This window comes from Bifidobacterium sp. ESL1133 (assembly GCF_058107325.1).
This window is the reverse complement of record NZ_JBYLUI010000004.1, coordinates 173,015-229,834: the sequence shown is the minus strand read 5'-3', so window position 1 is coordinate 229,834 and position 56,820 is coordinate 173,015. Positions and strand designations below refer to the sequence as shown.

The 56,820-nt window shown below is 57.6% G+C and carries 60 protein-coding genes, 4 tRNA genes and 1 pseudogene (2 of these 65 only partly in view); 6 read left to right on the top strand and 59 right to left on the bottom strand.

The features are described 5' to 3' along the window. The 27 genes from rpsE to AC3B5A_RS05650 form a co-directional block, all read right to left on the bottom strand. Positions 1-707 carry the 5' portion of a 30S ribosomal protein S5 gene (gene rpsE, locus AC3B5A_RS05780; protein WP_489799545.1) on the bottom strand. It extends 34 nt beyond the left edge of the window, so 707 of the gene's 741 nt are visible here — the first part of the coding sequence; it begins with the start codon at positions 705-707; its stop codon lies beyond the left edge, outside the window. Next, positions 704-1,075 carry a 50S ribosomal protein L18 gene (gene rplR / locus AC3B5A_RS05775; protein WP_489799543.1) on the bottom strand — a complete coding sequence of 124 codons (372 nt, stop codon included), beginning with the start codon at positions 1,073-1,075 and terminating at the stop codon, positions 704-706. The genes rpsE and rplR overlap by 4 nt, the downstream gene beginning before the upstream one ends. Position 1,076: 1 nt before the next feature. Continuing rightward, the gene (gene rplF, locus AC3B5A_RS05770; protein WP_489799541.1) at positions 1,077-1,616 is read right to left on the bottom strand and encodes a 50S ribosomal protein L6; all 540 of its coding nucleotides are present in this window, start codon (positions 1,614-1,616) and stop codon (positions 1,077-1,079) included. A 16-nt stretch (positions 1,617-1,632) separates the two neighbouring features. Further along, positions 1,633-2,031 carry a 30S ribosomal protein S8 gene (rpsH, locus tag AC3B5A_RS05765; RefSeq protein WP_489760527.1) on the bottom strand — a complete coding sequence of 133 codons (399 nt, stop codon included), beginning with the start codon at positions 2,029-2,031 and terminating at the stop codon, positions 1,633-1,635. Between the two features lie 85 nt (positions 2,032-2,116). Further along, positions 2,117-2,302, bottom strand: coding sequence for a type Z 30S ribosomal protein S14 (locus tag AC3B5A_RS05760; RefSeq protein ID WP_044087814.1), 186 nt, complete (start codon positions 2,300-2,302; stop codon positions 2,117-2,119). Further along, positions 2,302-2,877, bottom strand: a complete 576-nt coding sequence (gene rplE, locus AC3B5A_RS05755; protein ID WP_489799539.1) for a 50S ribosomal protein L5 — start codon at positions 2,875-2,877, stop codon at positions 2,302-2,304. The genes AC3B5A_RS05760 and rplE overlap by 1 nt, the downstream gene beginning before the upstream one ends. After that, positions 2,874-3,209, bottom strand: coding sequence for a 50S ribosomal protein L24 (gene rplX, locus AC3B5A_RS05750; RefSeq protein WP_489799537.1), 336 nt, complete (start codon positions 3,207-3,209; stop codon positions 2,874-2,876). The genes rplE and rplX overlap by 4 nt, the downstream gene beginning before the upstream one ends. A 1-nt stretch (position 3,210) precedes the next feature. Further along, the gene (gene rplN / locus AC3B5A_RS05745; protein WP_489799535.1) at positions 3,211-3,579 is read right to left on the bottom strand and encodes a 50S ribosomal protein L14; all 369 of its coding nucleotides are present in this window, start codon (positions 3,577-3,579) and stop codon (positions 3,211-3,213) included. 73 nt (positions 3,580-3,652) lie between these two features. After that, on the bottom strand, positions 3,653-3,919 hold the full coding sequence (gene rpsQ, locus AC3B5A_RS05740; RefSeq protein ID WP_489799533.1) for a 30S ribosomal protein S17: 267 nt from the start codon (positions 3,917-3,919) through the stop codon (positions 3,653-3,655). Positions 3,920-3,922: 3 nt separating this feature from the next. Next, positions 3,923-4,177, bottom strand: a complete 255-nt coding sequence (gene rpmC / locus AC3B5A_RS05735) for a 50S ribosomal protein L29 (RefSeq protein ID WP_489760524.1) — start codon at positions 4,175-4,177, stop codon at positions 3,923-3,925. Then, a complete protein-coding gene (gene rplP / locus AC3B5A_RS05730; protein WP_489760522.1) occupies positions 4,177-4,596 on the bottom strand; it encodes a 50S ribosomal protein L16 in 420 nt (139 codons plus the stop codon). Before rplP ends, rpmC begins: the two co-directional genes overlap by 1 nt. Positions 4,597-4,602: 6 nt before the next feature. Beyond that, positions 4,603-5,424, bottom strand: coding sequence for a 30S ribosomal protein S3 (rpsC, locus tag AC3B5A_RS05725; RefSeq protein ID WP_489799531.1), 822 nt, complete (start codon positions 5,422-5,424; stop codon positions 4,603-4,605). A gap of 2 nt (positions 5,425-5,426) precedes the next feature. After that, complete coding sequence (gene rplV, locus AC3B5A_RS05720; protein ID WP_489799529.1) at positions 5,427-5,786, bottom strand: 50S ribosomal protein L22; 360 nt, start codon at positions 5,784-5,786, stop codon at positions 5,427-5,429. 14 nt (positions 5,787-5,800) lie between these two features. Continuing rightward, on the bottom strand, positions 5,801-6,079 hold the full coding sequence (rpsS, locus tag AC3B5A_RS05715; protein WP_489799527.1) for a 30S ribosomal protein S19: 279 nt from the start codon (positions 6,077-6,079) through the stop codon (positions 5,801-5,803). Positions 6,080-6,092: 13 nt separating this feature from the next. Next, positions 6,093-6,923, bottom strand: coding sequence for a 50S ribosomal protein L2 (gene rplB, locus AC3B5A_RS05710; RefSeq protein ID WP_489799525.1), 831 nt, complete (start codon positions 6,921-6,923; stop codon positions 6,093-6,095). A 35-nt stretch (positions 6,924-6,958) separates the two neighbouring features. After that, the gene (gene rplW, locus AC3B5A_RS05705) at positions 6,959-7,255 is read right to left on the bottom strand and encodes a 50S ribosomal protein L23 (protein WP_489799523.1); all 297 of its coding nucleotides are present in this window, start codon (positions 7,253-7,255) and stop codon (positions 6,959-6,961) included. A 1-nt stretch (position 7,256) separates the two neighbouring features. Beyond that, entirely contained in the window at positions 7,257-7,916 is a 660-nt protein-coding gene (rplD, locus tag AC3B5A_RS05700; RefSeq protein WP_489799521.1) for a 50S ribosomal protein L4, read from the bottom strand. Position 7,917: 1 nt separating this feature from the next. Further along, positions 7,918-8,571, bottom strand: coding sequence for a 50S ribosomal protein L3 (gene rplC, locus AC3B5A_RS05695; RefSeq protein ID WP_489799519.1), 654 nt, complete (start codon positions 8,569-8,571; stop codon positions 7,918-7,920). Between the two features lie 14 nt (positions 8,572-8,585). Next, positions 8,586-8,894: a 30S ribosomal protein S10 gene (gene rpsJ, locus AC3B5A_RS05690; protein ID WP_006295278.1), complete on the bottom strand. Its 309-nt coding sequence runs from the start codon at positions 8,892-8,894 to the stop codon at positions 8,586-8,588. A 212-nt stretch (positions 8,895-9,106) separates the two neighbouring features. Further along, complete coding sequence (gene adhE, locus AC3B5A_RS05685; RefSeq protein WP_489799517.1) at positions 9,107-11,821, bottom strand: bifunctional acetaldehyde-CoA/alcohol dehydrogenase; 2,715 nt, start codon at positions 11,819-11,821, stop codon at positions 9,107-9,109. A 130-nt stretch (positions 11,822-11,951) separates the two neighbouring features. After that, positions 11,952-12,338, bottom strand: coding sequence for a VOC family protein (locus AC3B5A_RS05680; protein ID WP_489799597.1), 387 nt, complete (start codon positions 12,336-12,338; stop codon positions 11,952-11,954). 45 nt (positions 12,339-12,383) lie between these two features. Further along, on the bottom strand, positions 12,384-13,388 hold the full coding sequence (locus AC3B5A_RS05675; RefSeq protein WP_489799515.1) for a zinc-dependent alcohol dehydrogenase family protein: 1,005 nt from the start codon (positions 13,386-13,388) through the stop codon (positions 12,384-12,386). Between the two features lie 278 nt (positions 13,389-13,666). Continuing rightward, positions 13,667-14,158 carry a 30S ribosomal protein S9 gene (rpsI, locus tag AC3B5A_RS05670; protein WP_489799514.1) on the bottom strand — a complete coding sequence of 164 codons (492 nt, stop codon included), beginning with the start codon at positions 14,156-14,158 and terminating at the stop codon, positions 13,667-13,669. Positions 14,159-14,179: 21 nt separating this feature from the next. Continuing rightward, the gene (gene rplM, locus AC3B5A_RS05665) at positions 14,180-14,629 is read right to left on the bottom strand and encodes a 50S ribosomal protein L13 (protein WP_489799512.1); all 450 of its coding nucleotides are present in this window, start codon (positions 14,627-14,629) and stop codon (positions 14,180-14,182) included. A 193-nt stretch (positions 14,630-14,822) separates the two neighbouring features. Continuing rightward, positions 14,823-15,596 (bottom strand): AbrB family transcriptional regulator, encoded by a 774-nt coding sequence (locus AC3B5A_RS05660; RefSeq protein ID WP_489799510.1) that lies wholly within the window; start codon positions 15,594-15,596, stop codon positions 14,823-14,825. 29 nt (positions 15,597-15,625) lie between these two features. Beyond that, on the bottom strand, positions 15,626-16,264 hold the full coding sequence (locus AC3B5A_RS05655) for a YigZ family protein (protein WP_489799508.1): 639 nt from the start codon (positions 16,262-16,264) through the stop codon (positions 15,626-15,628). A 180-nt stretch (positions 16,265-16,444) separates the two neighbouring features. Next, positions 16,445-16,531 (bottom strand) — tRNA-Ser (locus AC3B5A_RS05650). A 337-nt stretch (positions 16,532-16,868) separates the two neighbouring features. On the opposite strand from AC3B5A_RS05650, the gene AC3B5A_RS05645 reads away from it, so the two are divergent. Beyond that, positions 16,869-18,167 carry an ATP-binding protein gene (locus AC3B5A_RS05645; protein WP_489799595.1) on the top strand — a complete coding sequence of 433 codons (1,299 nt, stop codon included), beginning with the start codon at positions 16,869-16,871 and terminating at the stop codon, positions 18,165-18,167. 4 nt (positions 18,168-18,171) lie between these two features. Continuing rightward, a complete protein-coding gene (gene dinB, locus AC3B5A_RS05640; protein ID WP_489799507.1) occupies positions 18,172-19,494 on the top strand; it encodes a DNA polymerase IV in 1,323 nt (440 codons plus the stop codon). Between the two features lie 22 nt (positions 19,495-19,516). On the opposite strand, the gene dapC is transcribed toward dinB, so the two are convergent. The 10 genes from dapC to AC3B5A_RS05590 form a co-directional block, all read right to left on the bottom strand. Beyond that, complete coding sequence (gene dapC / locus AC3B5A_RS05635) at positions 19,517-20,650, bottom strand: succinyldiaminopimelate transaminase (protein ID WP_489799505.1); 1,134 nt, start codon at positions 20,648-20,650, stop codon at positions 19,517-19,519. A 2-nt stretch (positions 20,651-20,652) separates the two neighbouring features. Then, positions 20,653-20,976 (bottom strand): ferredoxin, encoded by a 324-nt coding sequence (fdxA, locus tag AC3B5A_RS05630; protein WP_489799503.1) that lies wholly within the window; start codon positions 20,974-20,976, stop codon positions 20,653-20,655. Between the two features lie 60 nt (positions 20,977-21,036). Next, positions 21,037-22,548 (bottom strand): APC family permease, encoded by a 1,512-nt coding sequence (locus tag AC3B5A_RS05625; protein WP_489799501.1) that lies wholly within the window; start codon positions 22,546-22,548, stop codon positions 21,037-21,039. Positions 22,549-22,752: 204 nt separating this feature from the next. Then, the gene (citG, locus tag AC3B5A_RS05620; protein ID WP_489799499.1) at positions 22,753-23,664 is read right to left on the bottom strand and encodes a triphosphoribosyl-dephospho-CoA synthase CitG; all 912 of its coding nucleotides are present in this window, start codon (positions 23,662-23,664) and stop codon (positions 22,753-22,755) included. Next, positions 23,661-24,230 carry a citrate lyase holo-[acyl-carrier protein] synthase gene (gene citX / locus AC3B5A_RS05615; protein WP_489799498.1) on the bottom strand — a complete coding sequence of 190 codons (570 nt, stop codon included), beginning with the start codon at positions 24,228-24,230 and terminating at the stop codon, positions 23,661-23,663. The genes citG and citX overlap by 4 nt, the downstream gene beginning before the upstream one ends. A gap of 202 nt (positions 24,231-24,432) precedes the next feature. After that, positions 24,433-25,971, bottom strand: a complete 1,539-nt coding sequence (gene citF / locus AC3B5A_RS05610) for a citrate lyase subunit alpha (protein ID WP_489799496.1) — start codon at positions 25,969-25,971, stop codon at positions 24,433-24,435. Next, the gene (gene citE, locus AC3B5A_RS05605) at positions 25,961-26,875 is read right to left on the bottom strand and encodes a citrate (pro-3S)-lyase subunit beta (protein ID WP_489799494.1); all 915 of its coding nucleotides are present in this window, start codon (positions 26,873-26,875) and stop codon (positions 25,961-25,963) included. Before citE ends, citF begins: the two co-directional genes overlap by 11 nt. Further along, positions 26,875-27,168: a citrate lyase acyl carrier protein gene (gene citD / locus AC3B5A_RS05600; protein WP_489799492.1), complete on the bottom strand. Its 294-nt coding sequence runs from the start codon at positions 27,166-27,168 to the stop codon at positions 26,875-26,877. Before citD ends, citE begins: the two co-directional genes overlap by 1 nt. Continuing rightward, positions 27,152-28,207, bottom strand: coding sequence for a [citrate (pro-3S)-lyase] ligase (gene citC, locus AC3B5A_RS05595; RefSeq protein WP_489799490.1), 1,056 nt, complete (start codon positions 28,205-28,207; stop codon positions 27,152-27,154). Before citC ends, citD begins: the two co-directional genes overlap by 17 nt. Positions 28,208-28,289: 82 nt before the next feature. After that, positions 28,290-29,447 carry an NAD(P)-dependent malic enzyme gene (locus tag AC3B5A_RS05590; RefSeq protein WP_489799593.1) on the bottom strand — a complete coding sequence of 386 codons (1,158 nt, stop codon included), beginning with the start codon at positions 29,445-29,447 and terminating at the stop codon, positions 28,290-28,292. Positions 29,448-29,671: 224 nt separating this feature from the next. Here AC3B5A_RS05590 and AC3B5A_RS05585 point away from each other — a divergent pair, with 224 nt between their 5' ends. After that, positions 29,672-30,625, top strand: coding sequence for a sugar-binding transcriptional regulator (locus tag AC3B5A_RS05585; RefSeq protein WP_489799488.1), 954 nt, complete (start codon positions 29,672-29,674; stop codon positions 30,623-30,625). A gap of 91 nt (positions 30,626-30,716) precedes the next feature. Here the strand turns inward: AC3B5A_RS05585 and AC3B5A_RS05580 are convergent, their stop codons facing one another. From AC3B5A_RS05580 to AC3B5A_RS05530, 11 genes are all read right to left on the bottom strand, one after another. Continuing rightward, complete coding sequence (locus AC3B5A_RS05580; protein WP_489799486.1) at positions 30,717-32,168, bottom strand: DASS family sodium-coupled anion symporter; 1,452 nt, start codon at positions 32,166-32,168, stop codon at positions 30,717-30,719. A 328-nt stretch (positions 32,169-32,496) separates the two neighbouring features. Beyond that, complete coding sequence (locus AC3B5A_RS05575; RefSeq protein ID WP_489799484.1) at positions 32,497-34,224, bottom strand: FAD-binding protein; 1,728 nt, start codon at positions 34,222-34,224, stop codon at positions 32,497-32,499. Between the two features lie 102 nt (positions 34,225-34,326). After that, positions 34,327-34,869, bottom strand: a complete 543-nt coding sequence (locus AC3B5A_RS05570; protein ID WP_489799482.1) for an ABC transporter permease — start codon at positions 34,867-34,869, stop codon at positions 34,327-34,329. Beyond that, positions 34,866-35,567: an ATP-binding cassette domain-containing protein gene (locus AC3B5A_RS05565; protein WP_489799480.1), complete on the bottom strand. Its 702-nt coding sequence runs from the start codon at positions 35,565-35,567 to the stop codon at positions 34,866-34,868. Before AC3B5A_RS05565 ends, AC3B5A_RS05570 begins: the two co-directional genes overlap by 4 nt. An 884-nt stretch (positions 35,568-36,451) precedes the next feature. Next, positions 36,452-36,622 carry a 50S ribosomal protein L33 gene (gene rpmG / locus AC3B5A_RS05560; RefSeq protein WP_489799479.1) on the bottom strand — a complete coding sequence of 57 codons (171 nt, stop codon included), beginning with the start codon at positions 36,620-36,622 and terminating at the stop codon, positions 36,452-36,454. Between the two features lie 48 nt (positions 36,623-36,670). Next, positions 36,671-36,744: transfer RNA gene (locus tag AC3B5A_RS05555), tRNA-Met, on the bottom strand. 4 nt (positions 36,745-36,748) lie between these two features. Next, a tRNA-Thr gene (locus AC3B5A_RS05550) sits at positions 36,749-36,820 on the bottom strand. A 1-nt stretch (position 36,821) separates the two neighbouring features. Beyond that, positions 36,822-36,903 (bottom strand) — tRNA-Tyr (locus tag AC3B5A_RS05545). A 100-nt stretch (positions 36,904-37,003) separates the two neighbouring features. Beyond that, positions 37,004-38,095 carry a histidinol-phosphate transaminase gene (locus tag AC3B5A_RS05540; protein ID WP_489799477.1) on the bottom strand — a complete coding sequence of 364 codons (1,092 nt, stop codon included), beginning with the start codon at positions 38,093-38,095 and terminating at the stop codon, positions 37,004-37,006. Positions 38,096-38,283: 188 nt separating this feature from the next. Then, a complete protein-coding gene (gene groES, locus AC3B5A_RS05535) occupies positions 38,284-38,577 on the bottom strand; it encodes a co-chaperone GroES (protein ID WP_489799475.1) in 294 nt (97 codons plus the stop codon). A 139-nt stretch (positions 38,578-38,716) separates the two neighbouring features. Beyond that, the gene (locus AC3B5A_RS05530; RefSeq protein WP_489799473.1) at positions 38,717-40,258 is read right to left on the bottom strand and encodes a hypothetical protein; all 1,542 of its coding nucleotides are present in this window, start codon (positions 40,256-40,258) and stop codon (positions 38,717-38,719) included. Positions 40,259-40,427: 169 nt separating this feature from the next. Between AC3B5A_RS05530 and AC3B5A_RS05525 the strand changes: the two genes are divergently transcribed. Together AC3B5A_RS05525 and AC3B5A_RS05520 are read left to right on the top strand one after the other, a co-directional pair. Further along, positions 40,428-40,628 carry an FmdB family zinc ribbon protein gene (locus AC3B5A_RS05525; RefSeq protein ID WP_489799471.1) on the top strand — a complete coding sequence of 67 codons (201 nt, stop codon included), beginning with the start codon at positions 40,428-40,430 and terminating at the stop codon, positions 40,626-40,628. Between the two features lie 200 nt (positions 40,629-40,828). Continuing rightward, positions 40,829-41,545 (top strand): SAF domain-containing protein, encoded by a 717-nt coding sequence (locus AC3B5A_RS05520; protein ID WP_489799469.1) that lies wholly within the window; start codon positions 40,829-40,831, stop codon positions 41,543-41,545. A 95-nt stretch (positions 41,546-41,640) separates the two neighbouring features. Here the strand turns inward: AC3B5A_RS05520 and AC3B5A_RS05515 are convergent, their stop codons facing one another. From AC3B5A_RS05515 to rplJ, 5 genes are all read right to left on the bottom strand, one after another. Beyond that, positions 41,641-41,841 carry a hypothetical protein gene (locus tag AC3B5A_RS05515; RefSeq protein ID WP_489760946.1) on the bottom strand — a complete coding sequence of 67 codons (201 nt, stop codon included), beginning with the start codon at positions 41,839-41,841 and terminating at the stop codon, positions 41,641-41,643. Further along, complete coding sequence (locus AC3B5A_RS05510) at positions 41,838-45,455, bottom strand: helicase (protein ID WP_489799467.1); 3,618 nt, start codon at positions 45,453-45,455, stop codon at positions 41,838-41,840. Before AC3B5A_RS05510 ends, AC3B5A_RS05515 begins: the two co-directional genes overlap by 4 nt. Beyond that, on the bottom strand, positions 45,452-47,161 hold the full coding sequence (locus tag AC3B5A_RS05505; protein ID WP_489799465.1) for a variant leucine-rich repeat-containing protein: 1,710 nt from the start codon (positions 47,159-47,161) through the stop codon (positions 45,452-45,454). Before AC3B5A_RS05505 ends, AC3B5A_RS05510 begins: the two co-directional genes overlap by 4 nt. A gap of 142 nt (positions 47,162-47,303) precedes the next feature. Beyond that, the gene (gene rplL / locus AC3B5A_RS05500) at positions 47,304-47,684 is read right to left on the bottom strand and encodes a 50S ribosomal protein L7/L12 (RefSeq protein ID WP_489760944.1); all 381 of its coding nucleotides are present in this window, start codon (positions 47,682-47,684) and stop codon (positions 47,304-47,306) included. Between the two features lie 104 nt (positions 47,685-47,788). Next, a complete protein-coding gene (gene rplJ / locus AC3B5A_RS05495; RefSeq protein WP_489760943.1) occupies positions 47,789-48,310 on the bottom strand; it encodes a 50S ribosomal protein L10 in 522 nt (173 codons plus the stop codon). A gap of 1,734 nt (positions 48,311-50,044) precedes the next feature. Here rplJ and AC3B5A_RS05490 point away from each other — a divergent pair. Then, positions 50,045-50,446: a hypothetical protein gene (locus AC3B5A_RS05490; protein ID WP_489799463.1), complete on the top strand. Its 402-nt coding sequence runs from the start codon at positions 50,045-50,047 to the stop codon at positions 50,444-50,446. 307 nt (positions 50,447-50,753) lie between these two features. On the opposite strand, the gene AC3B5A_RS05485 is transcribed toward AC3B5A_RS05490, so the two are convergent. The 6 genes and pseudogenes from AC3B5A_RS05485 to AC3B5A_RS05460 all read right to left on the bottom strand — a co-directional run. After that, positions 50,754-52,148, bottom strand: a complete 1,395-nt coding sequence (locus tag AC3B5A_RS05485; RefSeq protein WP_489799591.1) for an NCS2 family permease — start codon at positions 52,146-52,148, stop codon at positions 50,754-50,756. 469 nt (positions 52,149-52,617) lie between these two features. Next, a complete protein-coding gene (locus tag AC3B5A_RS05480; RefSeq protein WP_489799461.1) occupies positions 52,618-53,082 on the bottom strand; it encodes a hypothetical protein in 465 nt (154 codons plus the stop codon). A gap of 87 nt (positions 53,083-53,169) precedes the next feature. After that, entirely contained in the window at positions 53,170-53,949 is a 780-nt protein-coding gene (gene pstB, locus AC3B5A_RS05475) for a phosphate ABC transporter ATP-binding protein PstB (protein WP_489760941.1), read from the bottom strand. Between the two features lie 8 nt (positions 53,950-53,957). Next, on the bottom strand, positions 53,958-54,938 hold the full coding sequence (pstA, locus tag AC3B5A_RS05470; RefSeq protein WP_489799589.1) for a phosphate ABC transporter permease PstA: 981 nt from the start codon (positions 54,936-54,938) through the stop codon (positions 53,958-53,960). A 135-nt stretch (positions 54,939-55,073) separates the two neighbouring features. Beyond that, positions 55,074-56,054 (bottom strand): annotated as a pseudogene (gene pstC, locus AC3B5A_RS05465) (phosphate ABC transporter permease subunit PstC); the annotation flags it as partial. 17 nt (positions 56,055-56,071) lie between these two features. Further along, positions 56,072-56,820, bottom strand: the 3' portion of a protein-coding gene (locus AC3B5A_RS05460; protein WP_489799459.1) for a phosphate ABC transporter substrate-binding protein PstS. Its footprint extends 400 nt past the window's final position; only the last 749 of its 1,149 coding nucleotides appear in the window; the start codon falls outside the window, past its right edge — the gene reads right to left on this strand; the stop codon is at positions 56,072-56,074.

The following is a 56,820-nucleotide window of genomic DNA, read 5'->3' as shown; positions in this document are numbered from 1 at the left end:
TTGGCATCTTCACGGGCCTTGCGGGCCTCGGCGATGCCCTCGGCACGAGCGCGGAGCAGGGAGTCGGGAGCCACTTCTTCAAGCGGCATACCGCGACGTGCGGCAATCTCTTCCGGCTCTTCCAGGTTCTTGAGTGCGTCCACCGTGGCGCGAACCACGTTGACAGCAGTCGCCGAGCCCATGGACTTGGTGAGAATGTCAGTGATGCCTGCGCACTCCATGACGGCGCGGACAGCGCCACCGGCGATTACACCGGTACCTGGAGCTGCGGGGCGAAGCATCACAGTGCCTGCGGCGTCGTGACCGATGACCGGGTGGGTCACGGTGCCACGCACGCGAGGAACGGTGAACATGTGCTTCTTGGCGTCCAGCTGACCCTTGGCGATTGCCGCGGGAACCTCACGGGACTTGCCGTAACCAACACCAACGGTGCCGTTACCGTCGCCCACCACAACCAAGGCGGCAAAGCTGAACGTACGTCCACCCTTGTGAGTCTTGGATACGCGGTTGATGGTGACTACGCGATCGAGCATATCGTCCTGGTGGTTGTCTTCACGACGACCACGGCGCTCGGAGCGACGGCCTTCGCCGCGGCCGCCACGGCGGTCCGAACGGCGGCCGTCACGGCCCTGGGACTGATTGTCCTGTGTCGCCTGTGTGTTCTGAGAATCTTGCGCCACTTGGGTTTCCTTCTCGTTATCGCTCACAGTGCCAGACCTCCCTCACGGGCGCCATCAGCCACAGCTGCGACGCGACCATGATATTTGTTGCCGCCACGGTCGAAGACGACGGCGGAGATGCCGGCATCCTTGGCCTTCTTGGCTACCAGCTCGCCGACCTTGTGAGCCGCCTCGGTCTTGGTGCCTTCGAAACCGTCGAAGTCATGAGCGACGGTCGAGGCGCTGGCCAAGGTGACACCCTTGGTGTCGTCGATGATCTGAGCCACCATGTGGCGGTTGGAACGGGTGACCACAAGACGTGGAAGCTCGGCGGTACCCGCGATGTGCTTGCGCAGACGCGCGTGACGACGGAGGCGGGCAACTCGTTTGCCTTTACCGAAAACTTTGACCGTCATATCACTTACCAGCCTTTCCAGCCTTGCGGAGGATGTGTTCGTCAGTGTACTTGATGCCCTTGCCCTTGTAGGGTTCCGGGGCACGAAGCTTACGGATGTTGGCAGCAATCTGCCCCACCGCTTGCTTGTCGGTACCCTTGACGACCACGTGGTTCGCGTCCGGCAGCTCGAAGGTGATGCCTTCGGGCGGGTTCACCGTAATGGTGTGCGAGTAGCCGAGCGAGAACTCAATGCCCTTGCCCTTCATCTGCGCACGGTAACCGGTGCCGACGATTTCCAGGGTCTTGGTGAAGCCCTCGTGCACACCCTGCACCATCGAAGCCACGATGGAGCGAGCCAGGCCATGCTTGGCACGGGTGGGACGAAGATCGTCCGCCGGAACGAGCTGAATCTCGTTGTCATTCACCGAGGCGGTGATGCCTTCGGGAATGGTGTAGGAGTCGGAACCCTTGGCGCCCTTGACGCTGAATTCCTGGCCCTTGATGCTGACTTCCACGCCTGCCGGGATGGCGACGGGGAGCTTTCCAATATGCGATGCCATGTCTAGCTCTCCTTCCTCACCATACGAAAGCGACGATTTCGCCGCCGATGCCCCGGTCGAGGCATTCTTTTTGAGTCAACAGGCCTGAGCTCGTTGAGATGATGGCGACGCCCATGCCACCCAACGGCATAGGCAGCGCGTCGGACTTGGCGTAGCGGCGCAGACCGGGCTTGGAGATGCGCTTGATGCCCTGAATGGCGCGTTCGCCATTCTTGCCATACTTGAGCGTAATCTCAAGGTCCTGGCCAACGCGTGCTTCCTTGGCAGCGAAATCTACGATGTAGCCTTCACGCTTGAGGATAGCGGCGATGTTCGCCTTGAATTTGGAATACGGCATCACGACTGTCTCGTGCTTTGCCGCACTCGCGTTGCGCAGACGCGTAAGCATGTCTGCGATTGGATCTGTCATTGTCATGTGGGCTAACGCCCTTTCTCGCCGTGGTTTCTGCAGCCTGCTCCGACAGTGCCGGACGCAGGCAACAGACCTTCAGCGTCGATATTTACCAACTGGACTTCGTAACTCCGGGCAGCTCGCCGCGGTGAGCCTTCTCACGAAGGCAGATGCGGCACAGGCCGAACTTGCGATACACGGAGTGGGGACGACCACAAACCTGGCAGCGCGTGTAGCCACGCACCTTGAACTTGGGTTTGGCAGCCGACTTGTTTTTCAGAGCGGTTTTTGCCATTAGTTCTTCTCCTTGAAGGGGAAGCCAAGGTGCTTGAGCAGCGCCCGAGCTTCCTTGTCGTCCTTGGTAGTGGTCACCACGGTGATGTCCATACCACGCTGGTGATCGATCGAATCGGGATCGATCTCGTGGAACATGGACTGCTCGGTGAGGCCAAAGTTGTAGTTGCCCTGGCCGTCGAACTGGTTGCCGCTGATGCCACGGAAATCGCGGATACGGGGCAGAGCCAGCGTGAGCAGACGGTCGAGGAACTCCCACATGCGGTCGCCACGCAGGGTGACGTACGCACCGATGGCCTGGCCTTCACGAAGGTGGAACTGAGCCACGGACTTCTTGGCGCGGGTCACCTTGGGCTTCTGGCCGGTGATGGCGGTGAGGTCGCGAATCGCGCCTTCGATGAGCTTGGAGTCGCGAGCTGCGGCACCGACGCCCATGGAGACGACGATCTTCTCGAGACGCGCCACCTGCATGGGGTTGGCGTACGTGAACTCCTTCTTGAGCTCAGGCACGATCTCATCGGTGTAACGCTGCTTCAGACGCGGAGTCTGAGGTGCTTCTACTGCTGTTTCGCTCATGCCAGCTCCTTTCCGGACTTCTTGGCGATGCGCGTACGCACGGTCTTGACCTTGCCGTCTTTCGCGACGGTTTCGACCTTGACACCAACACGGGTGGGCTGCTTCGTCTCCGGGTCGATGACCATCACGTTGGAGCGATGAATCGAAGCCTCGGCGGAGACAATGCCGGCCTGCTGACCCTGCTGGGTGGCACGCACGTGCTTCTTGACGATCTGGACACCCTCGACAATCAGGCGATCATTGGGCAACACCCGCAGAACTTTGCCTTCCTTGCCGCGGTCCTTGCCGCGGATGACCTTGACTTGGTCGCCGCTCTTGATCTTGGCTACCATCTCAGATCACCTCCGGGGCAAGGGACACGATCTTCATGAAGCGCTTGTCGCGCAGCTCACGACCGACCGGTCCGAAGATACGAGTGCCCTTGGGTTCACGGCCGGAGCCGAGAATTACCGCTGCGTTCTCGTCGAACTTGATGTAGGAGCCGTCGTTACGACGGTGTTCCTTGGCTGTGCGGACGACGACGGCCTTGACCACGTCGCCCTTCTTGACCGACCCGCCGGGGATGGCGTCCTTGACGGAGGCGACGATCACGTCGCCGATGCCGGCATAGCGTCGCTTCGACCCGCCGAGCACGCGGATGGCCAAGATCTCCTTGGCACCCGTGTTGTCGGCGACATGAAGCCGCGTTTCCTGCTGAATCATTGATTCTCCTTAGCCGCGCTGGTTCTCCCCTGGCACCCCCGAAGGGGTGACCAGCGGAGCCTTGCCGAACTTGTTACTTGGCGCGCTCGACGATGGAGTCGAGACGCCAACGCTTGGTCTTGCTCAAAGGCCGAGTCTCCATGATACTCACGAAATCGCCAACGTGGGCGTCATTGTGCTCATCATGGGCCTTGATCTTGCGAGTGGAGCGGACCACCTTGCCGTACAGGGGGTGGGTGGAACGCTGCTCAAGCTCAACGGTGATCGTCTTGTCCATTTTGTCGGACACGACATAGCCGCTGCGAGTCTTACGGAAGTTGCGCTCTTGCTTTTCGGCCATGGCTTACTTCTCCTCTTTCGTGTCGCTCGACTCAGGCGCCTGGGCAAGCCCAAGCTCACGCTCGCGCAGAACGGTGTACATTCTGGCGATGTCGTGCTTCACAGCCTTAAGGCGAGCGGAGTTGTCAAGCTGACCGGTGGCGTTCTGGAAGCGAAGGTTGAACAGCTCTTCCTTCGACTTCTTCAGGAAGCCTTCGATCTCGTCGTTGGTCTTCTCGCCAAGATTCTTAATGGTGTAGTCTGCAGTTCCCACTGACATCAGATGTCACCGCCTTCTCGTGCGATAATACGGCACTTCATAGGGAGTTTGTCGATGGCGCGACGCAGTGCCTCACGGGCCACTGGCTCGGACACACCGCCAATCTCGAACATCACACGACCGGGGCGCACGTTGGCGATCCAGTACTCGGGAGTACCCTTACCGGAACCCATTCGGGAGCCGAGAGCGTGCTTGGTGAGCGGGCGATCAGGGAAGATCGTGATCCACACACGGCCGCCACGCTTGATGTAACGAGTCATGGCAATACGCGCGGCTTCGATCTGACGGTTGGTGACGTAGGCAGGGGCCAGAGCCTGGATGCCGAAGTCGCCGAACGAAATCTCGTTGCCGCCCTTGGACATGCCACGGCGGGTCGGGCGCTGCTGTTTACGATACTTAGTCCTCTTTGGGATAAGCATATCTGCTCACTCCTTCGTTTCTTGCGCGTCGGACGCAGAGGCCGGAGCCTCGCCTGCGGGAGCGGCAGCCACTGCTGGCTTGGAGCTCCGGCCTGCTGCACCCTCAGGGCGCGCACCACGGCGCGGACGACGATCGGAACCACGGCGACCGCGGTTGTTCGACTGAGCCTGCTGCTCCTCGAACTCACGCTCGGTCATGTCGCCCTTGTAGATCCATACCTTCACACCGATGCGGCCGTAGGTCGTCTTGGCCTCGAAGAAGCCATAGTCGATCAAAGCGCGCAGGGTCTGCAGCGGCACGCGGCCTTCACGGTAGAACTCAGAACGGCTCATCTCGGCGCCTCCAAGACGACCGGAGAGCTTGATACGGATACCCTTGGCACCTGCGTGCATAGCATCCTGCTGAGCCTTGCGCATTGCGCGGCGGAAGGTGACGCGGTTCGTGAGCTGCTCGGCGATGCCTTGAGCCACGAGCTGTGCGTCGAGCGCTGCGTTCTTGACCTCGAAGATATTAAGACGGACCTGCTTGCCCGTAATCTTCTCGAGCTTGGCGCGTACACGCTCAGCTTCGGCGCCACGGCGGCCGATGACAATACCCGGACGAGCAGTGTGGATGCTGACATCCACGCGGTCGCGGGTGCGCTCGATGAGCACACGGGAGACGCCGGCACGCTCCAGGTCCTTGTTCATTGCCTTGCGAATCTTGTCGTCCTCAAGCACGAAGTCGCTGTACCGCTCACCGGGCTTGGTGGAATCCGAGAACCACTTGGAACGGTGATCTTCGGTGATGCCCAGGCGATAGCCAAAGGGATTAATCTTCTGACCCATCTTTAGCGGTCTCCTTCCTTGGTTGCCACGACGACGGTGATGTGGCTGGTGCGCTTGTTAATGCGGCCAGCACGCCCCTGTGCACGAGCGCGGAAACGCTTGAGCGTCACGCCTTCGTCCACATAGGTCTCCTTGATCACCAGGTCGTCCTCGCGGAATGCCTCGCCGGCCTTCTCGGCCTTGACGCGTGCGTTCGCGACGGCGCTCTGCAGGACCTTGAGCACCGGAACCGATGCGTCTTGCGGAGCGAATTTCATGATGGTGATGGCTTCACTCACTTGCTTGCCTCGGATAAGGTCGACCATGCGGCGAGCCTTGCGCGGCGTCACACGGACGTGACGGGCGATTGCTTTAGCTTCCATAATCTTCTCTTCCTTTAGCGGCGGGCTTTTTTGTCGTCATGCACGTGACCGCGGAAGGTCTTCGTGGGGGCGAACTCGCCGAGCTTGTGGCCAACCATCGACTCCGAGACGAACACCGGAACATGCTTGCGTCCGTCGTGAACGGCGAACGTATGACCGATGAAGTCAGGAGTGATCATCGAACGGCGCGACCACGTCTTGATGACGTTCTTCGTGCCCTTCTCATTCTGCTCGTCGACTTTCTTCTGTAAGTGGGCGTCGACGAAAGGGCCCTTCTTGATGCTACGAGTCATCTCTTCGACACTCCTACTTGCGGTTCTTGCCATTTGGACGGCGACGAACAATCATCTTGTTCGAAGCCTTCTTCGGATGGCGAGTACGAACTTCGCCCTTGCCCCACGGAGACACTGGCGGCTTACCACCGCGAGTGGTACCACCATGCGGGTGGTCGACCGGGTTCATGGACTCACCACGGGTGATCGGGCGCTTGCCCATCCACCGTGCGCGACCGGCCTTGCCAAGCTGAATGTTGGCGTGCTCGGAGTTGCCGACCTCACCAATGGTGGCGCGGCAGCGAGCATCCACGTTGCGGATTTCCCCGGATGGCATACGCAGCTGAGCGTAGGCGCCATCCTTGGCTACGAGCTGAACGCCCGCACCTGCGGAACGTGCGATCTTCGCGCCGCCCAGAGGACGGAGCTCGATAGCGTGAACCACGGTACCAGTGGGGATGTTGCGCAGAGGCAGGTTGTTGCCGGGCTTGATATCAGCCTTTTCACCGGTCTCAATGCGATCGCCCTGCTTCACGCCCTCAGGGGCAATGATGTAACGCTTCTCGCCGTCTGCATAGTGCAGAAGAGCGATGCGTGCGGAACGGTTGGGATCGTACTCGATCTCAGCAACCTTGGCAGGCACGCCGTCTTTGTCCCAACGCTTGAAATCGATGAGACGGTACTGACGCTTGTGGCCGCCACCGCGATGGCGGGAGGTCACACGACCGTAAGAGTTACGGCCGCCAGTCTTGCTGAGCTTACGAACCAGCGACTTCTCGGGCGTGGAACGCGTGATTTCGGAGAAGTCCGAAACCGAGGCGTTGCGACGGCCCGGAGTCGTCGGCTTATATGTGCGGATAGCCATAATGTAGTTCTTCCTTTGACTTTCTCGGCTAACCTTCAGTTACCGAAGATGTCGATTGTCTGGCCTTCTGCCACGGTCACGATAGCGCGCTTCTGGTCGGCACGGGAGCCGAAACCGGTGCGGGTACGCTGACGCTTGCCTGCACGGTTGAGCGTGTTCACGTTGGTGACGTGGACGTTGAAGATCTCTTCGACAGCTTGCTTGATCTGCACCTTGTTTGCATTCGGTGCGACCACGAAGGTGTACTGGCCACGGTCGGAGCCGGCGTAGCTCTTCTCAGAGACGACGGGCTTCAAGATGACATCGTGGGCTGGATTATGAATAGCAGCCATTTCAGGCCTCCTTCGGCTCGGTCTTCGCAGCGACGAAGGCATCGAAGCCTTCCTTGCTGAAGACGACGTACTGAGCGACGACGGCATCGTAGGTGCTGAGCTGATCTGCGAAGAGCACATGCACCGAGGGGATGTTGCGTACGGAGAGCCACTCGTTGGTGTTCTCGCGGGAGAGCACCACAACCGCAGAGGAAGTGCCGCACACCGAAGAGAGCGCCGCAACGGCGGTCTTCGTGGACGGAGCCTTCTCCACACCGAAATCGACCACGGAGATGCGGCCGGCGTTGGCGCGGTTGGAAAGCACGTAGCGCAGAGCGCTGGCCTTCATCTTCTTGGGAGTGCGCTGAGAGTAGTCGCGCGGAACCGGTCCGTGCACCACACCACCGTGCACCCACTGAGGAGCGCGGGTGGAACCCTGACGGGCACGACCGGTGCCCTTCTGCTTCCATGGCTTCTTGCCGCCGCCGGAGACTTCGCCGCGGGACTTGACCGCGTGCGTGCCCTGACGAGCTGCCGCCAGCTGAGCGGTGACTACCTGATGAATCATCGGGACGTGAGCCTCGACCTCTTCATTGGAGAAACCAAACAGCTCTGCAGGAGCTTCAACGGTGCCGGAAGACTTGCCCTTGGCGTCGCTTACGTTAAATGTAACTTGCGTCATTTCAGGCTCCCTTCACAGCCGAACGGAGCAGGACGATGCCACCCTTGGGCCCTGGAAGGGCACCCTTGATGGCAATGACGCCGCTCTCGAGATCGGTCGAGACGATGGTCAGGTTCTGCACTGTGGACGTATCGTGTCCCATGCGGCCTGCCATGCGCTTGCCCTTGAGAATGCGGCTCGGAGTCGCGCATGCACCGACAGAGCCGGGGCGGCGTTCGTTCTTGTGCGAGCCGTGGGTACGGCGATAGGACTTGAAGCCCCAGCGCTTGATGGTACCGGCGAAGCCCTTGCCCTTGGTCGTGCCAGTGACATCGACCTCGGAACCGTCTTCGAAGAGGTCAGCACTCAGCTCTTGGCCGGGCTGGAACTCTTCGGCGTTCTCCGTGCGCACCTCAACGAGGTGACGACGCGGGGTAACGCCAGCCTTCGCGAAGTGACCTGCCAGAGGCTTGGTCACCTTCGTGGGGTCAATCTGGCCGTAGCCGAGCTGCACGGCGGCATAACCGTCGGTAGCCTCGGTCTTGATGCCAGTGACCACGTTTGTGGACACATCAACAAGCGTGACGGGAACGAAGAATCCCTTCTCGTCCCAGACCTGCGACATACCGAGCTTGCGGCCCAGCAGAGCAGAGCGATTCGCTTTCTGCTTCGACATTGATTCTCCCCTCCTTACAGCTTGATCTCGATGTTGACGTCCGCGGGCAGATCGATGTGCATCAGCGAATCCACGGCCTTGGGGGTCGGGTCGACGATGTCAATGAGGCGCTTATGAGTGCGCATCTCGAAATGCTCTCGGGAATCCTTGTATTTATGAGGAGAACGGATGACAACATACACGTTCTTCTCGGTAGGCAGAGGAACCGGGCCCACTACAGTGGCGCCCGCGTTCGTGACCGTCTCGACGATTTTCTTCGCCGACTGGTCAATGACCTCATGGTCATAGGACTTAAGCCTGATGCGGATTTTTTGTCCCGCCATTGCCGTCCGCCCTTTCTAGCGATTCGTTTACATTACCAACCTGCTTCAAGGACACCGGCGCGTACAGCCCCCGAGCAACGCTCGTGGCTGATTTACATCAGTGTGCAGCAAGCGCCTGCCTTCTGACGAAGACAGGCGCCACTACACTCGCTCTTATGATTAACAATTTGCGAGCCTTTTACAGGCAACTGTTCTATTAAACCATTTGGGGGCTACTTGATTACTCCGGGTGTGTCGCTTTTTGAGCCATTACGCTGCACGCGCAGAGCATGTCCCTTTTCCTTGGAAACACCGTAGTAAGCGGCGATGGCGATGTCCTTCATATCCTCGATCATCGGCACACGCGGATTAGCCGGAGCGCACTGATCTTCGTAGGCTCGCATGCCGATCTGATCGAGAACACTCCAGTAGTAATCCTCATCGACACCGGCCTGCTGGAAGCTGGAATCCATACCCAATGTATCGTCTCGGAACGTCTCGATGGCACTCGCCAGCTGTTCGACACCCTCCTCTGCGCTCCCCTTGACCTCGAGACCGATCTCGGAGGCGAACTCGCAGTAGCGCTCCGGCGCAATGTAATGGTCATACTTCGGCCAGCTGGTGGGCTCCGAGGGCACCGAACCGTTGTAACGCACGACCAATGGCAGAAGAATGGCGTTGGTCTTGCCGTGTGCTACATGGCACAGCGCACCAATGGTGTGCGCCATGCCGTGGCACATACCCAAGAAGGCAGAGCCGAACGCCATGCCTGCCATAGTGCCGGCGTTGTGCATCTTCTCCTGGGCACGCGTTTTAGCCAAGCCAGGTTCGGCATTGACCGAAACGGGAAGATTGTCCCAAATCAGTTTGCCGGCATGCAACGCCATACCATCGGTGAAATCGTTCGCATAGACGGATACATAGGATTCCAAGCAGTGCGTCAGCGCGTCGAAGCCTGCGTTGCACGCCAATTCCTTGGGCTGGGTACGAGCCAGTTCAGGATCCACGATTGCCACGGACGGCGTAAGCGCATAATCGGTAATGGGGTACTTGTACCCGGTCTCGTGGTCGCTGATCACCGCGAATGGCGTAACCTCGGAACCCGTGCCTGAGGATGTGGGAATACACACCAGTTTGGCCTTGGCCCCCAGCGGCGGAATGCGGAACGCTCGCTTGCGGATATCGAAGAACTTCTCGCGCACATCGTCGAACGAAATCTCCGGGTGTTCGTACAGCAGCCACATGATCTTGGCCGCATCCATGGGAGAACCACCACCCACCGCGATGATGGTGTCTGGCTGGAACTCCTCACGCATCATGCGCGCCCCGCGCTCAACGGTGTCCACACTCGGCTCGGGCTCGACATAGTCGATGGTACGGAATGTGACGGGGTTGGGACGCGCACGCAGCTGATCGATGACCTTGTCGACGATGCCAAGCTGCTCCATGACTTTGTCGCACACGATGACAACGCGCTGAATGTTGTACATATCGCGCAGGTAGCGAACCGCATTGGGCTCGAAATACGTCTTGGCGGGCACCTTGAACCATTGCATGTTGTTGTTCCTTCGCGCAATACGCTTGACGTTGATAAGGTTGACTGCCTGGACGTTGCCGGAGACCGAATTGCCACCGTATGAGCCACAACCCAAGGTGAGCGAAGGAGCAATGGAATTATAGATGTCTCCCACACCGCCCAGTGAGGACGGCTGATTCCAGACGATACGGCACGCATGCATGCGCAGACCATAGCGACGGGTGAGATCCTGGTCGTTGGTGTGAATCACGGCCGTGTGCCCGGCACCAAACTTGAGCATCTGCTCGCACATGTCGAATCCCTGCTCACTGTCTTTACAACGCAGCATGGCCTGGACTGGGCACAGCTTCTCCAAGGTAAGTGGCTCACGCTCCCCCACTTCACCGCACTCAGCCACGATGATGGTGGCATCGTCAGGAATGGAGAAGCCGGACTGCTGAGCGATGTACTGGGGGGATTTGCCCGGAACGACCGAGTTGAGCTTTGGCTCTCCGCCGGACTTGGCGGTGCAGCCGAACATATACTGCTCGAGCTTCGCCTTCTCGTCGGCATTAACAAAGTAAGCCTTGCGGCGCTGCAGCTCGCTCTTGAGCTGATCGTAGACGTCGATGTGCGCGATGATGGCCTGCTCGGTGGCACAAATCATGCCGTAATCAAAATGCTTGGAAAGCACAAGGTCATTGGCCACACGACTGATATCCACACCGCGGTCGACATATGCAGGAGCGTTGCCTGCGCCCACACCCAGAGCAGGCTTGCCAGAGGAGTAAGCAGCGGTTACCATGCCGGGGCCGCCGGTGGCCAAGATGGTGGCCACGCCGGGATGTTTCATCAACGCACCGGTGGCGGCGATGGAGGGATGCTCAATCCATTGGATGCAGTCTTTGGGAGCGCCGGCCGCCACTGCGGCGTCGCGCACGATGCGTGCAGCTTCCACGGAACAGTTCTGAGCTCCCGGATGGAAGCCGAACACGATAGGGCAACGTGTCTTGAGCGCGATAAGTGACTTGAAGATAGCGGTGGAAGTAGGGTTGGTTACCGGGGTGACGCCGGCGACCACACCTACAGGCTCGGCCACCTCGTCGATGCCCAGTACGTCGTCTTCCTTGATGACGCCGACTGTTTTCTGCCCGGCAAGATAATGGGTGACATGCTCACAGGCAAAAAGGTTCTTGGTGGCTTTGTCTTCCACCAGGCCACGGCCTGTTTCATCGACCGCCATCTGCGCCAATACCAAGTGTTTGTTCAGCGCGGCGACCGAAGCCTTGGCCACTATGCGGTCTACTTGTTGTTGATTGAGCAGCTCGAACTCATCCAGCGCATGCAGTGCACGCGCGACCAGAGCGTCTACTTCTTCGTTTGCTTGTTCTTCGACTGATTTGGCTGGTGCGGCTGGTGCCTTGCTTGCCATCGGCGCTCCTTCTCCTGTTTCTACTGGCAGAAAGCCAGTATGTGACGCACGACACAATATAGTGCACTGCACCAACAAATGTGTCGTGAGTCACATTTCTACATAACGTAGCAGAAGAAACGCCGCTGCATCAGACGATCTGACAGAACTCGATGGTCTCCCGATTAGGCCCGTACACGTTGAAATAGCGGATGCCATTGTCCCAGAACGTGGGAATGCTCTGAATCTCCTGATCCTTGAGTTCGAGCCCCAATTCCTTGGCATGATGGAACGCCGCCTCGATGTCCGGAGTGTCAAGTGCCCAGTGGTTGATGGCACCGTCTTTCATGGCCACCGGATCGCCCTCCCAGGTCTCGATGGTCAGATGACCGTAGCGCAAGAAGGCGCATCGATTCTCGCCGTTGGGAAATATCTTGACCAGTTCAAAACCAAGCTTATCGGTATAGAACTCGATGGTCTCATCCAAATCCCTGGCAGGCATGCCAGAGTGCTGGAAGTCAGTGGTGAACGCTGTCATCGGTTGCATGTTGATTCCTTCCCTCTGCCGTACCGGCAAAGCTCGCTACTTTGCCACCTTGACGACGGCCTTAGACACGCCGGTAATCTTGCCGTCCAGGAAGTCCTGCACCTGCTCAAGCTCCAGTTCATGGCTGATCAGGGGATCGACGTCCACCTTACCGCTGTCCAACAGGGCAATGGCATCATTGAAGGTGAGCGGGTTGATGAACGAGCCCTTGATGGTCAGCTGCTTCTTATAAATGTCATACGTGTTCATCTCGAAGTGCGCCTCCTGCGGCCCAACACCAAACATGAGCACCTGAGCACCCTTCTTGGTGGCCAGCACTGCGGAATGCTGGGTCTCCGGACGGCCTACGGCCTCAATGACAACGTCATACTCACCTTCGGGCACTGCGACCTTGGTGGTGTTGAAGGTACGCTTAACACCGAACTTCTCACGGTTCAAATCGAGCTTCTCGTCAAACAGGCCGGCCATGTCCACTTGGTGCACACCGTACGCCTGCAGAATCTGCGCGAACAGCTGCCCCATGAATCCGTCGCCGATGACCAGCGCCTTCTGGTAGGGGTGCAGCTCAAGCAAATCAACGCCGTGCACAGCGCAGGAGATCGGCTCGATAGCAGCAGCAGACTTGAACGACACCGAATCAGGAAGCTTGTAGACCACCGTGGACGGCGCAGTGAACTGCTCGGCCAAGCCGCCGTTGCGGGTGACACCTACGGCACTCAGCGCGTCACACAATTCAGGACGACCAGTGAGACAGAACTCGCACTGACCGCAGTAGATGTTGGGATCCACTGCCACGCGGTCTCCCGGCTTGACGTTGGTGACAGCCTCCCCGACTGCCTCTACGGTACCGGAATTCTCGTGCCCAAGCACGATGGGAGGAACAGCGGAGGCAGAGCCGGGACGTCCAGCATAGAGGTCATGATCCGTGCCGCACACGCCTGCATAAGCCGTGTTGATGAGTACTTCGTCCGCATCGATCTGAGGGGTGGGCAGATCCTGAATCTCGAACTGCTTGACACCAGTAAGTACGAGAGCTTTCATGGCCGTTTTTCCTTTCGTAACATGTGAGTGAGCACATCCTAGTGCACAATTCTTATGCAACACCCGCACCATGACATTGAAAACGTTTTACGTCAACAATGATGCAATCCTTTACCATGCTGTATCTCTTCTGCGGCGTGGCATCTCGACGACATCCGCACCGTCTCCCCGTCTTGCTCATCCGCCGTTGCGCACCACACCGAGACACACATGCCTCAATACGACGATGGCCCCGAGGAAAACCCGGGGCCATCGCACACAACAGTAAACGCAGAGCGTCAGCGCTTCGAGAACTGAGGCGCGCGGCGTGCCTTGTGCAGACCGGCCTTCTTGCGTTCCACGACGCGGGCGTCGCGAGTCAGGAAGCCTGCCTTCTTCAAGGTGGCGCGGTTCGCATCGCGGTCAATCTCGTTGAGCGCGCGGGCCACACCCAGGCGGATGGCTCCAGCCTGGCCGGTGGTGCCGCCACCCTCGACGATGACGTTGATATCGAACTTGTTCTCAAGCTTGAGCAGAACGATCGGCGAGTTGACCTCACGCTGCTGCAGGCGGGAGGGGAAGAACTCCTCGAGCTTGCGGCCGTTGATCGTCCAGTTACCCGAACCCGGGGTCAGGCGCACGCGGGCGACAGCTTCCTTACGACGGCCGGTGCCGTAGCCAGGAGCAATCTGCGAGGTGCCAGTGCCGACGCCGGCGTTGGTCTCGGTAGTGTAGGAAGTCAGTTCCTCTTCGGTCTCTTGAACCGCGGAGTTTTCGGTGTTTTCAGCCATGATGTGTTATCTCCTCTCGGTTCACTTGGCCTGCTGGGAGATATTCTCAATCTCCACGGGCTGAGGCTTCTGGGGGGTGTGCGGGTGTTCCGCACCAGCGAAGACATGCAGACGCTTCATCTGAACGGCAGCCAGACGGTTCTTCGGCAGCATGCCCTTGACCGCAGCAGTAATGATGCGGGTGGGGTTGGTCTCCAGCAGCTTGGCGTAGGAGTCCTCGCGCAGTCCGCCGGGGCGGCCCGAGTGCGAGTAGAGCACCTTGTCCATCTTCTTGCCAGTCAGAGCAATCTTCTCAGCATTGATGACGATGACGTGCGCACCCAAATCAGCGTTCGGGGCGAACGTCGGCTTGTTCTTGCCGCGCAGCAGCGTGGCAGCCTTGGTCGCTACCTTACCGAGCACCACGTCAGCGGCGTCGATAATGTACCAGTCGTGAGTCAGATCAGCTGGCTTCGGTGTGAAAGTTTTCACGAGTGTACCTTTTCTTTTATATTGTGTTCCGGGCCAAACCACACGCCTGAAAGACAGCGAGAGTTTGTGCCTCATTATCCGTGGGCTCCCTGAAAGTCCTCGAGTGCGAGTGGGAAAGCGCTTTGAAGGACCCCGTAGGGAAACACAACACCTCTCCATTGTATAGGAACCCCTGACTTAACAGAAGCTTGTTTCACCCTCGCGATTCGAGCGCACGATTGGCGGCCGCCGCCACCTCCGCGGAGCTGTCCGAAGACAGCCGGCGCAACGTTTGTTCAGACGTGTTCGGGTTGAGAGCTACAGCCCGCCGCACCATGGTTGAGAGAACCTGGGGGGCTCCCTGTTCACTCTCCACACCCAGGCAAGCCAGAAAATCGAGTGTCTGCTCGTCTACTTCGGTGTCCTGTGCGCCTTCCAGACGCATTTTCCACGAAGTCTGAGGGTTGCGTAACGCGGTCTGCCGCACAGAAATGTCAGGATCTTTGGTCAGCCGACCGACCAGCCAGTTCTTGTCGTCCTTATTGGCAGCCACAGCCATACGCACCTGCACCGAACTGTCTTCGGAAAGTTTGACCAGAATATTCGGGAACGGCATGGTCTCACCCAAGAAGATGCGATCTTCCAGCGGGGTGTGGGCGTTGCCCGCCACGGCCTCAAGCAATGCCGTGGCACGAGAGAAAGCCGACTGCTCGGAGCGCGGAGGAAGCGGACGACGCGCAAACTCACTCAGCTCCTGAGCATCAGTGGAATGTCGCAGACGCTCGTAGCTGTCGGTCAGCGCTTCGGTCACGGCAGCCGGAGCATCATCAGCGCTCCCGACCGGCGCTTCAGCCGAGGTTTGCTCTTCTGCACCACCGCTAGCAGCCGCGCTCTGGGGCACAGATGCGGGCATGGCTGCCTCAGGCGTCTGCACATCACCTTGCGTTCCACTCTGGCCGTCGCTGGTTTCGGTTTCCTCATCAGTCATGCTTCCAGCATAGCCCGCCGGCGACCCGGCTAAGCGAGTCCCGTGAACTCTATCCTCGCTTGGGCACTGAAGGCCTCGCGCACCTGCAGCTCGAAACGTTCGGCCGCGCTCGCAGGCACTGCCACGCTCATCCTCACCCGATCGGTAAAGTCTCGACTCAGGCACTCCCCCGACAGATCGGCCACAATCTGCTCGAACTTGCCAATCCACGCATAAGCAAGAGTGACACGGTAGATTTTCTTAGGCACGATGCGCACAACAGTCGCCTGTTTGACCGCCATCGAAGCGGCGGTGGAATATGCGCGGATGAGACCGCCGGAACCAAGCAGAACACCGCCGAAATAGCGAGTGACTGCAACCACGCAATCCGTGAGTTGGTTGGCGCGCAGCACATCCAGAATGGGTTTGCCCGCAGTGCCCGAGGGCTCACCATCATCACTCATCCGTTCTTTGGAGGCGCCGGCTGTGGCACCGACAATGGCGGCATAGCAGGTATGTCGGGCTTTGGGGTGGGATTGGCGAATCTGCTCCACAAAGACGAGCGCCTCGTCCAGCGTGTTGACGTGGCAAGCGTCCCCGATAAATTCGGATTTGCGCTCCACGAAGGAATCGTGCGCTGGAGTTTCGGGCGTGTCGGTGATCGTAGAGAACAGGGAGGAGTCACTCATGCACACTCCCGCACCGGCACGATGGCACCATGGCAGGGAGCAGTGAGACGCTTGAGGCCCGCGCTAGACAGACGCGAACCACACTGGGAAACATGCCCATCGTCATACCGATTCCTCCACCGATCGAGCGATACAAGAAGACCCGAAACCATTGACATTTCAACGTTTCGGGTCTGTTCGCGGAGCCGGAGGGATTCGAACCCTCGAACCGCTTGCGCAGTTAACACCTTAGCAGGGTGCCCCTATCGGCCGCTCAGGCACGGCTCCGTGTTGCATAAGCAACGTCTTGTACTTTAGCAGTCCTCCGCGACGGAACACACCGGTGCGCGCGGGAACGTTGCCATGCACACATGCCGCAGCCCGCGAGCGCACACCTTGCCGACCAAGTGCCGCTGAACCCAATGCACGTGCATCCAGCCACCGAGAACGAGGCATCCATTGGATCCCAAGCGTGCATCCACGCCCACAGACACAGCACACAGTGGACGTTGTTTGAGAAAAGTACAGAGCAAACACAGAGGAAAAATGTAATTTTTGTACATCGGATGCGCAAATTTTTGTACATCCGATGTACAAAAATTACAATTCTGGTATCCTCATGACTATGAGCTCATACATCACACGCGCTTTGTCCACACCATTGCAGGACAGCAAACGCAAAGTCGTTATTCTTGAAGGCGCTCGCGCGGTCGGCAAGACCATGATGGTGCGCCATCAGCTTGTCCCCCTGGGCTACTCGTACACGACATTGGCCGACCCCAGCGTTTTCGCCGCAGCTCAGGCCGACCTGCGCGGTTGGCTCGAAAGTCTGACACTCCCCGTTGCCATCGACGAAGCACAGCGCATCGCAGACCTTCCCATGGCCGTTAAGGAGATCGTCGACGCACTACCTTCGGGACGTACCTATTTTTTACTTACCGGCAGCGCCATCATCAATCGCACTGGCTTGGATGGGCAGGATCCTCTCGCACGGCGCGCGCAGCACTACACCATGAGCCCGCTTACCGGTCGCGAAATCCATGGTGCCACCGAGAGCATCGTAGATGACTTATGGAACGACGAGCCAAACACCGGATATGAGAGCACTCTTCGTAACGATGATCTGTACACGCTCATCGCAGCCGGAGGCTTTCCCGAATATTCAACGCAATACGAAGAGCTTGCGGATTGGGAACGCGAGAACTTGGTAAACGACGATATACGCGGCGCCCTAGGAAACACCATTCTCCCGGATGAAAAACTTGACATTTCCATCGCTGCAAACGTGTTGGATAAAATGCTCTGCACTCCCGGCGGCATCCTCAATACGAGCATGCTCGGCCGCGAGCTGGCACTCGACCGGCGAACGGTGGAACGTTATATCAGCATTTTCATGCGCCGCTTCCTGGTGTATGCACTACCCAACGTGCGAACCACGCCAAACCGGCAGACTTTTGCCAGAGCCAAGATACACCCGGTTGACACGTCGTTCAGCATCCAGACCTTGCTATCCAAAGGCAAGAACGCACACGAAGACCCGACCGCGTTCGGAGCAGTACTCGAATCGTTCGTAGTCAACCAGATTGTACCTGCCACGCAATGGTCCGCGGTACACCCTGACTGTTTCTACTGGCGCACTCCGGGCAGCAACGCTAAAGAAGTCGATTTGATACTTACCCGGCGAGGCCGCACACTCGGCATTGAAGTCAAGGCCTCATCGCACGTTGAGCGGCGGGATTTCAAAGGTCTCGCAGCACTGGCACAAACCCCGGGGTTCCACCGCGGATACCTGATATATACCGGTTCCCAGATCCTCAAATGGCCGGGCAACCTGTGGGCGCTGCCGGTAAGCGCACTGTGGGAACTTGATGCTTTCAAACACAGCCCTGTCCGCCCACAGCAATCCAGCGGAGCCGTAGAATAGGAGCATGAGTACAGCACCACGACTTGAGGCCGCAAAACGCGACTGGGGACACGATGAGACGGGGTGCAATGTGCTGCATATCGACATGGACGCCTTCTATGCCTCTCTGGAGACGGTACGCCACCCAGAACTGCGAGGCCGCCCGGTAATCATCGGCTTCGTAGGACCGCGCAGCGTGGTGTCCGCAGCGAACTACGAGGCTCGCAAATACGGGGTGAACTCGGCCATGCCCATGGCTCGAGCCAGGCAGTTGTGCCCGGAAGGCGCCTATGTTCCCGTGGACATGAAGTACTACCACGAGATGTCACAGCGCATATTCAAAGAGGTGTTCGAACAGGTAACCGACCAAATCGAACAGGTGAGCGTGGATGAGGGGTACATGGATGTCTCCGGCGCATTGCTGCGCTGGGGCAGCCCCACCGCCATCGGCAAGTGGATACGAGCCGAGGTGTTTCACCGGTTCGGCATCACCTGTTCAGTGGGCATCGCCGCCAACAAGCTCGTGGCCAAGATGGCTTCCACCAATGCCAAACCCGACGGTATGCTGCTCATTCCTGCCAGCGAACACGCACACTTCGTACAGATGATGCCCCTGCGAGGCATACCCGGCATCGGCCCGGCTCTCGAACGGCGCCTGACCGCATGGGGCATCAATTCCGTGGAAGAGCTGGCCGACACCGACGAGGAAGCACTCGTTCGGGCCACACGCTCGAAGGTAACTGCGCACAACCTCTACCTGGCCGCACGAGGACAGGATGAACGGCCGATCGTGACACACGCGGTGGAAAAGTCAATAGGCGCCGAAATCACCTTCGAGAGAGACACCCGTGATATGGCGCAAGTCGCGCGTCTGCTGCACCACTGCTGCAATGAGGTCTCGGCGGAACTGCGAGGCAAGGGACTTGTGGCGAGAACCGTGACCGTTAAGTTGCGCTACGCCAACCTGAGCTATTCCACCAAAGCCCACACGCTGGAACGCCCGGTTGACACCACCGAGGAGATGTACCCGGAATCAATGCACCTGCTCAAAGCCATGCTGGACATGCCCCAGGAATCCGTTATGAGCACTCCACTGACTCGCGAAGTGCGTCTGGCCGGGGTGAGCGCGAGTTCGTTTACCAAGAAAAGCGAGACGCCGGTGCAAATTACCATCGACGATCTCATCGAAGAAGCAGATCAGCCGAGCACGCGCGACGTGAGGTCGGAACGCACGCGCAAGGCCGAAGCCGCACTTGACGCCGTGCATCAACGGTATGGCAAAACTGTGGCAAGTCTGGGATTGGAAGATAATACGTGGCAGGAGGACAGCGCCGTGCGAGGGCGATAGCCCGACTCAGACAGCAGGAACTTCAGCGCACCAGCCGTTGCACAGCCACGTCGATGTCTTCGTCTGTGGCCGTGGCCGAGAAGCGCAGGTGCGAGGCATCCCCATAGAATTCGCCGGGACTCGGCACCACGCCAAGAGTCGCCAACCGTTCCATGTCCTCCCAGCAGTCGCGACCCAAAGCCCTCACCCAAACATACAGGCCACCTTGCGGCATGCGGGCATCATAACCGTACTGTTGCAGCGCAGTCACCAGTTTGCGCAGCCGGCCGGCATAGCGCAGCTGCTGCATGGACACCGCATCCTCATCCTGCAAAGCCGCCACCATTGCGGCCTGCACCGGACCGGGCACAATCTGCCCGATTTGCTTACGGTAGACGGTCATATCGTCAACGATGCTGCGATCGCCCGCAATGCAGGCGGTACGATACCCAGCCATGTTCGACTGTTTGCTCAACGAGTAGAGGCACAATACCCCCTGTGACGAGCGACCGCACACATCCGAACTGAGCACGCATGGTGCATTGCCGGCACGGCTGCCATCTTCACTCCACACAAGCTGCGCATAGCATTCGTCACTGAGCACCACCGCACCGATAGAACGCGCAGCGGCCACAATATCCCGCAGTTGCCCGGCGGACAGCACCTCACCCGTAGGATTATTGGGGGAATTGACCCATATGGCTTTGACACGAGGCACAGAGAGCCAGGAGTCAACATCGGCCACATCAGCCACGGTCATTACTTTGGCACCGGCCAACTGGGTGCCGATGGCGTACGTGGGATAGGACACCTGCGGTTGCACCACCACGTCCCCCGGATTCAAATGCAGCAGGGACGCCATAAGCGCCACCGCTTCCTTCGATCCGACCGTGGGCACCACCGAAGCACCGATCGCCTGCAGATCCACACCGCGAGCCTGAACAAACCAGTGAACCAACTCATCCTGCAATGCCGTCGACCCTGCGGTCAGCGGGTATCCATGCGCATCCGCAGCGTCGGCACCGGAGGCGAGCGCCTGCTGCACCGAAGCGGGCACCGGATCCACCGGAGATCCGACGGACAGGTCGATCATGCCGCCCGCCACTGCTCTCGCCCGGTCTTTGAACCCGGCGACGCGACTCCAGTCGTAAGGCGAGGAGAAACGGTGGAAGCCCATGCTTACTCCTGGTTTTGCGGTGGCAGAGCCGCCACCTGGGACGGATCTTTACCAGAGGGGCCTGCGCCCTGAGCTCCGCCCAGATCACCGAGATCGTTGAAGTACTCGACTGCGGCATCCGCATACCATGCCCATTCCTCGGGCACGTCATCTTCATAGAAGATGGCCTCGGTGGGACACACCGGCTCGCAGGCACCGCAGTCCACACACTCGTTGGGGTTGATGTAGAGCGAACGGTCGCCTTCATAGATGCAGTCGACCGGGCATTCGTCCACGCATGCCTTGTCTTTCACGTCGACACACGGCTGGGCAATTACATATGCCATTTTTCACCCTCCAGGTTTCAAGTCTTCCCCAAGAGTACGCGGTTCAGCAGACCTCTGCCGTCAGACCTCGTCGGCGTGCAAAGACACCTCGTCAAGGTCGCCTCGCCCAAGCCGGGAATGTCTGTAGGAGTACCCGAAGTACACCACAAAACCGACAGCCAACCAAACCAGGAACCGAATCCAGGTAAGTACCGTGAGGTTGAGCATAAGCCACAGGCAGGCTAGGGCAATGAGTATCGGCACGACCGGGTTGCCCGGGATCTTGAAGGAACGTTTGAGGTCGGGGCGCTTCTTGCGCATGATCGGAACGGATATGGCCACCAACGTGAACGCGGAAAGCGTACCGATGTTGACCATGTCGGACAGGATGCCGACGTCGAAGCAGGAAGCGACAAAAGCGACGATGATACTCACGCCAATCTGCAAACGTGCGGGCGTGCCGTGCTTGCCGACCTTGGAGAGGCCTTCGGGAAGAAGGTTGTCGCGGCTCATGGCGAAGATGACGCGAGTGAGGCCCAGCAGCATCACCATGACCACGGTGGTCAGACCGATGATGATGGCGAATGAGATGATCTTGGCCGCCCACGTGGCACCCACCATTTCGAAACCTGTGGACAGCGAGGGGCTCTTGACCTTGGCCATGTCTTTGTAGGAGACCATACCTGTGGTGACGATGGCCACCAGGATGTACATGACGATCACGATGGCCATGCCGATACCGATGCCCAGCGGCACGTTGCGGCTGGGATTCTTGGTCTCTTCGGAGGCGCTGGCTACGGTGTCAAAGCCGATGAACGCAAAGAAGACGAGAGCGGCTCCCGAGATAATGCCGGAAACACCGTAAATGGTGGGCTGCTGTCCGGTCATCCATTGGAAGAGCGGCTGCATCATCGTACTGCCCGAAGCGGCACCTAGAACCGAGTCCGCGGGCTGCGATGGCGGAATGAAGGGCGAATAGTTCGACGCTTTGATGTAGAAGAAACCAACGATGACGACGAACGCCACAATGCCGATTTTGAGCACGGTGAATGCACCGTCCACGCGTGCCGAAATCTTTGTGCCAAGCACGAGCAGCACCGTGAAGAACGCCACCACGATGATGGGAGCGAAATCGAAGGTAAAGGAGCCGAAGTGCAGTTCGGTACTGAAGTTCAACCCCATCAGGTGCATGAAGTCATTGAGATACACACTCCAATATTTGGCGATGACCGAGGAGGCCATGAGCGTCTCCAGGATGAGGTCCCAGCCCACAATCCACGCCATGAACTCGCCCATAGTGGTGTAAGTAAACGTGTACGCTGAGCCGGCCGCCGGAATCATGGAGGCGAATTCGGCATAGCACATCACCGCCGCCGCACACACCACACCGGCAATGATGAAGCTGAGAATGGCAGCAGGTCCTGCGTGGAAGGCCGAAGCCTGCGCTCCGACCGAGAAAATACCGGCGCCCACGGCGACGGCAACACCCATGACAGCCAGATCCCAAGGCCCCAACGTACGTTTGAGCTTTCTGTCGCCACTTGTGGTCTCCGCGAGCGTCTGCTCCACAGATTTCGTTCTAAACAACTCCATGTTGTGCTCCAACCCATGCTATTGCCAACTCGTGAGCCGCACCGATCAGCTGCGCGGCTGGATACAAGATAACCACAAAAATATGCGGTTCGTCACAATTACTCATATATTGGACACGTATTTATTGGTTGGCTGACTGGTCGCTTGACTGACTTATTCACTGATTCGCTGATTCACTGATTGGCTGCCGGCCTGAGGCTTCACTCAGTTACCGCCATCGGCATCACCATTGCCATCAATCCCATCATCGCCGATGGCACCTTCTAACAGAGCGAAGAAAATAGTGAGTATCAGCAAGTCCGCACAGCCTCCCAAACTGAGGTTTCGCTGTACGAATTCGGCATTGAGATCGTCCAGAAACGCTATGCCGCGCTCACTGCACGCACCACCAAAGCTGAAATACTCGTCAACCTTGCTTTTCAGCCATTCCAGTACATGCTCGTTCCCGGCACGTTTGATCAGGTTGGAGTCCTGTGTCACTGTGGCAAGCATCATCAATGTGTCCAGCAGACGCTCGTTGAGCGTGCCGGAACGATGCCTCAAAAAAGGCAACGCCACATCGACGACAGCAGGAAAGCCATGTTCGGCTTCCCCCCGGATTCCCGTTCTGCCGGATTCTAGAAATTGCTTCTCACCTGCGGTAAGAGGGTGTCGGTCTTCCCGCATTGTTTGAAAATCATGTTCGGACAGCCCCTGCAGCATCTGCCGGATCACACGCTGCACGGCGCAGGTGTCGTACATGTGCTCCCGGCACCACCATGCCGTGGCCCCAACTGCAATGCCCAAGGAGAAAACCGCGCCTTTGTGGGTGTTCACTCCGTTCGTGGCTGCGAACATCTCCCGTTCGGCTTGCCGTCCCAGATCACGCAACCGTTCGAACAGCAGCGGCAGATTATCGTCGCGAAAATCCGCTCCGGCCTGCGCCGCACGTTCGAAATATCCCCGCAGTGCGACCGAACTGTCAATAAAGGTGAACACATCCATATCGCGATGCGAACCTGAATCCACAGGATCAACAAGGCCGGGCTTGGGATGCACCACAACCTCGTACAGCATGGCACGCTGCGCCGAACGCGCAATACCCACAACACTCACCACGTCATTATGCGCAGTCATCCTACCGTCTCGCACTGTGTCTCACGCACCATGTCACGGTACTGCCTGAAATAGCCGTCCACCGCATTGCCTATCTGCCACACGTTGTGCGCCTGTGCTCTGGCACACACCTTGGCCGGCTTTTCACACACCAAGCACTCCCGCGGATCTATGCCTAGGCTACTGCGCGAAAGCTGGTCCTGCGAAGCAGCAGTCATCACATCCGCGTCGAAGAGACGCCCGATGACATAATCATCTTCAAACGCTATGGCCTCCATCTTGACCGTCAGGCTTCCGCCGTCGAGCACCATGAATGCTTCCGGCCCCGTGGCACGCTTCATATAGACATGATATTCCACGAGCTCAATGCCACGCTCACTCAGCTGACGCCCGAATTCCTCCATGCCCGTGCTGAACATCGCACGGATGCCATCGTTCGTTTTCACCGCCCCGGGAATATTCATCTTCACCGAGACAACACAACATCCCGGAAACCGTTCTGCCAGCTTGCGCTGTTCACGCTCACGCCACTGCCGGTTCTCAAGAATGGCCGGGAGCGTCTGGCGCTCCCCCGCATCCAACAACATACATTCCTTCTTCCCATCAAGGCGCAGCCCTCAGCTCACAAGGAACCGAGGGACGCGGTGAGTCGATTATCGATCGACCCACCGCATACATGTCCCACACACCCGGTCACACTGCAACACGTGCCGGCGTGACCGAATGTACGAGATCGAACCGGTGACCCGTATGCCCACAGCACATGCCGGCAGGCATACAGATCAACGGTCAGTCAGCCACTTCACGAATCGTGTCGATAATCGTACCGTCGCGGTATTCAATCAGCGCCACCGTACGATCGGTGAACTTCAACGGTTCCGGCACGCCCACGATGCGTTGCGCACGCTGCTGAAGTTCCTCGATCGAGTAGACCGGCAGACCCGGGATGGCGCCAAGCGCCTTCTGCAAGTCCTGACGATCCGGGTTGATGGCGATGCCCACCTCGGTAACCAGCACATCGATGGACGCTCCTGGAGTAACCACCGTAGTCACTTCAGGCACCACCGTAGCGATGCGCCCACGCACCAGAGGAGCGCAGATAATCGTCAGCTTCGCCGTGCCGGCATCCTGATGTCCGCCGACCGCGCCACGAATCACACCGTCCGACCCCGACATGACGTTGACGTTGAACTTCGTGTCGATCTCCAGTGCTGAGAGAATGGCCACGTCAAGCTTGTCAACCATCGCACCCTTGTTGGCAGGATCGGCGTACCAAGATGCGTCGATCTCCTGCTGGTTGGCGTTCAGATGCATGGATTGCGCAGCACCCTTATCGAAATCCTGCACGTCCATGATGCGGCCGATAAGCCCCTCTTCGAGCAAATCCACCGTCGGTTTGGTGATGCCGCCAAGAGCGAACGAAGCCTTCACATCGGCATCGATCATGGACTGACGCAGGAAACGCGTTACTGCGAGCGCCGCACCGCCGGAACCGGTCTGGAAGGAGAACCCATCCTTGAAGTACGGGGAATGCGTAATGACCTCGTTGACCGACTTGGCGATCTTGAGCTCTTTGGGATCTTTGGTGAAGCGGGTGGCGCCGGAACCGATCTTTTCGGGGTCACCGATGGTGTCGACCTTGACCACGTAGTCCACTTGCGTTTGCTTGATGGAAGCGGGTGCGTTCGGGTAGGGCTTGATCTCGTCGGTGATGAGCACCACCGTGTCGGCATAGGCTGCATCGACCATGGCGTATCCCAGAGAGCCGAACGCCGATTTGCCTTCCATGCCGTTGGCGTTGCCCATCTCGTCGCTGTTGGGCACACCGAGGAACGCCACATCGATCTTGATGCTGCCTTCTTCGATTGCCCGGGCCCTGCCGCCATGGGAACGGAAAATGACGGGGTTTTCCATCAGCCCATGAGAGACAGCCTCGCCTAGGGAACCGCGCATACCCGAGGAGGTGATGTTGGTGACCACGCCTTGTTCAACAGCCTCTACGACGATGTCGTTCATCACTCCGGTGAGCGAGGACGGAGCCAAGGTGAGGTCTCGGTAGCCTGCATCGATAATGATGCGCATGACTTGGTTAAAGACAAAGTCCCCGCCGCGCAAATGGTGGTGGAAGGAAATGGTCATGCCGTCACGCACGCTCTGACGCACCACGTCCTCGAGGGAATCGCAAAGCTTGCCCTCTCCCTTGGAGGCATGGACTTTCGGCGCGACGCGAGTCACCACGGGGTCGCCATAGTCAGCGCTCCGGTAAGGTTCAAACCCCAGATTGTTCATGATATCGTCGGGCAAAATCCGACCTACGTTATTTTCCAAGGTAGTTTCCTTCCTCGTCAAGCAGATGGGAGGCTTCAGCCAGTTTCATCACGCGCTCGGCACGCAACACCACCGGGCGATCGACCATTTTGCCGTTCATTGAGATCACACCTGATCCTTGTTCACGCGCCCGTTCAATGGCGGCGATCACGTTCTGCGCGTTCTCCACCTCTTTGGCGGTGGGCAGGAACACTTCGTTGACCATCTCAATCTGGCGGGGGTTGATGAGCGACTTGCCGTCGAAGCCCATCTGGTGGATGAGCTTCGTCTCGCGGTAGAAGCCCTCCGGGTCGTTCATGTTGGAGAACACCGTGTCGAACGCCGCGATCTTTGCCGCGCGGGCGGCATGCACCACCATGCAGCGCGCGAAGAACAGCTCCTGCCCATCAGGGTAACGGTGCGTTTTCATGTCGGTGGTGTAGTCCTCGGCGGACAGGGCGATGCCAATCATTCTGTCCGAAGATTTGGCAATCTCTTCGGCATGCAGTACACCCTCGGAAGACTCAACGGCGGCCATGAGCTTGGTGGACCCCACCGGCTTGCCGAACTCCTGTTCAGCAGCCGCCACACGCTCTTCGAGATCGTGCATCATCGCGGCAGACTCCACCTTGGGCATACGAATCACTTCGATGCCGGCTTTTACCATGGCTTTGATGTCGTTCTCGTAGAAGGGGGTGTCATCGCCGTTGATGCGCACCACCAGCTCGACGTCACCGTAGTCGATCCCGGTCAATGCCTCATACACCAAATAGCGGGCGGCATCCTTCTGCTCAAGCGCGACGCCGTCCTCCAAGTCGAACATGATGGAGTCGGCACCGTAGATCCCGGCGTCCTTGAGCATTGCAGGATTGTTGCCAGGCACGAACATCATGGTGCGCCGTAACCGTTCAGTATTCTCAGCCATCACAGCACCTCCCACTTCGGCTCGTCTACTATGTCCAGCGCGCGCTGCACCGCCGTTATGGTGCGTGCCCGTATGACCAGGTCCAGCGCCCCTTTGTCGACCGCCTTGACCTCTGCGTTATCGATGCCATAGCGTTCAAGCACACCGGAGATGGTCTCCTTGATCTGCGTGCCGAACTGCTTCATCACATCGGATTGCAGATCAATGTTGACGCCGGCGCTACCTGGGGCAATGGTCACTTGGATGTCGGAAGACTCCAGCGTCCCCGCAGTCGCATTACGTTTCACGTTCATGTGCTGCTATTCCTTTCTTGATTCTGGACCTCAATGAAGCCCAATGCTGTTGGATAAAATCTTCAGTGGTACGCGGCACCAGCGTCGCGATATCTCCACGCTCATCTCCGCCAATCGCACGACGCACCGCGCTGGCACTGACGGGGATTCCCACGACTTCAAGACGAGGCACGATCTGAACGCACACTTGCGGTTCCAATACCTGACGCAAGGCGGCGTTGTAGGTGGCGGTGACGGGAGAGAAGGGCTCCTCGCCCACGTAGCGAGCACGGACCGACAGCCGTGGAACGAACCAGCGAGCGAACACCGTGGCGTCCAGACGCGTCTGGTAATCGACCACGTTCTGCGAGGCATGCAGAAAGTAGGAGGGAAAGGTCACAAAGCTGACGAGATAGTCCCCTCCGCTCCACACAGCCACGTTCCCCAAGTCAGCAAGCCCTTGACGCACCAGCATCAATCTCTCGTCGCTGGTAAGCAGCGACGCGTCGTTGCGCGAGACGAAGACATACACTCGTTCATGCTCACTGGCGGCACGTTCGACAAGATGGCGGTGTCCCAGTGTGAACGGGTCTGCGTTCATGACTATGGCAGCCACGTCAGCGTCTTCACGTTCCTGCGGCAGACGATCCAGATACGCTTCGATGCCCGGAACTCCACCTTCCAGGACGGCTCCGGCATCGACTTGAGCCAAGCACGTACAGCCGACATGCTCAAACGAAGCAACATAACCTGGCTTGGTGAATACAAAATAGTGGAAGATGCCACGAGCCGCCAAACGCGAGACAAGTTCGCTGAACACTTGATTGAACAGCGCCCCGTGAACGCCAGCCCCTGGCAACACAGCCATGTACTTGATGATGGATCCCGCAATGGAACCAGTGGCAACCAGCCGGTCATCGTCAAAGACGCCTACGGTCTGATCCAGTGAGGTCACTTCAGACTCAAGGAACCGCTCAATGCCGGCTTGGGCAAGGAATTGGCGCCAGCGCCGGTTTGACTGTGCATTGTCGAGATATATATCCCTGATGACGGTAGCCATGGCACCCCTTCCTCACACTCCTACACCACATTCCTCCCGGTATGCGGCTAACTCCGCATACCGTGCAAATTCCTACACAAGCTCAGGAAGCTTGCTCTTGCGCTGGAGCGAAGTGGGAAACCGCCACTTCAACGGCTTCAACCACACCATCCGCAAACACGCCCGGAACAACATTTTGTGCGTCCGGTCGCTCAACAAGAGCAGCCAGCTTGGCAGATACCTCGAGCTGCAACTCGACACTCACTTCTTTGACCCCGTAGCGCAGCAACCCTTTGAACAGACCCGGGAAAGCAAGAATGTTGTTGACTTGGTTCGGCCACTGCGACGAACCGGTAGCCACTACCGCAGCTCCCGCATCATGCGCCTCGTCGGGGTCGATTTCAGGAACCGGGTTCGCCAAGGCAAAGATAATGGGATCGCTGGCCATACGGCGCACCTGGTCTGCACACAGCACATGGTCGACAGAGAGCCCAATGAATACGTCTTGACCGTCAATCACCTCGTCGAGCGTTGAACCGTCAGCCGATTCCATACGTCCCGCCACTTCACGCTGGTAGGGGTTGAACCGGTCGTCATCCGCTCGTACCACGCCGTCAATGTCGACCAGCGTTTGGTGGGTGATGCCGGCGGCGTAGAGCAGTTTGGCCGTCGCCACGCCCGAAGCGCCCACACCATTGATGACAACGTTGAGGTCCTTCAGCGGCTTGCCGACCACTTTGGCCGCATTGATGAGCGCCGCAAGCACCACGATGGCCGTACCGGTTTGATCGTCGTGATACACCGGAATATTCACACGCCGCTTAAGCTTCTCTTCGATTTCGAAGACCTTCGGAGCCGCGATGTCCTCCAAGTGAATACCGGCAAAAGACTGTGAAATATTGACTACCGTATCGACGAATTCATCGGCGCTCACCTGTTCGACCGTCATGGGGATGGCATCAACGCCGGCAAGCTGCTTATAGAGCAACGACTTGCCTTCCACAATCGGCAGACCCGCGGCAGGGCCTATGTTGCCCAAGCCCAGCACCGCCGAACCGTCGGTGATGACGGCAACCAGCTTGCCGCTGACCGTGTACAGATCCTTGGCGTGGGGATCGTGCTCAATAAGCTTGGCCAGACCAGCCACTCCGGGGGTATAGGCCTCAGCCAACTCTGCCCTGTTCGTCACCGGCAAATCGGCGGCGATATCCAACACACCGGTGTGCGAACGATGCAGTTGCAGAATCTTTTCTTGGTCCATCAAACCCAACTCCTTTTTCATGGACAAACAACCTTCGAGCATTGCTCGATAGTGAACAATCCCGATGTGCACAAGTGTAGCAAGAAGTTTAAAAGTTGTAAATCTGAGCTATAAATTTTTAAAATAACGAAAATACGTTTTACTCTTTACTCAATTACCGCAAGCAGGTTTAAAATATTAAAAATCGTCTGCTGCGTTTGCCGGCACCACCGAAAGGACCAATCATGGAACCACAGGAACTGCTCGCCAACATCGCCCAGGACTACTATCTCTCGGGGCTCAACCTCGAGCAGATTGCATCCAAATACCAGCTCAGCCGTTACCTGGTCAACAAATACCTCAAGGAGGCGCGCGAGCGCGGCATCGTCACGTTCATCATCCAATCCCCCGAGGCACGCAACCACCGGCTCGAGCAGCAGCTGCAGCAGGAATTCCCTATCAAGCACCTGCACATCCTGCAAAACAGCGGCAACCCCACCAGCAATCACACCAATATCAACCGATATGCAGCGCACAGCATCGAGCGTTATATCCGCCAAAGCTCCGTCGTTGGCACGACATGGGGTTCCACCGTGTACAACATGACCGATGAATTCAGCCGCGAAATCCTCGAATCCGTCACCTTCACGCAGTTCATCGGCGAAAATATGAAATACGAGTCAGAAGTAGGCTCCATGCGCATGGTCGAACGTGTCGCCAAGCAGTTTTCCAGCAAATACTGCACCCTCGCCGGCCCCTTGTACATCGTGGACGATGCGACCAGAAAAGGCATGCTAGAAGAAATCGCCACCCGAGAGACGCTTGAGACGGCGACTCACATGGAACTGCTGTTTACTAGCCTGGGCACGTTGGACTCCGTCAAATCCATCCCGGCTTGGTGGACGAACATCGACCGAGTATTCCCCGGTGTCAGCCTCGACCAGATCGCCGGGCTCGCCTACGGGCGCCCGTTCGACGTGCACGGCAACTTCCTCAATCAGGATCACGACACCACCTTCGGCCTGGATCTTGAAACCATCATGAAGACGCCGGTACGCTTCGCCATGATCAACTCCAAATTCAAGACCAAAGCACTGCTCGGGGCATTGCGTGGCGGACTGTTCACCGACATCGTGATGAGCGAGTCGGTTGCCCTGCGGGTCGTCGCGGCGGTCATGAAGGAACGCGGACGCATATAAGGCAGCCCAACAAAAGGTCGCCCCTGTGCACATGAACACAGGGGCGACCGCCGCAGAAAACATATCACGAACGCATTGTGCGCTCACCTATTTACCACAGGCCCAGCACCTTCCACCAGCCCACACCGAGCGTGAGGAAGATAGTGACCGTGACCGCACAGCAGATAATACCGACACGCAGGAACTCAGAGGTCTTCAGGTACCCGGCTCCGTAAATAAGCGCCGCCGGGCCGGACGCATAATGCGTCATGGCTCCCATCAGACCGGAGATGCAAGCGAACTCCAGGAAGGCCACGAACGGTGGGGCACCGGCTGCGATGGTGACAGTGACGAACAGCGTGTACAAAGCCACGACCTGCGCCAACTCGGAGGCGAAGAGGTAGTGGATGAGCACGTAGGCGATACCCAGGATCACCATGGTGGCATACCACGGCATACCGCCTACCAGACCGGTGATGCGGTCACCGATCCAGGTGATGACACCCAAGGAGCTCAGCGGCTTGGCCATGCCGACCATGATGCCGAAGAAGATAAGGGTCTGCCAAGCGGACTTGTCGGCGGCCATCGTCTTCCAGTCGATGATGCCGGTGACCAGCAGAATCGAGACACCGAGGAAGGCGACCGTAACCGCGGCCATGCCGGTGAGCGAACCGGTGGCCCACAGCACAATCATGAGAACGAAGGTAAAGGTCATGATCCATTCCTGAACGGTCAGACTGCCCATCTCATGCAGCTCACGCTTGGCGTCGGCTTTGGCGCTGGGCACATGCTTGATGGTCGGCGGGAAGATCTTGTAGATCAGAGCCGGGATGATGAGCAGGCACAGCAGGCCAGGCACGATGCAGGCAATGGCCCACGTGCCCCACGGAATATGGACGCCGGCCTGATCGGCCATGCCCGCCATCACCGAACCTGCGGCACATGCGGTGATGAACATGACGGAGGTGATGACGTTGACGTTGCTCGCCGTGGCGGCAAGGAAGGCGCCCAGCTTCTTACGCGACTCGTCGGTTTTGGTGTTCGACCCCTGCACATCACTGATCGAGCGGATAATCGGGAAAAGAATACCGCCCAGACGCGCCGTGTTGGAAGGCGTTGCCGGGGAGATGACCAAGTCGGCCGCGGCGAGACCATACGAGATGCCCAACGACGACTTGCCCAGCAGGGAAATGAACAGCAAAGCGATGCGCCGTCCCAGACCTGTCGCAGCGAAACCTTCGGCAAAGAAGACCGCGGAGACGATCAGCCAGATGGACGAGCTGCCCAGGCCCTCGAACGCCTCTTTGGAAACATCCATGGAACCAGTGAGCATCGCAATCGCCAGGCCGACGATCGCCACGGCCGGGGTGGGCAGCGGCTGAAGGATGAGCGCCAGAATCGTGCCGACGAACACGCCCAGCAAGTGCATGCCGCGCGGGTCAACACCTGCAGGAGCAGGAATAAGGAAAATGACGAGGCCGACAACGACGCAAATCGCCGCCTTCACCAGCGTCTTACGGTCGGTCAGGATACCGGCCAACGATTGTTTCTCTGAGGTGACCAATGATCTCTCCTTTGCGCATCGGGTCAACTATGACGAATATCAATAGCGTATCAGGAATTTTGAAAAGTATAAAACAATATCGAGTGTTTTAAAAAAAATAAAAAGAGGTTTTTATTTTTACGCACGCTTCAGAAAAGACGTTTAAAAATTTAAAGCCTCGCTATATAGACAATACTACCGCTTTTGACCGAAACCAGAGTGCGTCAGCTCAATATACGACACGGCAAGAGCCAATAGCCTCAGCCGCGAGCCAAATTGCAAACCGTTCGAGACCGCTCTTAATCCAACTGCGACAATTCGCCGAATCACAGCGTGCTTGCGGCGATACCTATAGGTCAAGTCCTATCACCACAGGCTCCGGCACCAGTTGCACACCGTACTTCTCGCGCACACCGCGCACGATTTCGCGCGCCAACTCGGCGATCTGCTGTGCCGAAGCCCCGCCGCGATTGGTCAGCGCCAACGTGTGCACCGTCGAGAGCGAAGCCCCAGCCGCGTGACCCTTCCCAGAGGCAGCACCATCGTTCACACCGCCGACCGCAGACCGGCTCGCCCCTTCATCGCCACCCTCGTGAATGTCACCAACACCCTCACTGTCTGATGGCAACGCAAAGCCTTTATGGAAACCTGCATGGTCAATGAGCCACGCTGCTGAAGTTTTCACGCGATATATCCGATGCTCATCTTCGCCATACTCGCCAGTCGCCACGCGATATTTCGGCGCGTCTTCTGGCAGCAGCTTCGCCTGTTCCTTGCTCAGCACCGGGTTGGTGAAGAAGCTGCCGCAGCTGTGCCGGTTGGCGCGCAGCTCGGCAGCGATGCTGGCAGACTCAGCTTCAGACAGCCCATGCGCCTTATCCTGCACCGTCTTGTCAAACATACGTTGCGCTTCGGCAACATTGGCCTCGTCTTTCGTACCACGCATCCAAGGAGACTCGTAGCGGTATGGATCTTCCAGCATGCCTTTGCGCGCGCGAATGGCAAGCACCGCTTGGCGCACAAGCGCATTGGGCACTTCAAGATTGCTGTTGGAAATTTCCAGCCCCTCGGCAAGCAGCGCGCGGTACAACTGTCCGGAAGCGCTCTGCCGCTCGCCGGCACCGTTGCCGGCCACACCGTCCACCGCGCTCACCTCGCCGACCATGCTGGTTCTGCTTTTGGGCAGGCCGAATGTCACGTCCAGCACGATGTAGCGAGGCGAGGGGAAAAAGCGATTGGCTCTGCGTTCAGAGGATATGCCGTCTGTATCGGGCACACCGGTCGGAGCATCCGCATCAGCCGCAACGCCTGCGACAACCCCGACGGACGTATCAGTTCCGCCAGAAGTATCGGTTCCGTCATCGCAGTACATGGATTGCTTGAGCAGCGACATACGGTACCCGAACTTCAAATCCGTGTGGTTCAGCGTTCGCTTCTGTCCAGTCTGACGGTCGAACACCGTCACTGAGTTCACAAAGGAGGCCACTTCCTGCCCGTAGGCACCGATGTTCTGCACCACAGACGCGCCGACAGTGCCCGGAATGCCTGAAAGCGCCTCAATCTGCGAGCGATCGCGCTCCGCACACCAAGCCACGAAGTCATCCCAATTCACGCCAGCGGCAACAGTGACATATCCATAAGCATCCGAGCTGGGAATGAGACGCCCCGGCCGAATATCCGAGCCAGTCAACGCCTCTTCGCCAGCATGCTCGCCGCGCTCAATCAGACCGGCAGATTCACTCACGTATAGTTCGGCATTCGCACGCACCTCACCGTTCGTATGCTGTTCACCGCTCGCATCACGCTCATCCTCTAGATCGAATTCGATATAACGTTGTGGGTCACACCTCGCATCCCGCACCACTACCCCATCGAAATCGTCATCCGAGACCAGCATGTTCGATCCTCCGCCAATCACGCACAACGGCAGGTTACAGGCATCAGCATCTTGCACTGCCGCAATAAACTCATCCTCCGTCCTCGGCTCCACGAATCGCGCGATTCTGCCTCCAACACCCATGGTGGTGAGGTCGGCAAACCGAGGGCAAGCGTTCGTATCTCGAGAAAAATCAGCCATGCCACAACTCTATCGCGCGCCCTCAATCAAGCTCTTTGCACAATCTTGATAAGCCAAGCCACGCAGCACCAGTTCAGAACACTTCGGCCGTGCCACCGCTTCTTATTCATAGCGAAACAGTTTAAGCCCGGCAACGAGACACACCACTGCGATTGCAGAAACAGCACCAATCTCCGGCCAGAATGCCGCCAGATCCATAGTGCCGTACAGGCACGATTTCCTCAGCGCTTCAACAATCCACGTCAGCGGATTGATCCAGGTGAGCGGCTGCATGAATTTCGGCCAGATATCCGACGGAAAGAAGACACCGCCGAGGAAAATGGCCACCAGATTGATCATATTCCCGATCATCGTAGCCGCCCGTGCGTTGCCCGTACGTGCCGAAACCAAGAAACCGACAGCCAGCATCGCAAACGGTCCGACCAGCACCACAGGAATACAAAGCCACGAAGTGCCGGTAAACGTGAAGCGCGCACCCAAGAACAAGTATGCGAAGGCAAGCACAAACACCGTCTGCAACAGCATGAACAGTAGCTGGGTAATGAGTATGGATACAGCAATGATGCGCATCGGCAGTCTGGAGATCTTGAAGTTGCGCAATTCCATCCTGAACAGGATACGTGTGAGTTTCACGAGTTCGGTCATCGGATCACCTCTTTGTAGTGACGGGTATACACGTCGCTCATATCCGGCCGTCTTAGAGCGATTCCCTGCGCGATCAGCGATTCCAGACTGCCGAAGCGAGCAAAGAAATCTCGCTCCTGAGGGATGAACAAGGTGACCATACCCGAATCCTCGAATCTGTCATAGTCCTCGAACGCATGGAATCTATCCATCTTTTCAACACTGAACTGCGCAACATAGTCGAGCCCGAGACCGGTGGTAGGCTCGTCAAGAATCAAGAGGTCAAGAGAGCCAATGAGTGCACACACGAGATTCAACCTTCGCTGCTGCCCGCCGGACAATTGCGACGCGATGCGGTGCCCCTCGCCAGAAAGGCCGCACCTCTCAAGGCAGTCGTCTATCCCCTCATCGTCCAGCGGAATCCTTTTGAGCAGGGCATGAAACTCAATCCACTCGCGTACCGTGATGTGGTCGAAGAACTGTTCGGTCTGGAACACTTGCGCGCTGCGAAACTCTTTTGCGCTCCCGCCCTGCTTCGATATCGAACCGGATTGAGCCTTGAGAAAACCTTCGAGACATTTAAACAGCGTGCTCTTGCCAGCACCGTTCGAGCCAATGACTGCCGTAACGTTATCACGCAGTTCAAGACGCGATACATCTACGGCCGGTGACGACGCCTTAGGATACCGATATTGCAAATTTTCGATGAATACACTCATTGGCGGTAGCCCTTATCCTTGGTACATGGTTGGGATTGCGTAAGACACAGTCCCAATCGACAAGCGGCGTTGCACGTACCGATCATTCACGACTCGGACCTGACACGGAGCATCGCCTGTGACACAGCTGGACTACTAAACCGATGAACCACTTAACGCCGTGTCTTGAAGAACGTATCACATATGAGAAGCCTTGTCTAGGGTCGGTAGTCACTACTCGATAATCTGCACTCTTCAAAAGGCTTGGTTTCGTTGAAACGCCGTGGCCGAACAGGTGCTGTTGCAAGTCAACATGCACATCGAAATCCATGCCACGACTATTCTGCCCGGGCGGGTCTCAAGGCGAGCGAAATGACTTCCGCGTCATTTTCCAGACGGCAGGGAATCATGAGAAGAAAGAACAGACCATGTGCCAGAGATGTACGAATCGGTGAGCCCTAACCCACCCAGCCGGACACAGCTGAACCTTGCCCATCATGGAACACACTTTGCCGCTTACCCTTTATGACCAAACCGTACCCACATTCCATCACAAACCACAACAGTGAGTACACTTCAATCACCAAACCCCACTCATTCTGCGCAAACCACTCTAGCTGACACCATTCGGTCACCAAAGCCATGACCCAACTAGGCCATCACCTCAGCCCCATCCCTAGACATGACGCAAATATCGACACAAACTGCCCGTTTTCTGTCGATATTTGTGTCAATGTCCATAATTGCGCCACCTACTGCCACTGTGCAGGGTTCATGATAGGCATAAGCAGCTGCAGACAGGCTGGCCTATTCCAGAAACCGGAGAGATGGAAACTTCACCGGAAAACAAAAGGGCCTGAGGTTTCCCTCAGACCCTTTCCAACAAACTACTGTTAGCGAAACACTCAGCGAGTCTCGCGGTGCGCCGTCTGCTTGCCGCAGCGCGGGCAGAACTTCTTCAGCTCCAGGCGATCCGGTGTATTACGACGGTTCTTGGTCGTGATGTAGTTGCGCTCCTTGCACTCCGTGCATGCGAGCGTGATGCCCGGACGGACTGCGGCACTCTTGCTTGCCATAGCTTCACCTCTGCGTTTGTTCGTCACCGGCTGGCACCGGTGTATTTGTAGCGAGAAAGAGACTCGAACTCTTGACCTCACGATTATGAGTCGTGCGCTCTAGCCAGCTGAGCTATCCCGCCAGAGAGCCTCGGGTGAGAATCGGACTCACGACCTCTTCCTTACCAAGGAAGTGCTCTACCACTGAGCTATCGAGGCGTGGCGGATAGTGGATTCGAACCACTGAAGCTTACAGCGGCTGATTTACAGTCAGCTCCCTTTGACCGCTTGGGAAATCCGCCATTACTCACACAAGAGCGTAAACTCCTGCGCAGGCAACTTGACCATAATGCCACGAGGTCGCGACTCATGCAACCCGCGACACGCGCAAGTGTGTCGAAATCAGGCCAAGCCCTCAGATTTCAGCTGAGCGCACACCTCAATCACCGCATCATTTGCCTCCGGCTCGCCAATGGAGATACGAATCCCCTCTCCGGCAAACGCTCGCACCGACAGGCCAGCGGCTTCAAACTTCGGCACAGCGGCAGCGGTCCTGGATCCGAGCTCCAGCCAGAAGAAATTCGCATAGGGCTCCGGGAATTCCCAACCCTGAGCCCGCAAAGCAGTAACCACACGCTTGCGTTCCACCTTGATGAACTCCACACGGCGCATCAGCTCCTCGTTTGCATCCAGTGATGCCAAAGCGGCCACCTGAGCAGACTGCGTGACGCCAAACGGCAACGCCACCTTGCGCATCCCCTCCGCCACATCTGCGGGAGCCACAGCAAAACCGATACGTAAGCCCGCCAGGCCGTAGGCTTTGGAGAACGTGTGGGCTACCACCACGTTCGGGTAGTCCCGGTACAGATCCATACCTACGTTGGTGTCAGCCGCATTGTTGAACTGTAGGTACGCCTCATCGACCAGCACCAGCACATCACTGGGGACAGCGTCCATCACACGCCGCGCCTCGGCATCGCTGAGCGAAACCGCAGTGGGATTGTTTGGATTATTGAGCACCACAAGACGCGTGCGATCATTGACAGCGGCAATCATGGCGTCAATGTCGTGCCCGCCGTCCGCTCGGTTCGCAATCGGTACAGCTGTCGCACCAGCGCCAGCTACGATGATGGGGTACGCTTCAAAGCTGCGCCATGGGAAGATAACTTCGTCTCCGGGACCGGACACCAGATTCACCAGCTGTGTGATGACCTCTGTGGAACCGCATCCCAACACTACGTTGCGCGACTCAATGCCGTACACCCTGTACTCCTGAACCAAACGCTCCACCAGTACGGTGCCGTGCATGTCCGGATATCGATTGATGCTGCCCAAGGCGTCGAGCTGCAGCGCCTCCTTCACCGACGGCAGCGGTGCGAAGGGATTCTCATTGCTGGAAATCTTAAATGCCTTACGCCCCGTAGCCAGAGCGGCCGGCTTGCCCTGCTTGTATGACGGAATGGTATCAATGATCGCGCGATGTTTGAAACTCATACCTTACGATTGTATACGCTGTAGACGGAAAATGTGAATCGTACACATGATTTGTATAGGTTTATCCGTCCCACTAAACCAATCGGGGCGTGCGCCACCTCGCGGTTTCCCGCTTAGCAGCACACGCCCTGAAAGCATGACCTTATCTGCCCAGGTAAGCCAAAGGTCGGTTTACCCAGAACTGTGAATTAGTCAAGGATTGCCAGCACGTCGTGAGCGCTGACGATGAGGTAATCCTCACCCTTGTAGTTCACGTCGGTGCCGCCGTACTTGGAGTACAGCACCTTGTCTCCGACCTTGACATCCACGGGGATGCGGTTGCCGTTATCGTCGCGGCGGCCAGGGCCTACAGCAAGAACTTCGCCTTGCTGCGGCTTCTCCTTGGCGTTCTCGGGAATGAACAGTCCCGAGGCAGTCTGAGTCTCGGCCTCAGCCTGCTTGACGATAATCTTGTCTTCCAACGGTGTAAGTGAAATCGACACTGTGAGTCCCTCTTTCTAAAGAGATATCAATCGTACGCTCAAGGACACCGCTGAAGAGGCTGACGATCACTTTGGCACCGTCCCATAGCGCTTACCTGTCTATCGTAGCGCGAAAATTAGCACTCTGCCAAACCGAGTGCTAACGCTGAGAGTGAACACGCTCTTGCTCGGCATTCCGGCGCCCCAGAATTGCTTGCAATCCGGTGCCCAGCGAGTCCGAGGAAACAGCCGGCGGCTCAACCACGGCCTTGGTCTCAGTGTCATGGAACGCGGCTGCGTCAGCAAACGAAGCGACGTGATCGTTCACATTGCCCAGACCGGCAGGACGCGTGGCCGCAAAATCAAGATGCAACAACGGCTGCACTGACTTGGCCGCTCGACGTGAGCGTCGCTTCGCCTCAGTATTTGGCTTTGCGTGCACACGGTCACGCCCTTGAGGAGCCGCCGAAGCTACTTGCGCAGGCTGACGGGTACGCGCTGTCATTTCTCGTGGTGCCTGTGAAACAGGAATCTGCTCGTTTGCGCGGTCAGACTTCGTCTCAGGAAGTTCCGGCGCAACAGTTTTCTCTGCGTGAGCCTTCATGCTCGTACGCTGCTGGGCACCATCAGAAGCTGTTGCAGCAGCCGCATCCTGGACCTGTACAGTCTCATCTGCGGTCGGCTTCTTCAACGTCACCGGTTCAATCGGCTTAACCTTGACCTTGGTCACCTGACGCGAAGACTTGATTTCGAGACTCTGTGGAGCCTGTGCGGCTTTGACCTCATCGTTCTGTGCAGAAGCAGAACCAAGAGAGAACGATATAAGATCCTGCTTACGAGAGCTGCTCTTGGGCTTGGCTGCAGCACGATCCGTCTCTTTGGCAGGAACACGCTGCGGTACAGCGCTATGCTTCTGCACCCTCTTCTGCTTGCTTAATTCGACAGTTACCGCGCCGTTATGAGCAGCAGTGCTTTGCGATGAGTGCTGCTTTGCCGGTGACTGTTGTGCTGTTTGCTTCGGCTGGGAAGTTGCGCTCTCGCCTCGACGACGCGTACGCTGCTCGCTCTGACGCGATGCCGACGTGTGTGATGGCGCCGTATGTGATGGCGAAACAGCTGTCTGCGTATTGGTGCTGGAAGCGGACTGGGGGCGTTTACGCGTCTGCGCATCGCGCGCACCAAGCTCATGATGCAAGGCAGCACCCGACTTTAACGGTACGGAACGGGTACGCTCATGAAGCTTGTGTTCCCACTGCCGAGCCTTCTTGGACGCCCTGGCACCAAGTATCAGAACCACCAGCAGCAGTACGGCGGGGATTAACGAGAATAACGCGCTGAAGGGAAGATAAAGCGAAGCAACAAAAACAGCCACTGTAGCGACGAACAGGAACGCCGCAAGAACACGGCGACGTACTGTTGCCTTATGCCTGGCTTGTCTAATCTGTTTGACACGCTCCGGAGAGATGCCCGCATCGTTACCACTTCTAGAGCGCATGCCTATTCCCCCCGGAGCCGACTGGTGTTCATCGCACGAATACGTGCTCGCGTTAGCATCCACAAGATGCAAGGACGACGAGTACTTATCCTCCCGATGCTCCACCACCTTGTTCATGCTGTCCAACGTACGCCTAGGCAACCATCCGACAACAGCGATAGCGAGAATGGCGAGCACGACCAAACTGCTCATCCATTCGTAATTCATGTTTTAAGAATAAGGAGACTTCCTGACTTTTTGCCCAGAATTTTCCGTGCGTGTCGCGCGACGCCTTCAGCCCAAAATCGCTTGCTCGTCCGCCCTGGCACTAGGATATAAACAGTGAGATTTCAGGGGCTCACAGCCCTTGCCGAAAATGCTGGACCGTGGAGGAAACGTGCCTACCTATCATTACCGTTGCAAGCAGTGCGGATACGATTTTACCGAGCACCAGTCGTTTGAAGATGACCCTATCGAGGTGTGCCCCAAGTGCGGTGAAGCACAGGTGCGCAAGGTCTATTCCGCTGTGCCGATCGAGTTCAAGGGGCACGGGTTTTACCGCACAGATAAAGGCGGTTCATCCTCCGAAGGCGAGTGACCGGCGATCACACAGCGCATTGTTGTCAAAGCCTCGGACCTCAAACGGCCGAGGCTTTTTAGTGCCATAACCCCAGTATTGCCACACCTTTCAGTGAACAAAATAGAGCGACACGCCCGGAATGTGGATAACTCCGACCATTCGTCCACAATGATCGATTTCTCTGTGCCATCCACTCTCCATGCCCCACAATAGAGCGCATGACTATTCTTAACGGTACACAGCACCGCAGTGGCAAAGCGCATCAACGGTACTCACTGTCACAGCGAAGGCGGATCGCGCGCATACGCGGTATTGCCATGGCCATATTTGCGGCATTAACGCTCTTTTTTAGCCTGAGCGCTATCACTGGCGCACAGAGCACGCAAACAGCACTCGTTGCCTCACATGCCATAGAGCGCGGCGAGAAACTGACGGCCAGTGATTTTTCAGAACAAACCATTCCTGCCAATGGCGCTTTCAGCGCGCTACTCTCCCATAGCGAACAGGCAGAAGGGCTCATTGCGCAAACCAATATCACAGCTGGGTCAGTTCTCATCAACAGCATGATAGGCAAAGCTCCAATACTGCCGACCGGTCTTACTGCGGTACAGGCGCGAGTAACACAGTCTTCATCGACCGTAATCGCCGGAGATACGGTAACACTGATATCACCCCTCAACTGCGAGCAAAGCCGTCAACCCGGCACACCCGACGCAGCGGTTCCGCGCAATCCTTCCGGCAGCGGCACCTGTACGCTATCCAAAACTGCCCTGGTGCTCGGCGAAGTCAAACAGAAACAGTCCGGAGAAAGCATTGCGATGGAATTTGCCTTGCCTCCCGAGGAAGCTGCCACCGTCTCTCTCGCACAGCAGCAATCTGCAATCATGGTGGTTCCAGCATCGTCACAACCGTCGGAAAAGCAACCGCCACAATAAGAAACGCCCAAGAACCGGCCCTACAGGAGAACTGCCATCCGCTCCTACACGCCTCTCCATATGGATATCCGGTTCTCGCGCAGGAACGGACACTATCAAATGCGTTCTTGGAACACTCCCCAGTGCGGCGGCAACTCGCCAAGTATGCGTGCATCGTCATCTGCCATACGCCGCATCTGCGCTTGCTGCGCTTCCGGTTCAACCTTCACACCGTCCACATCGAAGCGCTCAGTCCCGGGCTTGACGGTACGACGATGGCCACGCGGCAAGCGTCGATCAGGATCGTAGCGGGTCAACGCTCATCCTTGAAGAGTGCATCGACATGGCTGGCAATGCGATCAACCTCTTTGTCCGGATTAACAAAGGCGGCCACACCCCACACGGTTATCACCGACCAACCAAGCAGTTCCAAATCCTGGCGTAGCAAGCGATGCTGGCGACGCACAGAACTCATACTCATGAACTCCTCGTCGTCGGCAAGCACTGCAACAGAGAACGATTCGCCATGTTTGCCTGCCACCAAAGGAATGCGGATGCCGTCGTCGAAACCATAATCGACAGCGACATCAAAGCCCTTGACACGGAGACGAGAAGCCAAATCGTTGAAAATCACATTACCAGCGCGCGACTTGACCGCAGGTCGAACCGGAGCACCATCAAGCTGCTCAGCCCAGCTCAGCATCACTTTCAGCAGCTGCGGACCAGACTGATGGAGACGTTCAGCTTCCATATCTTGTGAGCCGAATGCTGCCACGATATCAAGATCTCGATTGGTCAAGGCCAAGGCATCAAGAAGCTTGTTGTCGCCTCCAACGCCTTCAAGCGTACCAAAGTGCTGCATCAGCCTACCGTGCGCAGTTTTAGCCACACTCAGCGAAAGGATGACATCTGTAGCTTTGGCTCCGACCGCTTCATCGACACTCACCAAACGCACATGTCTCAGGAAACCGGACATGGCTTTGTCTTTGACCGCCAACGATTTCAGTTCCACACCCAAACGGGAACGGAACACCGAAGTAAGCGTTACCACAGCTAACGTGTAATCGACCGGAATCGAAGAGGTAAATTCGCCGAAACGCTCGGTGATGATGCGAATAACCTCATCGATCTCCTGCTGGCTGCTCTCAATGAGCCCGGTTGCCAACACCGGTACACCATTGGCTTCTACCTGATGAAGGCGAATCTTGCCCTGCCTGTCGGCACTGGCCACATCATACCGGACTTTGCCGTAGTCATGATCGGTCAAGAACGTCAGCAAACGCGGATCACAACCCATGGGGCGCGGCTCCACAGTAACAGTCGGCAACATGTCGATGAGTATCTTCAACGCCGGAGAAGTGACCGTATCACGATGCGCAAGCACCACAACCTGCTTAGCCCGGCTCACTGCGCTCAACAACGCAATGGAGGGCATATGTGCTCCTGCATCGATGATAGCGACATCAGCCAGCGGTTCGGGATCGCTCAACGCCGCGAGCGTGGAAGGCGTAGCCACGATGATCGGCTTGGCCATGGCCAGAATGGTGCTATGCGCGCGATGAGTACGTTCCAGCGAGAAACGGGTTCCACTCGCCAACTCAGTATGCAGCTGGTTCGCTTCCTGCGTGTTCGAGAACAGCATATCGCTCAGGCGCCGCATCGACTCCTGATCGATCATCGGCCCGACTGCACGCAAATGCTCTTGATCCACCTTGTTGAACCGGTCTGCCGCGCTTTCCAAAGCCATACCGTCTTGGTTCGAGATAATCTCCGAGGACGAGACAATGTCCTCGAACACCGTCGTCCACCAAGCCAGCTGGAGCTCGCCATCGACTGCCTCGACCGGCACCGCACGAGCGCGCAGATCCTCAACCAAATCCGTGAAACCTGCACTGCGGAACTCACGCTCCAAGCTTGCTCTCCCCGGCAGCGTCTCCAACGCTTCATGGTCGGAATACAGCACACGAAGCCGGCCGTCGAGCTTTGCCAGCTCAGCGGATTCCAAATTCGCTCCCTGCGCCGTGGTGGCGAGAACCGAATTCAGCTTGGTGATGCACTGCATAAGCACATCCTGTGTCTCCTGAATGGCATCAAGCCTGGCAGGCAGCACTGGCCATCCGCCATGGGGAGACAGTGTACGCCATTCCGCAGCCTGCTTGGCCACAATCTTCAACGCCACATGCAGATCTTCCACATGCGCACCGGCGCGCTCAAGCTTGCGTGCTTCCTTCTCAAGGCGTTTGCGCTCCATGAAGCTCATATCGGAGCCTTGTGCCTTACGCTCCTCTTTGGGAACCGTGGCTTCGATCATCGCGTCGATGTCGCGCTCAAAAATCTCAGGCTGGAATATATCGAGTACGCGCCGCAAGTTCTGCAGCACGACAACCTGCTGATTCCACTCGTCAATGGTATTCGGCACCGGGAATCCGCAGGTCTCCACGATGGACGTGACCTGACTGCGCATCGATGGCAGCAGACTTTCCAACATCTTCTCGACGCATTCATACGCGTCTTCCGCATCGCGCTCGGTGTAGAGCGAGGCGTTATACCAAGCGGTATCTTCTGGATTGACGGTGAATTCGCCATACTCCCCGGCCTGCTGCAGCTTGCCTGACCACTTGGGAAGTTCGTCGGCGATGCTCTGCGCGGTCTCTATCGGCAAGCGCACCTGCGTGACCGGACGCGTAGGCAGTGCGGAAATCTCAGCCAAGTTCTGAATGGTCTCGTATGCGGAGACGCCCCAACGCTCGTTGCGGGTGTGCAAATCACCAAGGTAACGGGTCAAGCGGGAACGCACACCAACCAGCTCGTCGGCGAGCTGGTCAAAGTGAGCCGTTGCCGTGCCTGGCTGAAAACTCACCGCACCGATGAGGCGCTTGTCGAGGCTATGCGCCGAATTCGAGCCGGCCACATCGAGCACCAACGGGCTGATGGACTGCTGGCTCGCGGCACGCACGAACCGACGCTTCTGCTCGTCCACGCACGGCACGTACAGCACGGAGCGGCTGGCTGCCACACAACGCGAGGCGATGGTCACCGCATCAAGAGCAGTATCGTTACCTATACCGGTGTTGACGAACAGCGAATGCCCAGTCCCAGCCAAATTCGCCGCATATCGCACCACGTTATCGACATCGCCGACCTCATATTCGTTGTGAGGATCGTTATCGAACGGGCTGTATGGGGGCAGCTCCTCGTCAAGCTCCGCCGCGGACTGTTCGTCTCCGGCGATGGCATCGAGTACCACGTTGCCGGTTGGCCCGTCTTCCAACTCATCAATGATGCGCTGAGATTCCGAGAACATCTGCATGGCCGGATCCATAAAGCAACCCAGCACAATGTCACGCTCAATGTCAAACTCTGCGAACACCGTAGCGGCTTTATCGCTGATGGCCTCAAATACGGCCGATGTGTCGGGGGAGCCACCTTCGTAGCGTCTCTCGTCGAACAGTTCGGCCTCATTCAAATCAATACGCTGATCTCGCATCAGCGTCGAAAACGCAGGATTGAGCTGCACACTGCCGGTAAAGCGAATCACGGAATCGCCCTCGCGGCCCTCAGCATCGCAATCCACCTCAACCGGGTACAGCAGCACTGGAACGGCATTGCCTTTCCATTTCGCCACACCCACTACAAGAGAGAGATCGGCAACGCCTTGAGTCCGTGCCTTCGCCTCCTGATCGGCAAAGACACGCTCCAGCTGACGGCCGGCTGCACGGAGCATGCCGGCATCACGAAACATGGAGTCGAGTTTGGCATGACCGCTTGCGAACAACTGCGCAATCCCCGAGGGATGGGCATGCGTCATGTCCAACTGCGCGGAAAGCTGCCCGATGTTCTGCAACGCAGACGGGGCAAGCCCGCTGCGGTAGTCATCACGCCATTCGCGCAGTCTGTTCAGTTGCGACCCAGCCTGCGTTGCTTCGCTCATCCTGCGAATCCTCCCCCAACTGACTCACGGTACTTGGCATACCCGGGGTTACGGGACAGCGAAGCGTCAATCTCTTGGTTGGCCTGAGACTCAAGCCACACATACAGGTCGTCATACAACGAGGGGTTCATAGCCAAGAACGGCAGCAGGGGCTGATGCTTGGCCATTTCGAACTGGATGGCATAGTCCGTGGTCTTCTTGGCATCCTCGGACGTCAGCCCGTTGACCTCGATGACCTGTGCCGCCTTATCAAACTCGCCCTTATGCACCTTGTCAAAGATGGAGCCCGGCTCGAACACCGCAGTAGCCTCACCCTGCTGTGCTTCGGCTGCAACCGGCGAGGAGGCGCCGGAATCCTGCTTGCCGGCTGTCTGCGCCGGCTGAGCCGCTGCGGCAGCCTGCTGTGCTGCCGGACGGCGGGTAGAAGGACGCGTTGCGACAGACTGCTTCACTTCGGGGAAATCATCTGATTCCGACCAATCAAACTTGGGCTGCGGACGAGATTCCTCAGCAGACTCGTGCTTCTTGGTCTCAGGCTTTGCCTGGGCACTCTGACCTGCCGTCTGAGCCGCAGAGGCTGCAACTGCCGAGTTCTGTGCCTGCTCCGGCGCATCAACGCGTTTGATCTGCTGGGTGGGAGGATTGTGAGAGTCCTCCTCCTTTGGACCACGAGATACCTGCACCGGCTGGGACTGCTCCTGAGACGCTGCAGCCTGCTGCTGGGTGTTGCTGTTCTGCACTGCAGTCTGCGGCTGCTCGGAGGAGGGCTGCTGAGCCTTGACATCGGCAGCAATTGTCTGCCCGTCTGTCGGCTGTGCTGCACCCTGCTGCTGGCTCACAGACTCCTCTGTCTGCTGCTCGGCGCGCTGGTGACGAGGATGATGCTCCACCGACTGTGCACTGGCACTCTGCGTCTGCTCCGGTGCAGAAGCATGTTCGCTTACGCTCTGCACATTCGACCCGGTGGAAGTAACCCTCAGCTCATCGGAACTTGCAGCCGCCATGGCATCACGGAACAAGTCACGCTCACCATTCTGCGCGGCACCAGGAGCCGTCACATTGACGGAAATCCCCTCGACCGTGTCAATCTTCTTCGCAGCGGCCGCAGCCAAAGCCTGGTCAGCCTGGTCGGCTTCCTCATTTGCTTTGGCCTGTGCCTTCGCGTTCTGCTTCAAACGCTTGGCAACCTCGCTCGCGTTGAACGCACGCGTAGGCTCACCGGCACGCAAGTTGAGAATATCGTCAACCGACATGTCAGACATGTCTGGCTCCTGCTTTGCCGTCAAAGAGGCGTTGTTGAAGAGGTCAGCCACCTTCGTGGGGCCGTCCTCTCCTTCAGGCTTGTCCGTGCGATCGAAATCGACCGGAACATCACCGAACTGGAAACGCTCGGAAGACGACGGCAGCGAGAACGCCACCCCCGGCTTCACCGGTTCCAGATTGCCGGACTCATTGACCCGGTACGAGCCGTTCGTGGACTTCATATCAGTCAGTTCGGCGCTACCGTCCTGCGCCACGGCAAACACCGCGTGACGCTTCGACATGGATCGAGTCTTGTCTTCGATTTCAAGCCTCTTATGCCCGTCCTCAGGCAGCGGCCTGAGCGGACGTCGTCCTATTTCCACGTCCTCGCCGGCGTTGACGCAAACCTGTTCCGCTCCGTTGACCTTGATGATCCAACATTGCGCAGCTCGTTGTTCTGCCACCTCGATCCACCTTTCTTTTGTCAAAAGCATGCTTAACCTATACGATACCCGCAGAAATAAACAAAACCCACCGAACGGGGAAAACCGTTGGTGGGTTTTTGCAGAAAATAGCCAAGGACACACCGAAGTGTGCCCTTCAGAACTACTTGAGCTCGACGGTGCCGCCGGCCTCTTCGATCTGGGACTTGGCCTTCTCGGCGTCGTCCTTCTTGGCGCCTTCGAGCACGGCCTTAGGAGCCGAGTCGACGAGAGCCTTGGCCTCGGCCAGGCCGAGGTTGGTGATGGCCTTGACAGCCTTGATGACCTGGATCTTCTTGTCACCAGCAGCGGTGAGAACGACGTCGAACTCGTCCTTCTCTTCCTCAGCGGCACCGCCGGCGGCCGGAGCGGCAGCAACAGCGGCGACGGGGGCAGCAGCCTCGACGTCGAATTCTTCCTCGAACTTCTTGACGAAGTCAGAGAGCTCAACGAGGGTCATTTCCTTGAACGCGTCCAAGAGCTCATCGCTTGAGAGCTTAGCCATGATGGCTTCCTTTCTGTAACGGCCTGCGGGTGTGAATTAGTAACCCCAAGCCAAAATTCTTATTATGTAGAACCGTTGATGCACCGGCGCTAAGCCGGAACGAATCAGGCGGCCTTTTCTTGCTTCTCGCGCAAAGCGTCGATCGTACGCACAGTCTTGGTAGGCAGTGCGTTGAACGTGCGAGCGGCCTTGGACATAGTGCCCTTGAGCGCGCCAGCCATCTTGGCGAGCAGCGTCTCGCGAGATTCGAGATCAGCGAGCTGCTTGAAGCCTTCGGCATCGTACATGGTTCCGTCTGCGAAACCACCCTTGATGACGAGTGCTTTGTTGTCCTTGGCAAAGTCACGCAGCACCTTTGCGGCTTCCACATAGTCACCCTTTACAAAGGTGATAGCGGAGGGACCGGAGAGAACTTCATCGAAGCCCTCGTAGCCAGCCTCTTTAGCAGCAATGCGTGCCAGAGTGTTCTTTGCCACGGCGTAGGAAGTATCGCGGCCTAGCTTTTCGCGCAGATCGGAAATCTGCGGAACGGTAAGCCCGCGGTACTCGGTAAGGTAGACGGCATCAGCCTCGCGGAACTTGTCCGTCAGCTGCGCAATCACCTCTTCCTTTTCGGGCCTTTTCATGGCGTTCCTTCCTAAGTCGACCGTTGACCGGGAAGTCCGAACCTCGCCATCAGAGCAATAAAAAAGCCCTGCACATAGGCAGAGCAAACAAACGGCCGAGGCCGACCCCATGCGGGGCTTCTTACTTGCGCAACCTATGCTGGCTCGGCGAACCGAACTTCGAGGAGCTTACGCTCCTAACCAACAGTCTGTGGTTTACGAATGTTCACTGTATGCTAAGCCGAGGACTTTCCATCTCTCCAAAGCAGTGCAGCATGTCGTGATCTGGCGTGATTGGGTGTGATCTGGCACAGTATGACGTGTTCTGTCGAGTATGACGCGGTAAGTCGCAGTATGGCAGGACGCGGCCAAATATGCAACGTCACGTTCAAGGCAATTCAACCACTCAATGCCAATGCTCAAGCCAACGTCCTAAAGCAGCACAGCGCAACGTCTAACGCAACACAACATCCGACGCAATACAACGTCCAATGCTCATGTCCGGTGCTCCACACCTGCGCAACACTCAACCGCAATACAACGTCCAGCGCTCAATATCCAACGCTCCACATCACGCAGCAAAAACGTCGCTCACAACCCGCCAGCGACGGAAACGACGCGACACCACCATCCAACGCAACAAAAACGTCGCTCACAACCCATCAACGACGGAAACAACGCGACACCACCATCCAACGCAACAAAAACGTCACTGACAAGCTCGCAGCAACGTCAATGCCGCAATGCCATTACTCCACGTAACAACAACACTCGCCAAGCATGACCCCTGAGACGATGCGGCGTCACCATCCCACGCAACATGCCACTCAGAAGATATCATCGACGTAAATGATGCATACGCAAAGCCTGCCGCAGCAAAACCGTCGCTCACCGCTCATCAACGACGGAAACAACGCGACACCACCATCCAACGCAACAAAAACGTCACTGACAAGCTCGCAGAGACGGAAACAACGCAAAGTCGCTACACCACGCAACAAAAACATCACTGACAAGCCGCGGGCGAAAACAAGACGCAGCGCGTTGGAAACACGTCTCAGCACAGCGGAACGAGTCGCAGCACACCGGCGTGTCGAATCGGTGACCATTCGTCCACATTGATTGATTTTCACCCTCGATACGGCGACAATCGCATACTGTATGAGCATGAAACGTCATCCTGAACTCTGCGCGCTCATGAACCAAGCGCACCGCGCACAACGCTGCGCGACCGCTCCGAACAGCCATATGGCACGCGCTATGCAACGTCGCAGACAGTGCGGGGAACTAGTGAGCCCTTACCCCGCAACATTCATCGAACCAGAAATATGGGATGCATTGTCCACCGGCGAACGCACGCTGTGGATCGCTCGAGCAGTAGCGCAAATACACCAGCAGTGGGTCTTCACCGATCTAACCGCAGCATCGATCTATGGATTGTGGATCAATCATCGACTCAACCAAGCATGCAACATACATATCGTTCAGCACCGTGGGCAACATGGCGAACGAGCACAATCACACTTGCGGCACATCTACATGAACACGCCATGCGACTCACGATACGATTCTTTGCCGGTGACCTGCGTGGCGCACACCCTCATCAGCTGCGGTAGTCGATACCCTCTCACAGACGTACTTCCCCTCGTAGATTCCGCACTGCGCAGCGGCCTGATACAACGTTCAGAACTCGAAAAGAATATTGGCTCACTAAACCTGCCTATGCGCTCACGGCACTTGAAACGGTTGTTACGCATGGTCACATACGCAAATCCGCTCAGCGAAAACGGCGGAGAGTCGATGTGCCGCGCCACCATGCTCGAGCTCGGATTCCCCATCCCACGACTGCAGGTACCGCACCGAAACCCAAACAATCCGCGCAGTCCTCTACGCGTAGACTTCGAATTTACCGCCATCGATGGGTCAACTGTCGCAGTGGAGTTCGACGGCGAGCAAAAATATGCCGATCCTGCCATGACCGGCGGCAGGTCAATCTCAGAAACCGTGCACGATGAACGCAATCGTGAAATGGCGTTGCATCAGGACGGCATCGACCGTCTCATACGAATCAACTTTCGCGAAATGATACGAAAACAGCCAATGGCACGGAAACTGATCAATGCCGGCATACCCCGCACCGACTTTGCATCGAACTGAGGGTTATAGCAACGCGTCATTTCCGTCGCTGCGAACTTGTCAGCGACGGAAATGACGCGCACCCGAGACCGTACGCAATAAAACCGACGCTAATCGAAAGTCAACGACGGTTCTGTTGCTAAAGATGGGATAGCGGGAGGTTGGGAACGATTGTAGGAGTCACATTGCGGTGCCGATGGAATCATGCAACGGCATCGCAGGCAAGACTCACGGTTATAACACGGCTTGTACAACAAAGCTGCTGGTCATAACACGACTTGCAAAGCCAAGTCACCAACCATAACACGACTTGCACAGCAAAGCGCAGTTACAACACCGCTTGCAAGGCAAAATCGACGATGAAGAGTGCGACAACCACCCACATGACGGGGTGAATCTCCTTGGCTTTGCGCTTGCTCACCTTGACCAGGCAGTACATAATGAAGCCTGCGGCAATACCGTTGGAGATGGAATACGACAGCGCCATGAACACCGAGGCAAAGAGGGCAGGAATGGCTTCGGCAATGTCGCCCCAGTCGATTTCTTTCAGACTGGAGGCCATCATGGCACCAACGACAACCAGCACGCCGGCAGTAGCTGCAGACGGGATGGCGGAGACCAACGGCGAGAGGAAAATGGTGACCGCAAAGCACAGGGACACCACCACCGAAGTCAGACCGGTACGACCGCCGGCGGCGATACCAGCAGACGACTCCACATAGGTACTGATGTTGGAGGTGCCGAAGACCGAGCCGATCGACGTGGCGATGGAGTCGGCGAAGAGCGTCTTGTCCATCTTGGAGCTGAAGCCCTTGCCACTGCTCATGTTCTTGATGTCTTCATCGCTGAAGATTCCGGTGTGACGGCCGGTGCCAACAAGCGTGCCGATGGTGTCGAACGTGTCGGACATAGAGAAGGCGAAAATGGTGATGAGTACGAGCGGAAGTCGTGAAACGTTGGAGAACAGTGCCGGGAAGCCTTGCGGACTGAAAATGGCACCGAAGGTCTGAGGCAGTTGAGAGAAGGTCTGACCGACCGACATGGAGCTGGACATGGTGGTGATGCCGAACGGGATACCGACGATGGCAGCTACGACGATGGCAATAAGCAGACCGCCACGTACGTTGAGGACGGTGAGCACGATGGCGAGTACCAGACCGATGAGGAAGACCCACAATTCGGGCTTGTTGAGTACTGCCAGACCAGGAGTTGCAGCGGTGGCGACACCAGTGCCGGCCTCTTTGGCATCTTTGGGGGTGAAGTTGATGAAACCGACGTTAAGGAAACCGACGTACATGATGAACAGGCCGATACCGCCGCCGATGGCATGCTGCAAGGATTCGGGAATACTGGCGATAACGAGCTTACGGATGGAGGTGACGGTGATGACGATGTTGATCAGACCGCACAGAAAGACCATGCACAGCGTCTCCTGCCAAGTGAAGCCCAGACCGAAGCAGACCGTGTAGGTGAAGAAAGAGTTAAGACCCATGCTGGCTGATTGGGCGTACGGCACATTGGCGAACAAGCCCATGATAAGCGTGCCTACGATTGAGGCGATGATGGTTGCGAGGAATACCCCGCCCCAGGGCATACCGGTTTGGCTGAGAATCTGGGGATTGACGACGACGATGTAACTCATCGCGAAGAATGTGGTGATACCTGCGGCTACTTCAGTGGATACTTTGGTATTGTTTTCCTTGAGATGGAAGAACTTGTCCATCATGCTCTTTTCCTTGGTTTGTGCACGACCGGCACACCCAGGAAGACCTCACCAAACACTGAAAATCAACCCCTGAGCCGGCAACGCCAGTTCAAGCATTGAAGTGCGACAGGGAAACTTGGGATTGGCCGGAGTCGTGCAGAGGTTGCTGCGACTCGTCCGAAACCAGCGGGCACCAACACCCAGCTGCCAACACAACCAAGCCAGTTCCCGCCAACAGCGGATACGCTCATCCTACCATGACGCACTTCACAAAACGCCCGAGGAAACGCCTATTACGATACTGGGAATTACAAATACCACCATGCACCGTGCAATACCGGCATTGGGTTGCCAGATGCAGCTTGCCAGATACGACTTGCCAGATGCAGCTTGCCCGACCGCACGATACAGTGCGCCACATCTCACCGAAACAGCAATCGCACTTTCAGCACTTCAGAGCATAAAGCTTCATGAAGCACATGGGGACTCAGTCCTGCGCCTCGTGCGCACGTTCTTCCACAATAGTTTGAACACGGTCCATCTCATCCATGACCGACAGCGTACGCTCTGTATTGCAGCGGGCCGCCTCATCTTCTTGTGCATCTCGGTTAGCTCTATACGCGTCTATATACAGAGTCCACACAGCCCACGACACATCAGCCGGAGGCTTGTGCCAAATTGATTTCCCCGTCTTCGGATCAATGGTCGAATATGGCTCCCCTGGATCGACCTGATCACGTACTGCCTGCGGAAGCCGCTCCAACTGCAGATTAACCCCTACCAACACATTCTGTGAGTAGCGCAGCGCAATCTGATTGTGCTCATATCGTTGCGACGCAGCCTCAAACTGACGCGCCGCAGCAATCCAACACAGCACATACACCACCATCACGCTGACTACCGCAACGGCCAATCTCTTGACATATCGCAAGCGCTGCTCACGCTTACCCATATGCAAATCCTATGCACCCCATGACCCCCCTCACCTAACCTGACAGTGCCGGCCTGACAGCACCGTCTTGCTACAGCCGGATTGAACTCACCCGAAACGACCGGAGATGTAGCGCTCGGCAGCCTCGTTACGCGGGTTGTTGAACATGGTGGCGGTATCGGAGAAATATTCCAGATGACCGGGCTTGCCCACGGCCTGCAGATTGAAAAATGCTGTGTAGTCGGCCACGCGGGCGGCCTGCTGCATATTGTGCGTGACAATCACGATAGTGTAGTCGCGCTTGAGCTCATCGATCAGATCCTCCACGGCCAGCGTGGAAATCGGGTCGAGAGCCGAGCAGGGTTCGTCCATGAGCAGCACCTTGGGGCGTACCGCCACCGCGCGGGCGATGCACAGCCGCTGCTGTTGACCTCCGGACAAGCCGATGCCCGGAGCGTCAAGCCTATCTTTCACCTCGGCCCACAGGTTTGCGCCCTTGAGCGCCCACTCCACCAAATCGTCGGCATCGCCCTTGGAAATCTTGCGGTTGTTGAGCCTGACACCGGCCAACACGTTGTCCCTGATGGACATGGTCGGGAATGGGTTGGCCTTCTGGAACACCATGCCCACGTCGCGCCGCACCGCCACCGGATCGACCCCTTGACCATACAAGTCCTCGCCGTTGAGCAGCACCTGACCGGTGACGCGGGCACCCGCCGTCAATTCGTGCATACGGTTCATCGTTCGCAGCACCGTCGATTTGCCGCAGCCGGAAGGCCCGATGAACGCGGTAACTTTGCCTGGCTCAATAGTGATGTTCACGTCTTGGACGGCGAGGAAGTCACCATAGTAGACGTTCAGGTGTTTCACCTCTATACGTTGCCCCATATCGGTTCCTACTTTCTGCCTTGCTGACGGGAGAAGACGCGTTGCACGGCACGGCCTGCGAAGTTCAGGAGCAGCACCAGCACAATGAGCACCAGCGCTGCGGCCCACGCCCGTTCCATGGGGATGCTCTCCACGCAAGACGAGCCCGCCGAGGCTGGGCACGTGACCGAAAGCTTGGTGTATTCCTGATAGACGTACACCGGCAGAGTGGTCATCTGCCCGGAGAACAGGTTGAAGTTCGTGGTGGAGATGAAGCCGGCGGTCATGAGCAGCGGCGCGGTCTCGCCGATGACACGAGCCACAGCCAGCAGCACTCCCGAAACGATGCCAGGCAAAGCGGTACGCAACACCACTTTGGTAATGGTGCGCTGCTTGGTGACGCCGAGCGCCACAGAAGCCTCACGCAAATCAACAGGAACAGCCAGCAGCATTTCCACGCTCGAATTGACCACGGTGGGAATCATGAGCAGAGACAGCGCCACAGAACCTTCGAAGCCGTTGAGCGTGCCGGGGCCAAAGATGAGCGTGAACATGGAGAAGGCAAACAGGCCGGCCACGATGGAGGGAATACCGCTCATCACGTTGACCAGCAGCAGCACAGTGCGCTTGAACCAGCCGTCGCGCGCATATTCGGTGATATATACTGCACACATCAAGCCCAGCGGCACACTGATGACCATGGCTCCCAACGTGATTTCGAGCGTGCCTATGATGGCATGCTCCACACCGCCGTGACCTCCCGAAGGTGTGGGCTTGCCGCCGATAACACCGGACATGTTGTAGCTCAAGAAGTTCCAGTTAAGCCTGCCGATGCCTTTGGAAACCGTCGTCCACAATAGCGAGATGAGCGGAATGAGGGCGGCGAGGAACGCAACGATGATCAACAAACGCATGACCAGATCAATGCTCTTGCGCCACCGCAGACGGCTGGCGGAGGGGCGCAGCTTGGAAAAATCGGGGACGCGTGCTTTTGCAGCGTCTGAAACCATTCCCTCATTGGCACCGTGCTTGGGCTCACCGGCAGCAGGCGGCATTGCAGTGGACGTTACAGCATCCGACTTGCGCTGCCTGCGCACCGTTCCCAGCATCGTTCCCAACCGCGCGCGCAGACCAGTGGTTTTGGGAGCTGCGGACTTGCCGGTGATTCGGCGGGCCACCACGTTGACCACAAATGTGATGACAAACAGTACCAAACCGGTGGCGGTGAGCGCCGACACGCCCAGCGGGTTGGCCTCAGGGAACTGCGAGGCAATGTTGGCGGCTATGGTTTGCGTTTTCGAAGCTTGCAACACATGCCAGGAGAAGCTGGAACCGGGCGAGAGGATCATCATGACGGCCATCGTCTCACCCAACGCGCGCCCCAGTGCGAGCATGGCTGCCGAGACGATGCCAGACTTGGCTTGCGGCAACACGGCAAGACGAATCATTTCCCATTTGGTGGCACCCAAGGCGAGCGCCGATTCCATGCCGATCTGCGAGGAGCTTTGGAACAGGTCACGCGTCATGGAGGCAATGATGGGCATGATCATGACGGCCAGCACCAATGCCACAGTGGCAGCAGTACGAGGCGGGTTGGCGGCGGGGCCTGAGAACATGGGAATCCAACCCAATACTCGGGACAGCCATTTCCAGAAGCCGTATGTGGCCGGTACCAGTACGATGCTCCCCCACAAGCCGTAGATCACCGAGGGGATGGCCGCAAGCAGGTCAACGACCATGCTCAGCAGTCGCGACAGTCGTTTGGGCGCATAGAACGTGATAAACAGCGAGACGCCGATGGAGACGAATAAGGCAATAACCAGAGCCACAGCAGCGATAAGCACCGTACCGAAGAGCAACGGTCCCACATATCCCCAGAAGTTTGAAGCCTTACCGCCAGACAGTTCTGAGAAGGTATGCGAGACCTCACTCTGATCGCCGCCGAGTACCGGCCAAGCGCGTACCATAAGGAAAATCAACACCGCGCCGAGCAGTAGAGTAATGATAATTCCCGCAGCAAACGCAAGCGTGCGGAATGCCTTGTCTGCGCCAGCTCCACGCCCTGCCCACGAGCTATTCTCCGGCGCGCGTTGCGTTGGGGAATCGGTCGGCGCGGACTGCGCCATGCTGGACTCGGGACGCGTCATGAGGTTTGAACCTTTGCCACGCTACGCGCCACTTTCTCTCGCAGCGAGGAGCCCAGTGGTGCGGAACCGGTGTTGTCTTGAGCCACTTTCTGCCCTTGGCTACCGGTCACATATTCCAGCCATGAGCGGACGAAACGACCGGTGCCGGCGTCCTTGTACGCCGGGCAAGCCACTGCATAGGAGACGAGCACCACCGGGTAGGAATCCTTGGCTTGGGTAGCATAATTGACGTCAACCACTACGCGCCCGCTCGACTTGGGGAACTGACGCAGTGCGGATGCATCGACCACTTTGGAGGCCGCAGCGGGAGAAGGCGGCACATAAGCAGAGCCGACTTTGACTGCAATGGTGCCGAAATCACCGGTTTTCGCCGCATCTACGTAGCCGATGGTGCCGTCAGCCTGAGAGACGGTGGTCACCACGCCATCAGTACCTTTGGCAGCCTGTCCCACGTCGTTTGGCCAGTTCTCTTGCGGATCGTGGGGCCACGCCTCCCCCGCTGCGGCTTTGAGGTATGATGTGAAGCTTTGCGTGGTGCCGGACTTATCAGAACGATGCACCACAGTGATGGGAGTATAGGGCAAATCGACGAGCGGATTCTGCTCTTTAATGGCATCGTCGTTCCAGCGGGTGATCTGCCCATCGAACATACGAGCCACCGTGACAGCATCGAGGTTGAGATGCCGCTCCCCCGCCGTTGCACCTGTAGAGAAGACACCCCGCAAGTTGAAGACGATGGCGATGG

Bases quoted from the DNA above. Each gene is read 5' to 3' on its own strand.
- AC3B5A_RS05645 (WP_489799595.1), top strand. From the start codon at position 16,869: ATGAGCTCATACATCACACGCGCTTTGTCCACACCATTGCAGGACAGC.
- pstA (WP_489799589.1), bottom strand. From the start codon at position 54,938: ATGGTTTCAGACGCTGCAAAAGCACGCGTCCCCGATTTTTCCAAGCTG.
- pstB (WP_489760941.1), bottom strand. From the start codon at position 53,949: ATGGGGCAACGTATAGAGGTGAAACACCTGAACGTCTACTATGGTGAC.
- rplW (WP_489799523.1), bottom strand. From the start codon at position 7,255: ATGGCTGCTATTCATAATCCAGCCCACGATGTCATCTTGAAGCCCGTC.
- rplL (WP_489760944.1), bottom strand. From the start codon at position 47,684: ATGGCTAAGCTCTCAAGCGATGAGCTCTTGGACGCGTTCAAGGAAATG.
- citC (WP_489799490.1), bottom strand. From the start codon at position 28,207: ATGGCTACCGTCATCAGGGATATATATCTCGACAATGCACAGTCAAAC.
- rpsH (WP_489760527.1), bottom strand. From the start codon at position 2,031: ATGACAATGACAGATCCAATCGCAGACATGCTTACGCGTCTGCGCAAC.
- citG (WP_489799499.1), bottom strand. From the start codon at position 23,664: ATGACTGCGCATAATGACGTGGTGAGTGTTGTGGGTATTGCGCGTTCG.
- fdxA (WP_489799503.1), bottom strand. From the start codon at position 20,976: ATGGCATATGTAATTGCCCAGCCGTGTGTCGACGTGAAAGACAAGGCA.
- rplN (WP_489799535.1), bottom strand. From the start codon at position 3,579: ATGATTCAGCAGGAAACGCGGCTTCATGTCGCCGACAACACGGGTGCC.
- rpsQ (WP_489799533.1), bottom strand. From the start codon at position 3,919: ATGGCCGAAAAGCAAGAGCGCAACTTCCGTAAGACTCGCAGCGGCTAT.
- rplJ (WP_489760943.1), bottom strand. From the start codon at position 48,310: ATGAAAAGGCCCGAAAAGGAAGAGGTGATTGCGCAGCTGACGGACAAG.
- dinB (WP_489799507.1), top strand. From the start codon at position 18,172: ATGAGTACAGCACCACGACTTGAGGCCGCAAAACGCGACTGGGGACAC.
- AC3B5A_RS05570 (WP_489799482.1), bottom strand. From the start codon at position 34,869: ATGACCGAACTCGTGAAACTCACACGTATCCTGTTCAGGATGGAATTG.
- dapC (WP_489799505.1), bottom strand. From the start codon at position 20,650: ATGGGCTTCCACCGTTTCTCCTCGCCTTACGACTGGAGTCGCGTCGCC.
- AC3B5A_RS05490 (WP_489799463.1), top strand. From the start codon at position 50,045: ATGGTCACATACGCAAATCCGCTCAGCGAAAACGGCGGAGAGTCGATG.
- rpmG (WP_489799479.1), bottom strand. From the start codon at position 36,622: ATGGCAAGCAAGAGTGCCGCAGTCCGTCCGGGCATCACGCTCGCATGC.
- AC3B5A_RS05480 (WP_489799461.1), bottom strand. From the start codon at position 53,082: ATGGGTAAGCGTGAGCAGCGCTTGCGATATGTCAAGAGATTGGCCGTT.
- rplV (WP_489799529.1), bottom strand. From the start codon at position 5,786: ATGGAAGCTAAAGCAATCGCCCGTCACGTCCGTGTGACGCCGCGCAAG.
- AC3B5A_RS05530 (WP_489799473.1), bottom strand. From the start codon at position 40,258: ATGAATTACGAATGGATGAGCAGTTTGGTCGTGCTCGCCATTCTCGCT.
- AC3B5A_RS05485 (WP_489799591.1), bottom strand. From the start codon at position 52,148: ATGGACAAGTTCTTCCATCTCAAGGAAAACAATACCAAAGTATCCACT.
- rplR (WP_489799543.1), bottom strand. From the start codon at position 1,075: ATGACGGTCAAAGTTTTCGGTAAAGGCAAACGAGTTGCCCGCCTCCGT.
- AC3B5A_RS05760 (WP_044087814.1), bottom strand. From the start codon at position 2,302: ATGGCAAAAACCGCTCTGAAAAACAAGTCGGCTGCCAAACCCAAGTTC.
- AC3B5A_RS05590 (WP_489799593.1), bottom strand. From the start codon at position 29,447: ATGGACCAAGAAAAGATTCTGCAACTGCATCGTTCGCACACCGGTGTG.
- rpsJ (WP_006295278.1), bottom strand. From the start codon at position 8,894: ATGGCGGGACAAAAAATCCGCATCAGGCTTAAGTCCTATGACCATGAG.
- rplP (WP_489760522.1), bottom strand. From the start codon at position 4,596: ATGCTTATCCCAAAGAGGACTAAGTATCGTAAACAGCAGCGCCCGACC.
- AC3B5A_RS05585 (WP_489799488.1), top strand. From the start codon at position 29,672: ATGGAACCACAGGAACTGCTCGCCAACATCGCCCAGGACTACTATCTC.
- AC3B5A_RS05660 (WP_489799510.1), bottom strand. From the start codon at position 15,596: ATGACTGATGAGGAAACCGAAACCAGCGACGGCCAGAGTGGAACGCAA.
- AC3B5A_RS05510 (WP_489799467.1), bottom strand. From the start codon at position 45,455: ATGAGCGAAGCAACGCAGGCTGGGTCGCAACTGAACAGACTGCGCGAA.
- adhE (WP_489799517.1), bottom strand. From the start codon at position 11,821: ATGGCAAGCAAGGCACCAGCCGCACCAGCCAAATCAGTCGAAGAACAA.
- citD (WP_489799492.1), bottom strand. From the start codon at position 27,168: ATGAACGTGAAACGTAATGCGACTGCGGGGACGCTGGAGTCTTCCGAC.
- AC3B5A_RS05565 (WP_489799480.1), bottom strand. From the start codon at position 35,567: ATGAGTGTATTCATCGAAAATTTGCAATATCGGTATCCTAAGGCGTCG.
- AC3B5A_RS05680 (WP_489799597.1), bottom strand. From the start codon at position 12,338: ATGACAGCGTTCACCACTGACTTCCAGCACTCTGGCATGCCTGCCAGG.
- rplC (WP_489799519.1), bottom strand. From the start codon at position 8,571: ATGTCGAAGCAGAAAGCGAATCGCTCTGCTCTGCTGGGCCGCAAGCTC.
- AC3B5A_RS05575 (WP_489799484.1), bottom strand. From the start codon at position 34,224: ATGGCTGATTTTTCTCGAGATACGAACGCTTGCCCTCGGTTTGCCGAC.
- rpsS (WP_489799527.1), bottom strand. From the start codon at position 6,079: ATGACTCGTAGCATCAAGAAGGGCCCTTTCGTCGACGCCCACTTACAG.
- rplB (WP_489799525.1), bottom strand. From the start codon at position 6,923: ATGGCTATCCGCACATATAAGCCGACGACTCCGGGCCGTCGCAACGCC.
- rpsI (WP_489799514.1), bottom strand. From the start codon at position 14,158: ATGGCTGAAAACACCGAAAACTCCGCGGTTCAAGAGACCGAAGAGGAA.
- AC3B5A_RS05625 (WP_489799501.1), bottom strand. From the start codon at position 22,548: ATGGAGTTGTTTAGAACGAAATCTGTGGAGCAGACGCTCGCGGAGACC.
- rplF (WP_489799541.1), bottom strand. From the start codon at position 1,616: ATGGCATCGCATATTGGAAAGCTCCCCGTCGCCATCCCGGCAGGCGTG.
- AC3B5A_RS05655 (WP_489799508.1), bottom strand. From the start codon at position 16,264: ATGAGTGACTCCTCCCTGTTCTCTACGATCACCGACACGCCCGAAACT.
- AC3B5A_RS05520 (WP_489799469.1), top strand. From the start codon at position 40,829: ATGACTATTCTTAACGGTACACAGCACCGCAGTGGCAAAGCGCATCAA.
- citX (WP_489799498.1), bottom strand. From the start codon at position 24,230: ATGTTGTTGGATGCGGGGGAGCGCCAGACGCTCCCGGCCATTCTTGAG.
- AC3B5A_RS05675 (WP_489799515.1), bottom strand. From the start codon at position 13,388: ATGAAAGCTCTCGTACTTACTGGTGTCAAGCAGTTCGAGATTCAGGAT.
- rplE (WP_489799539.1), bottom strand. From the start codon at position 2,877: ATGAGCGAAACAGCAGTAGAAGCACCTCAGACTCCGCGTCTGAAGCAG.
- rpmC (WP_489760524.1), bottom strand. From the start codon at position 4,177: ATGTCAGTGGGAACTGCAGACTACACCATTAAGAATCTTGGCGAGAAG.
- citE (WP_489799494.1), bottom strand. From the start codon at position 26,875: ATGGCTGAGAATACTGAACGGTTACGGCGCACCATGATGTTCGTGCCT.
- rplD (WP_489799521.1), bottom strand. From the start codon at position 7,916: ATGACGCAAGTTACATTTAACGTAAGCGACGCCAAGGGCAAGTCTTCC.
- AC3B5A_RS05540 (WP_489799477.1), bottom strand. From the start codon at position 38,095: ATGAGTTTCAAACATCGCGCGATCATTGATACCATTCCGTCATACAAG.
- rplX (WP_489799537.1), bottom strand. From the start codon at position 3,209: ATGGTAGCCAAGATCAAGAGCGGCGACCAAGTCAAGGTCATCCGCGGC.
- rpsC (WP_489799531.1), bottom strand. From the start codon at position 5,424: ATGGGTCAGAAGATTAATCCCTTTGGCTATCGCCTGGGCATCACCGAA.